Annotated in this window: 54 protein-coding genes and 2 pseudogenes (2 of these 56 cut by a window edge); 30 read left to right on the forward strand and 26 right to left on the reverse strand. The window is 31.9% G+C overall.

Annotated features, from left to right (window positions below):
* On the forward strand, positions 1-173 hold the 3' portion of the coding sequence (locus EIG86_RS06680) for a helix-turn-helix domain-containing protein (protein WP_127845391.1). Its footprint begins 199 nt before the window's first position; only the last 173 of its 372 coding nucleotides appear in the window; its start codon lies off the left edge, out of view; its stop codon occupies positions 171-173.
* A gap of 115 nt (positions 174-288) precedes the next feature.
* Here the strand turns inward: EIG86_RS06680 and EIG86_RS14175 are convergent, their stop codons facing one another.
* Positions 289-462: a hypothetical protein gene (locus tag EIG86_RS14175; RefSeq protein ID WP_192901713.1), complete on the reverse strand. Its 174-nt coding sequence runs from the start codon at positions 460-462 to the stop codon at positions 289-291.
* Positions 463-605: 143 nt separating this feature from the next.
* Between EIG86_RS14175 and fumC the strand changes: the two genes are divergently transcribed.
* From fumC to miaE, 5 genes are all read left to right on the forward strand, one after another.
* Complete coding sequence (gene fumC / locus EIG86_RS06685; RefSeq protein WP_127845392.1) at positions 606-1,997, forward strand: class II fumarate hydratase; 1,392 nt, start codon at positions 606-608, stop codon at positions 1,995-1,997.
* Between the two features lie 167 nt (positions 1,998-2,164).
* Positions 2,165-2,329: a YqaE/Pmp3 family membrane protein gene (locus EIG86_RS06690; protein ID WP_127845393.1), complete on the forward strand. Its 165-nt coding sequence runs from the start codon at positions 2,165-2,167 to the stop codon at positions 2,327-2,329.
* Complete coding sequence (locus EIG86_RS06695) at positions 2,330-3,382, forward strand: endonuclease/exonuclease/phosphatase family protein (RefSeq protein WP_127845394.1); 1,053 nt, start codon at positions 2,330-2,332, stop codon at positions 3,380-3,382.
* A 79-nt stretch (positions 3,383-3,461) separates the two neighbouring features.
* A complete protein-coding gene (locus EIG86_RS06700) occupies positions 3,462-5,240 on the forward strand; it encodes a DNA polymerase III subunit gamma/tau (protein WP_127845395.1) in 1,779 nt (592 codons plus the stop codon).
* Between the two features lie 5 nt (positions 5,241-5,245).
* Positions 5,246-5,827: a tRNA-(ms[2]io[6]A)-hydroxylase gene (gene miaE / locus EIG86_RS06705; RefSeq protein WP_127845396.1), complete on the forward strand. Its 582-nt coding sequence runs from the start codon at positions 5,246-5,248 to the stop codon at positions 5,825-5,827.
* 78 nt (positions 5,828-5,905) lie between these two features.
* Here the strand turns inward: miaE and EIG86_RS06710 are convergent, their stop codons facing one another.
* On the reverse strand, positions 5,906-6,856 hold the full coding sequence (locus EIG86_RS06710) for an aldo/keto reductase (protein WP_127845397.1): 951 nt from the start codon (positions 6,854-6,856) through the stop codon (positions 5,906-5,908).
* 206 nt (positions 6,857-7,062) lie between these two features.
* Here EIG86_RS06710 and EIG86_RS14335 point away from each other — a divergent pair, with 206 nt between their 5' ends.
* Both EIG86_RS14335 and EIG86_RS14340 read left to right on the forward strand, forming a co-directional pair.
* Positions 7,063-7,206, forward strand: a complete 144-nt coding sequence (locus EIG86_RS14335) for a hypothetical protein (RefSeq protein WP_317129918.1) — start codon at positions 7,063-7,065, stop codon at positions 7,204-7,206.
* Between the two features lie 3 nt (positions 7,207-7,209).
* Positions 7,210-7,467, forward strand: a complete 258-nt coding sequence (locus tag EIG86_RS14340) for a hypothetical protein (RefSeq protein WP_317129919.1) — start codon at positions 7,210-7,212, stop codon at positions 7,465-7,467.
* Between the two features lie 14 nt (positions 7,468-7,481).
* Here the strand turns inward: EIG86_RS14340 and EIG86_RS06720 are convergent, their stop codons facing one another.
* Positions 7,482-7,943 (reverse strand): YehS family protein, encoded by a 462-nt coding sequence (locus EIG86_RS06720; RefSeq protein ID WP_240032188.1) that lies wholly within the window; start codon positions 7,941-7,943, stop codon positions 7,482-7,484.
* A gap of 172 nt (positions 7,944-8,115) precedes the next feature.
* Here EIG86_RS06720 and EIG86_RS06725 point away from each other — a divergent pair, with 172 nt between their 5' ends.
* Both EIG86_RS06725 and EIG86_RS06730 read left to right on the forward strand, forming a co-directional pair.
* The gene (locus tag EIG86_RS06725; protein ID WP_127845398.1) at positions 8,116-9,330 is read left to right on the forward strand and encodes a DEAD/DEAH box helicase; all 1,215 of its coding nucleotides are present in this window, start codon (positions 8,116-8,118) and stop codon (positions 9,328-9,330) included.
* Between the two features lie 6 nt (positions 9,331-9,336).
* Complete coding sequence (locus EIG86_RS06730; protein WP_127845399.1) at positions 9,337-9,570, forward strand: VF530 family protein; 234 nt, start codon at positions 9,337-9,339, stop codon at positions 9,568-9,570.
* A 51-nt stretch (positions 9,571-9,621) separates the two neighbouring features.
* On the opposite strand, the gene EIG86_RS06735 is transcribed toward EIG86_RS06730, so the two are convergent.
* Complete coding sequence (locus EIG86_RS06735; RefSeq protein WP_127845400.1) at positions 9,622-10,143, reverse strand: DUF4468 domain-containing protein; 522 nt, start codon at positions 10,141-10,143, stop codon at positions 9,622-9,624.
* A gap of 18 nt (positions 10,144-10,161) precedes the next feature.
* Complete coding sequence (locus EIG86_RS06740) at positions 10,162-10,503, reverse strand: hypothetical protein (protein WP_127845401.1); 342 nt, start codon at positions 10,501-10,503, stop codon at positions 10,162-10,164.
* Positions 10,504-10,590: 87 nt separating this feature from the next.
* On the opposite strand from EIG86_RS06740, the gene EIG86_RS06745 reads away from it, so the two are divergent.
* Positions 10,591-11,331 carry a hypothetical protein gene (locus tag EIG86_RS06745; protein ID WP_127845402.1) on the forward strand — a complete coding sequence of 247 codons (741 nt, stop codon included), beginning with the start codon at positions 10,591-10,593 and terminating at the stop codon, positions 11,329-11,331.
* A 22-nt stretch (positions 11,332-11,353) separates the two neighbouring features.
* Here EIG86_RS06745 and EIG86_RS06750 read toward each other — a convergent pair whose 3' ends face one another.
* The gene (locus tag EIG86_RS06750; protein WP_127845403.1) at positions 11,354-11,713 is read right to left on the reverse strand and encodes a DUF4870 domain-containing protein; all 360 of its coding nucleotides are present in this window, start codon (positions 11,711-11,713) and stop codon (positions 11,354-11,356) included.
* A gap of 213 nt (positions 11,714-11,926) precedes the next feature.
* On the opposite strand from EIG86_RS06750, the gene mnmE reads away from it, so the two are divergent.
* From mnmE to EIG86_RS06800, 10 genes are all read left to right on the forward strand, one after another.
* Complete coding sequence (gene mnmE, locus EIG86_RS06755; protein ID WP_127845404.1) at positions 11,927-13,339, forward strand: tRNA uridine-5-carboxymethylaminomethyl(34) synthesis GTPase MnmE; 1,413 nt, start codon at positions 11,927-11,929, stop codon at positions 13,337-13,339.
* Between the two features lie 397 nt (positions 13,340-13,736).
* Positions 13,737-14,324 carry a helix-turn-helix domain-containing protein gene (locus EIG86_RS06760; protein WP_157983116.1) on the forward strand — a complete coding sequence of 196 codons (588 nt, stop codon included), beginning with the start codon at positions 13,737-13,739 and terminating at the stop codon, positions 14,322-14,324.
* Positions 14,324-15,463: a tyrosine-type recombinase/integrase gene (locus EIG86_RS06765; RefSeq protein ID WP_127845406.1), complete on the forward strand. Its 1,140-nt coding sequence runs from the start codon at positions 14,324-14,326 to the stop codon at positions 15,461-15,463. Before EIG86_RS06760 ends, EIG86_RS06765 begins: the two co-directional genes overlap by 1 nt.
* A 17-nt stretch (positions 15,464-15,480) precedes the next feature.
* On the forward strand, positions 15,481-15,921 hold the full coding sequence (locus tag EIG86_RS06770; RefSeq protein ID WP_127845407.1) for a hypothetical protein: 441 nt from the start codon (positions 15,481-15,483) through the stop codon (positions 15,919-15,921).
* A gap of 26 nt (positions 15,922-15,947) precedes the next feature.
* Positions 15,948-16,331: a hypothetical protein gene (locus tag EIG86_RS06775; protein WP_127845408.1), complete on the forward strand. Its 384-nt coding sequence runs from the start codon at positions 15,948-15,950 to the stop codon at positions 16,329-16,331.
* Between the two features lie 546 nt (positions 16,332-16,877).
* Positions 16,878-17,237 (forward strand): helix-turn-helix domain-containing protein, encoded by a 360-nt coding sequence (locus EIG86_RS06780; RefSeq protein WP_127845409.1) that lies wholly within the window; start codon positions 16,878-16,880, stop codon positions 17,235-17,237.
* Positions 17,238-17,291: 54 nt separating this feature from the next.
* Positions 17,292-17,729, forward strand: coding sequence for a hypothetical protein (locus tag EIG86_RS06785; protein WP_127845410.1), 438 nt, complete (start codon positions 17,292-17,294; stop codon positions 17,727-17,729).
* A complete protein-coding gene (locus tag EIG86_RS06790) occupies positions 17,717-18,091 on the forward strand; it encodes a hypothetical protein (RefSeq protein WP_127845411.1) in 375 nt (124 codons plus the stop codon). Before EIG86_RS06785 ends, EIG86_RS06790 begins: the two co-directional genes overlap by 13 nt.
* The gene (locus tag EIG86_RS06795) at positions 18,081-19,292 is read left to right on the forward strand and encodes a primase-helicase family protein (protein WP_127845412.1); all 1,212 of its coding nucleotides are present in this window, start codon (positions 18,081-18,083) and stop codon (positions 19,290-19,292) included. The genes EIG86_RS06790 and EIG86_RS06795 overlap by 11 nt, the downstream gene beginning before the upstream one ends.
* A gap of 166 nt (positions 19,293-19,458) precedes the next feature.
* On the forward strand, positions 19,459-20,316 hold the full coding sequence (locus EIG86_RS06800; RefSeq protein ID WP_127845413.1) for a methyltransferase family protein: 858 nt from the start codon (positions 19,459-19,461) through the stop codon (positions 20,314-20,316).
* A 7-nt stretch (positions 20,317-20,323) separates the two neighbouring features.
* On the opposite strand, the gene EIG86_RS06805 is transcribed toward EIG86_RS06800, so the two are convergent.
* On the reverse strand, positions 20,324-21,082 hold the full coding sequence (locus EIG86_RS06805) for an SOS response-associated peptidase (protein ID WP_127845414.1): 759 nt from the start codon (positions 21,080-21,082) through the stop codon (positions 20,324-20,326).
* Positions 21,083-21,205: 123 nt separating this feature from the next.
* Positions 21,206-22,177 (reverse strand): hypothetical protein, encoded by a 972-nt coding sequence (locus EIG86_RS14220; protein WP_205030466.1) that lies wholly within the window; start codon positions 22,175-22,177, stop codon positions 21,206-21,208.
* 682 nt (positions 22,178-22,859) lie between these two features.
* On the opposite strand from EIG86_RS14220, the gene EIG86_RS06815 reads away from it, so the two are divergent.
* The gene (locus tag EIG86_RS06815; protein ID WP_127845415.1) at positions 22,860-23,246 is read left to right on the forward strand and encodes a hypothetical protein; all 387 of its coding nucleotides are present in this window, start codon (positions 22,860-22,862) and stop codon (positions 23,244-23,246) included.
* 574 nt (positions 23,247-23,820) lie between these two features.
* On the opposite strand, the gene EIG86_RS06820 is transcribed toward EIG86_RS06815, so the two are convergent.
* The 3 genes and pseudogenes from EIG86_RS06820 to EIG86_RS06830 form a co-directional block, all read right to left on the reverse strand.
* The gene (locus EIG86_RS06820) at positions 23,821-24,027 is read right to left on the reverse strand and encodes a hypothetical protein (RefSeq protein ID WP_127845416.1); all 207 of its coding nucleotides are present in this window, start codon (positions 24,025-24,027) and stop codon (positions 23,821-23,823) included.
* A gap of 702 nt (positions 24,028-24,729) precedes the next feature.
* Positions 24,730-25,443 (reverse strand): annotated as a pseudogene (locus EIG86_RS06825) (transposase).
* 206 nt (positions 25,444-25,649) lie between these two features.
* Positions 25,650-26,099, reverse strand: coding sequence for a response regulator (locus tag EIG86_RS06830; protein ID WP_127845417.1), 450 nt, complete (start codon positions 26,097-26,099; stop codon positions 25,650-25,652).
* A gap of 172 nt (positions 26,100-26,271) precedes the next feature.
* Between EIG86_RS06830 and EIG86_RS06835 the strand changes: the two genes are divergently transcribed.
* Positions 26,272-27,621, forward strand: coding sequence for a sigma-54-dependent transcriptional regulator (locus EIG86_RS06835; RefSeq protein WP_127845418.1), 1,350 nt, complete (start codon positions 26,272-26,274; stop codon positions 27,619-27,621).
* A 53-nt stretch (positions 27,622-27,674) separates the two neighbouring features.
* Complete coding sequence (locus EIG86_RS06840) at positions 27,675-31,232, forward strand: ATP-binding protein (RefSeq protein ID WP_192901714.1); 3,558 nt, start codon at positions 27,675-27,677, stop codon at positions 31,230-31,232.
* Between the two features lie 498 nt (positions 31,233-31,730).
* Here the strand turns inward: EIG86_RS06840 and EIG86_RS06845 are convergent, their stop codons facing one another.
* From EIG86_RS06845 to EIG86_RS06875, 8 genes and pseudogenes are all read right to left on the reverse strand, one after another.
* Positions 31,731-31,943 carry a hypothetical protein gene (locus EIG86_RS06845; protein WP_127845420.1) on the reverse strand — a complete coding sequence of 71 codons (213 nt, stop codon included), beginning with the start codon at positions 31,941-31,943 and terminating at the stop codon, positions 31,731-31,733.
* A 14-nt stretch (positions 31,944-31,957) separates the two neighbouring features.
* Positions 31,958-35,413, reverse strand: coding sequence for a T9SS type A sorting domain-containing protein (locus EIG86_RS06850; RefSeq protein WP_127845421.1), 3,456 nt, complete (start codon positions 35,411-35,413; stop codon positions 31,958-31,960).
* Positions 35,414-35,633: 220 nt separating this feature from the next.
* Positions 35,634-36,409, reverse strand: a pseudogene (locus tag EIG86_RS14375) (IS982 family transposase).
* A 282-nt stretch (positions 36,410-36,691) separates the two neighbouring features.
* Positions 36,692-37,633, reverse strand: a complete 942-nt coding sequence (locus tag EIG86_RS06855; protein WP_127845422.1) for a HipA domain-containing protein — start codon at positions 37,631-37,633, stop codon at positions 36,692-36,694.
* Positions 37,623-37,958 carry a HipA N-terminal domain-containing protein gene (locus EIG86_RS06860; protein ID WP_127845423.1) on the reverse strand — a complete coding sequence of 112 codons (336 nt, stop codon included), beginning with the start codon at positions 37,956-37,958 and terminating at the stop codon, positions 37,623-37,625. Before EIG86_RS06860 ends, EIG86_RS06855 begins: the two co-directional genes overlap by 11 nt.
* The gene (locus EIG86_RS06865; protein ID WP_127845424.1) at positions 37,955-38,164 is read right to left on the reverse strand and encodes a helix-turn-helix domain-containing protein; all 210 of its coding nucleotides are present in this window, start codon (positions 38,162-38,164) and stop codon (positions 37,955-37,957) included. Before EIG86_RS06865 ends, EIG86_RS06860 begins: the two co-directional genes overlap by 4 nt.
* A gap of 617 nt (positions 38,165-38,781) precedes the next feature.
* Positions 38,782-39,651: a zinc-dependent peptidase gene (locus EIG86_RS06870; RefSeq protein ID WP_127845425.1), complete on the reverse strand. Its 870-nt coding sequence runs from the start codon at positions 39,649-39,651 to the stop codon at positions 38,782-38,784.
* A 190-nt stretch (positions 39,652-39,841) separates the two neighbouring features.
* The gene (locus EIG86_RS06875) at positions 39,842-41,284 is read right to left on the reverse strand and encodes a T9SS type A sorting domain-containing protein (protein ID WP_127845426.1); all 1,443 of its coding nucleotides are present in this window, start codon (positions 41,282-41,284) and stop codon (positions 39,842-39,844) included.
* A gap of 347 nt (positions 41,285-41,631) precedes the next feature.
* On the opposite strand from EIG86_RS06875, the gene EIG86_RS06880 reads away from it, so the two are divergent.
* The 5 genes from EIG86_RS06880 to EIG86_RS06900 all read left to right on the forward strand — a co-directional run bounded on the left by EIG86_RS06880 (position 41,632) and on the right by EIG86_RS06900 (position 50,646).
* Positions 41,632-45,291, forward strand: a complete 3,660-nt coding sequence (locus EIG86_RS06880) for a BspA family leucine-rich repeat surface protein (protein WP_127845427.1) — start codon at positions 41,632-41,634, stop codon at positions 45,289-45,291.
* Positions 45,292-45,485: 194 nt separating this feature from the next.
* A complete protein-coding gene (locus EIG86_RS06885; protein ID WP_127845428.1) occupies positions 45,486-46,058 on the forward strand; it encodes a hypothetical protein in 573 nt (190 codons plus the stop codon).
* Positions 46,059-46,397: 339 nt separating this feature from the next.
* Entirely contained in the window at positions 46,398-47,969 is a 1,572-nt protein-coding gene (locus EIG86_RS06890; RefSeq protein ID WP_127845429.1) for a LytTR family transcriptional regulator DNA-binding domain-containing protein, read from the forward strand.
* Between the two features lie 198 nt (positions 47,970-48,167).
* Complete coding sequence (locus tag EIG86_RS06895) at positions 48,168-49,859, forward strand: hypothetical protein (RefSeq protein ID WP_127845430.1); 1,692 nt, start codon at positions 48,168-48,170, stop codon at positions 49,857-49,859.
* 436 nt (positions 49,860-50,295) lie between these two features.
* Positions 50,296-50,646, forward strand: a complete 351-nt coding sequence (locus EIG86_RS06900; protein ID WP_127845431.1) for a DoxX family protein — start codon at positions 50,296-50,298, stop codon at positions 50,644-50,646.
* On the opposite strand, the gene EIG86_RS06905 is transcribed toward EIG86_RS06900, so the two are convergent.
* From EIG86_RS06905 to EIG86_RS06915, 3 genes are all read right to left on the reverse strand, one after another.
* Positions 50,643-52,439 carry an SLC13 family permease gene (locus EIG86_RS06905; RefSeq protein WP_127845432.1) on the reverse strand — a complete coding sequence of 599 codons (1,797 nt, stop codon included), beginning with the start codon at positions 52,437-52,439 and terminating at the stop codon, positions 50,643-50,645. The two genes, EIG86_RS06900 and EIG86_RS06905, sit on opposite strands and share 4 nt — an antisense overlap.
* Positions 52,440-52,581: 142 nt before the next feature.
* A complete protein-coding gene (locus EIG86_RS06910) occupies positions 52,582-53,154 on the reverse strand; it encodes a hypothetical protein (protein ID WP_127845433.1) in 573 nt (190 codons plus the stop codon).
* 54 nt (positions 53,155-53,208) lie between these two features.
* Entirely contained in the window at positions 53,209-53,646 is a 438-nt protein-coding gene (locus EIG86_RS06915) for an RrF2 family transcriptional regulator (RefSeq protein WP_127845460.1), read from the reverse strand.
* 176 nt (positions 53,647-53,822) lie between these two features.
* Between EIG86_RS06915 and recQ the strand changes: the two genes are divergently transcribed.
* A complete protein-coding gene (recQ, locus tag EIG86_RS06920) occupies positions 53,823-55,916 on the forward strand; it encodes a DNA helicase RecQ (protein WP_127845434.1) in 2,094 nt (697 codons plus the stop codon).
* On the opposite strand, the gene EIG86_RS06925 is transcribed toward recQ, so the two are convergent.
* The 4 genes from EIG86_RS06925 to EIG86_RS06940 form a co-directional block, all read right to left on the reverse strand.
* Positions 55,917-56,558: a hypothetical protein gene (locus tag EIG86_RS06925; protein ID WP_127845435.1), complete on the reverse strand. Its 642-nt coding sequence runs from the start codon at positions 56,556-56,558 to the stop codon at positions 55,917-55,919.
* Between the two features lie 81 nt (positions 56,559-56,639).
* Positions 56,640-57,161 (reverse strand): 4'-phosphopantetheinyl transferase family protein, encoded by a 522-nt coding sequence (locus tag EIG86_RS06930; protein ID WP_127845436.1) that lies wholly within the window; start codon positions 57,159-57,161, stop codon positions 56,640-56,642.
* Complete coding sequence (locus EIG86_RS06935; protein WP_127845437.1) at positions 57,158-57,412, reverse strand: acyl carrier protein; 255 nt, start codon at positions 57,410-57,412, stop codon at positions 57,158-57,160. Before EIG86_RS06935 ends, EIG86_RS06930 begins: the two co-directional genes overlap by 4 nt.
* 74 nt (positions 57,413-57,486) lie before the next feature.
* A protein-coding gene (locus EIG86_RS06940; protein WP_127845438.1) for a hypothetical protein crosses the window boundary here: on the reverse strand, positions 57,487-57,671 show its 3' portion. 52 nt of this gene lie beyond the right edge of the window; 185 of the gene's 237 nt are visible here — the last part of the coding sequence; its start codon lies off the right edge, out of view; the stop codon is at positions 57,487-57,489.

The following is a 57,671-nucleotide window of genomic DNA, read 5'->3' on the forward strand; positions in this document are numbered from 1 at the left end:
AATTGAATTTACGCCAAAAAGATTTGATTGGAATAATCGGAGGCAAAAGCCGAGTATCCGAAATTTTAAATCGAAAAAAGAAATTAACTGTTGATATGATTAGAGAGTTAGAAAGAACACTTCAAATTTCGGCATCAGTGTTAGTGAATAATTATCAACTCGTAAAAAAATAAATTCAAATATAGTGTAACTAAGCAATACAACAGAATTGTTTTTCAACTTATTCAACACAAAAACGGCTATTCAAATTTATGAATAGCCGTTTTTTCTATGATATAAAAGTAAAGCTTATGCTTCTTCCTTATCTTTCTTTTTATTTTCTTTGATTTCTTTCAATCTTTCTATCAAAGAACCGCCAATCCAATATGGGATGATTGCGGTTAAAAAAATTAGTAACCAAAAACCAATCGTTAAGATTAGTAAAAATGCCAAAAAGCCTAAGTATTGATCAAATTCAAACATCGGTATAAATTTTTATTTAATACAAAGATATGTAAAGATTGAAATTCACGGGCAAAAATTTAAAAATAATTGCTGATATTTTTCAATAATTAGAAATCTGGGGGATAAATTTTTAAATTTGTGAAACAAAAAAACTAAATCACATGTCTTATAGAATAGAAAAAGATACGATTGGAGACGTTAAAGTCCCTTCAGAAAAATTGTGGGCAGCACAAACTGAACGGTCTAGAAATAATTTCAAAATAGGACCTTCAGGCTCAATGCCTAAAGAAATTATTTACGGTTTCGCCTATCTCAAAAAAGCAGCAGCGTTTACCAATGCAGAATTAGGCGTTTTGGAAGAAGAAAAACGCGACCTGATTGCCAAAGTTTGTGATGAAATTTTGGAAGGGAAACACGACGACCAGTTTCCTTTAGTCATTTGGCAAACTGGCTCTGGCACACAAAGTAATATGAATGTGAACGAAGTCATTTCCAATCGCATTCACCAATTGCAAGGCAAAACTTTAGGTGAAGGTGAAAAGTTTGTTTCTCCAAATGATGATGTCAACAAATCCCAATCTTCCAACGACACCTTCCCTACTGGCATGCACATTGCGATTTACAAGAAAATTGTAGAAGTTACAATTCCTGGCGTCAAACAATTGCGAGATGCGTTGAATGAAAAGGCTAAAGCTTTTGAAAAAGTTGTAAAAATAGGACGTACACATTTTATGGACGCCACACCTTTGACATTGGGTCAAGAATTTAGCGGTTACGTTTCACAACTTAATCACGGTTTGAAAGCGCTTGACAACACTTTACCACATTTGCAAGAACTCGCACTTGGCGGAACTGCAGTTGGTACAGGATTAAACACACCAGACGGTTATGCGGAAAAAGTCGCTCAATATATCGCTGATTTCACAAAACTCCCGTTTGTTTCTGCGGAAAATAAATTTGAAGCTTTAGCAGCTCACGATGCTTTGGTGGAAACTCACGGCGCTTTGAAACAATTGGCTGTTTCACTAAACAAAATAGGAAATGACATAAGAATGTTATCATCAGGACCAAGAAGTGGAATTGGAGAAATAAACATTCCTGCAAACGAACCAGGTTCATCGATTATGCCAGGAAAAGTCAATCCAACTCAATGCGAAGCTTTAACTATGGTTTGTGCACAAGTCATGGGGAATGATGTTGCCATTGGCGTTGGCGGAATGCAAGGTCAATTTGAACTGAATGTTTTCAAACCTGTGATGGCAGCTAATGTGCTTCAATCTGCAGAATTACTAGGCGATGCATGTGTTTCTTTTGATGAAAATTGCGTCAATGGTATTGAGCCAAATCAATCGAGAATCGATGAACTTCTGAAAAATTCACTGATGCTTGTTACGGCTTTAAATACAAAAATCGGTTATTATAAAGCCGCTGAAATCGCTAACACAGCACACAAAAATGGAACGACTTTAAGAGAAGAAGCCATAAATTTAGGCTATACCACAGCCGAAGAATTCGACGAATGGGTTAACCCTGAAGACATGACAAATATTTAAATCGAAACTGAATTCTGAAACAAATTTCATTAACGCAAAAGCAATACTTTGCTTTTGCGTTAATTTTTTTTATTAAAAACAATTATTTACATTTTTATTTGAACTTCATCTAAAAATCTATGTATTTTATTTTAAATTTGAAGTAAATAAATCTAAAAATAAAAGAAATGAGTATTCTTAGAATCATTTTTGCAATTATACTTCCACCTTTAGGTGTTTTTTTTACTGTAGGAATTCGCGGTGCCTTCTGGCTCAATATTTTATTGACAATTTTAGGTTTTGTACCTGGTATTGTTCATGCTATTTGGATTATTGCTAAAAACGACAAGTAAATGCTTTTAGAAATACTTTTAATAAGTTTTCAAATATTGATGTTTTTCGCAGCATTTATTACTTTATTCGATATCAACCATTGGACCGTTCGTATATTTGATTTCCCTAAACTTCAACTTTGGGTTTTAACTTTTATAGCCTCTGCACTGGGATTTATTGTATTGGATTTTTCAATGAATTTATCTACTGTTACCACGATTTTAGTTTTAATAAGTTTAAGTTTTCATACTTATAAAGTTCTCCCTTACTCGATTTTTTACCCTAAAGAAGTTTTAAAATCCAATGGTGAAAATGGAAATTCTATTTCACTCATGGCTAGCAATGTATTGATGGATAATACTAATTATGACAAATTAATTCAATTGGTCCAAAAATATAAGCCTGATGTTTTACTGACTTTAGAAAGTGACGAGAAATGGCAAAAGGCATTAAAGCCTTTAGAAAAAGACTACCCTCATCTCACGAAAATTCCTCAGGACAATCTTTACGGAATGCATTTTTATTCAAAATTGAAAACTAAGAATTTACAAATTAAATACCTGGTAAGTAAAAACATACCTTCTATAGAAACCGATTTAATTTTAGACTGTGGAAAATCAATAAAATTATTCTGTTTGCATCCAAAACCCCCAAGTCCAACAGAAGCGGAAACTTCAACAAACCGTGATGCTGAATTGCTAATTGTCGGTAAAAAAGCTCGAAAAAGTGACCGTCCAACCATTGTATTTGGAGATTTGAACGATGTGGCCTGGTCGAACAGTACAAAATTATTTAGAAAAATAAGCAAATTGTTAGATCCTCGTGTCGGTCGAGGTAATTTCAGCACCTTTCATGCAAAATATTCACTATTGCGTTGGCCTCTAGACCATCTCTTTCACAGTGATGATTTTTTGTTGAATAAAATTAAAGTTTTACCTTCTATCGGTTCTGACCATTTTCCGATTTACGCCAGTTTAAAATACCATCCTAAAGCAGAGAATTTACAAGAAGAGCCAACTGCTGACAAACAAGATCAGGAAGTTGCCCGTGAAAAAATAAATGCTGCAGTCTAAATTTCATTTTTATAAAAACACGCATTTTTCCAAACACAATTCTCTTGCACCTTAAAACTGAGAAAACTATATTTGTGCTATGGAACATTTTGTTGTCTCTGCTAGAAAATACAGACCTGAAACCTTTGAAGATGTGGTTGGCCAAAAAGCCATTACCAATACACTTCTAAATGCAATTGATAACGATCACCTGGCGCAAGCTCTGCTATTTACCGGACCTAGAGGTGTTGGGAAAACATCCTGCGCTAGAATTTTAGCAAAAAAAATAAATCAAGATGCAACTCAAGATGCGTCTACAGATTTTGCTTTCAATATTTTTGAATTGGATGCAGCTTCAAATAATTCTGTGGACGATATCAGAAACTTAACCGATCAGGTTCGTATTCCTCCTCAGACTGGAAAGTACAAAGTCTATATTATAGATGAGGTTCACATGTTGTCTCAGGCGGCTTTCAATGCGTTTTTAAAAACCTTGGAAGAACCTCCAAAACATGCTATTTTTATTTTGGCAACAACTGAAAAGCACAAAATTATTCCTACGATTTTATCGCGTTGTCAAATTTTTGATTTTAAAAGAATTACGGTTACAGATATTAAAGAACATTTATCTAAAATAGCAAAACAGGAAGGTGTTGACGCTGATGATGATGCACTTCATATCATTGCTCAAAAAGCAGATGGCGCTATGCGTGACGCACTTTCTACTTATGATCGCGTTGTTAGTTTTTCAGGAAAAAACCTAACAAGAGAAGCAGTAACAGAAAACCTAAATGTTCTGGATTATGAAACGTTTTTCAAAACGACAGACTTGCTTTTGGAAAACAACATTCCTGAAGTTTTGGTGTATTTCAATGAAATTTTGGCAAAAGGTTTCGATGGCCAACATTTCATCAGTGGTTTAGCGTCACATTTTAGAGATTTATTGGTTTGCAAAAACCAAAATACAATTGAGCTACTTGAAGTTGGTGAGCGCACAAAAACAAAATATTTTGAACAATCTCAAGCGACTAATTATCAATTTTTACTTGATGGTATTGAACTGGCTAATACTTGCGATTTCAATTATAAATTGAGCCAAAATCAGCGTTTACATGTTGAATTATGCTTGATGAAATTAGCATCTTTAACTGACGAAAATTCAGCTCAAAAAAAAAAGCCTGAATTCAACATATTAAGCCCTAAATCTCAAAAGACGCCTTCAAATAAAACGTCTTCAACTGAAAAAACCAAAACAGGAACATCTTCTCAAGAAAAAAGTGCTGATAATTCTGCTTTAGTTTCAGAACCAAAAACGGAAACATCTAAAAGAGAAAAAGAAACACAAGCTGAAAATTACGTTTCTGAAAATTCGAAATCGGATATAGAAGAAAAGCCAAAACCCAAGCCAGAGATTAAATCAAAAAAAGTTGGTGGTTTAACTTTAAAAAGTATTCGTGAAAAGAAAAAAATTAAAGAAGAACTTCAAAAAAATCAGCCTGAAGAAGAACAACTGGATCACAGTTTTACCGAAGAAGCTTTGACAAATGCCTGGCACGAATATGTTGAAGTTTTGGAAAAAAAAGGCTTGAAAATTTTAGCCTCGACAATGATGACAGGTAAGCCAAAATTAGAAGGCAAAGACGTCATCAAGATAGAATTGCCGAACGATACCATGCGATTGGATATAGAACAAAATCAAGGTGATTTGATGCGGTTTTTGAAAAACAAACTGAAAAATACAGAAATAAGTATCGATATAAAAGTCAATAAAGCTAAGGAGAAAAAATTTGTATTTACAGACCGCGAAAAATATGAAAAGCTAAAAGAAATCAATCCAAATGTAGAATTGCTTAGAAAAGCATTTGATTTAGAAATTTAAAAAATATGTTAGGATTAAAATTGCCAACCGATCCGAGATGGGTGAATATTGCAGAAAAAAATATAGAAGATATCCTTATCGATCATGCCTGGTGTGAACAAAAAGCAGCTTCCACAGCTATTTCACTTATTGTGTCTTTTCCTGAATATACAGAGCTTGTAACAGCTATGAACGAATTAGTTCAGGAAGAAATGAGTCACTTCAAAATGGTGCATGATTTGCTAAAAGACCGCAATATCGTTTTAGGTAGAGATCGTAGAGATTTTTACGTCGTGGAGTTGATAAAATTTTTCCCAAAAGGCGGTAGTCGAGAAGTGCAGTTAGTTCACAGATTGCTTTACGCCGCTTTGATAGAAGCGCGAAGTTGCGAACGTTTTCGTTTGCTTTCTGAAAACCTTAAAGACGAAAAACTCAGAAAATTTTATCGAAAACTAATGATTAGTGAAGCCAATCACTATACTATGTTTTTAGGTTTTGCAAGAAAATATCATGATGAAAAAATTGTTAATGAAAAGTGGTCTGAATTGTTGGATTATGAAGCTAAGATTTTAAAATCATTTGAAAAAGGTGAAAGCGTTCACGGCTAAATTAACTGATTTTAAAAAAAAATAAAACCGCAATTTTTATAAAAATTCCGGTTTTTGCTTTTTCAATATTTACTAAAATTATTCATCAAAAATATTGCTGTATTTATCATCAGAAGTTTCAAAAAATTTACCATCAACATATCTGAAATGCTTATCTAAAGATTTTAAATGTTTCATATCATCTCCATCTAATTTCAAATTCTGACTTTCTAGATTTTCTTTAATTCGAGAATCTGTTGTAGATTTTGGAATTGTAGCAATATCTCTTTGTTGATGAAAAGCAATTAGAACTTGAGCTGCAGTAAATCCGTGCTTTTCAGCAATAGTTTTTACAATATCATTATCCAAAAGCGTTGGTTCATTTTCAGCTTTCATCTCTTCAGTTCGGTCTTGACTTCCTAAAGGTGAATAAGCTGTGAGGTGTATGTCATTGGACTGACAAAATTCAACCAGAACAGATTGGTGTAAATATGGATGCATTTCCACCTGATTCATTTCTGGATTATGGTTAGTTTCAGATAATAGTGATTTAAGTTTTTTCTGGCTAAAATTGGATACACCAACATGTTTTGTTAATCCAGCATTTTTCGTACCTACCATAGCTTCCCAAGTTTCAGAAATTGGAACTTCTTCTAAAGACAGAAAGCCATCATCAGATTCTGGAAAACCTTCAACATCTGGTTTAAAAGCGACTGGCCAATGCATCAGGTACAAATCAATATAATCTAGCTGTAAATCTTTTAAAGTTTTCTCTAGAGCTGGTTTGACATCTTCTTTTTTGTGAGCATTATTCCACAATTTAGAAGTCACCCAAATGTCTTCTCTTTTGATTTCTCCTTCATCCAAAACAGCTTTAATACCATCACCAACTTCTTCTTCATTTCCGTAAACTGGAGCACAGTCTATGTGACGATATCCTGCTTTTAAGGCTGTAATAACAGCGTTTTTAACTTCGCCTGGTTCAGACTTCCAAGTACCTAAACCAATAGTGTCTAATTTATCGTTATTTTTAAATTTAAGAGTTTTCATTTTATTATGTTTTATTTCTAAATTAATTATTAATCAAGCCAAATCAAAAAAATATTAAGGCTTTAATTTAGGTTTAACGAAATAATTGAATATATCTTTAATTTTATAAGAAATCGTATTGAATTCAAAATAGATTTTTGAAGTATATAAGTTTTAATAGAATAGCAAAAAAAACTAACTTGCACTATTCTTAAAAAAATTTTAAAATGAAAATTCTAAGAAATATTTTAGCAATCGTTCTTGGTCTTATTATAGGCAGTGCAGTAAATATGGGACTTGTGATACTCGGCCCTTCGGTAATTGCACCACCTGAAGGTGTCGATATGACAAATATGGAAAGTTTAGCTTAAGCGATGCCTTTGTTCGAAACCAAACATTTTCTATTTCCATTTTTAGCGCATGCTTTAGGCACATTTGTCGGTGCATTTATAGCTGCTTTAGTTGCTGGAAGTCGCAAAAAACTAATCGCTATGATTATCGGTGTTTTCTTTATGGTTGGTGGTATTGCCAACATTTATATGTTACCATCTCCTATGTGGTTTTCTGTGATTGATTTGGTTTTAGCTTATCTTCCAATGGCTTATTTTGGAGCAAAATTGGCAAAAGCATAAATGAAAGCTACAAATTAGCTTTTTTTCTTGACTTGTAGCCCACTTAGGAAATTCCTTAAATATTGATCCATCAATTCACGATACTGTGGTTGAGTCGGTTTGCGTAGAAAAGCACTTAACTCGTGAGGACTGAGCTTTTTTCCTGCAGATTTATAAATTTCAATAATATCGTCTGTTTTAAGTTGAAAAGCGATTTTTAGTTTTTTCAAAACGTCATTATTATTCAAGTATTTTTCAGGTTCTGGTGCTTTTCCATCTCGAAGTCCACGCTTCTCTATAATCAAACCATTGAGAAAAATCGCTAAATCTCTATCTTCAAGGACTTTAAAATCATCATCTTCTTCTTGTTTCATCCAGGCACTCACTTCTGCCCTACTCACCGTTTTTTCTGATAAAGAAAATATGTTTATCATTTGTGAATCGCTATAATCAAGAATAAAACGCAATCGTCTCAGCACATCATTTGTAGTCATCATTATGTATAAATTTTCTGTAAAACAAATTTTTACTAACTTCAAAAATAGCATAATAAATCAGCTGCAAATAGCATTTTTAACATTTATGACCAAGGTCTTCAATTTAAGCTTACATTTGCAAATTAATTAGGAAATGACTCAAATTTAAATTGTCATTTCATAAACAATTTATATGTCATTTAAATCATTAGGACTGTCTGAAGCTTTAATCAAAGCGGTCAACAGTCAGGGTTACGACAACCCAACCCCAATTCAAGAAAAAGCCATTCCAGAAATATTAGCACAAAAAGATGTTCTTGCTTCTGCGCAAACCGGAACTGGAAAAACTGCAGGTTTTACATTGCCAATGTTGCAGCTTTTAGATCAAAACAAATCTTTACGAAATCGTCCGATTCGTGCATTAGTTTTGACACCAACACGAGAACTTGCGGCACAAGTTCATCAAAATGTAAAAGATTATAGTCAGTTTTTAGATATTAAATCCACCGTTATTTTTGGTGGTGTTAATCAAAAATCACAAGTTTCAAAAATAAAAAGTGGCATCGACATTCTCATTGCTACGCCAGGTCGACTACTAGATTTAAACAATCAGGGCTTGTTGTCTTTAGCCAAAATTGAAATTCTTGTTTTGGATGAAGCCGACCGAATGTTGGACATGGGTTTTTTGCATGATCTAAAGAAAATTATGGCGCTGATGCCAAAAAAGCGTCAAAACCTATTGTTTTCTGCTACTTTTTCAAAAGAAATTAAACGTCTTGCCAATGAATTTATGCATTCGCCAGTTTTGGTTGAAGCCACTCCCGAAAACTCTACCGTCGATGCTATCGAACAAAAAGTATATCGTGTAGCTAGACCAAAGAAAACAGACTTAATTATCAAATTAATCAGTGAAGGCAACTGGTCTCAGGTTTTGGTGTTTACCAGAACCAAGCACGGCGCCAACAAATTGGTTAAAAAAATGAGCGCGGCTGGAATTTCTTCTGCAGCCATTCATGGTAATAAAAGTCAGGCTGCGCGAACCAAATCATTGAGCGGTTTCAAAAATGGAAATATTCGTGTTTTGGTTGCTACTGATATTGCATCCAGAGGTTTGGATATTCCGTTACTGCCTTATGTAGTCAACTTTGAAATACCGAATATCTCAGAAGATTATGTTCACAGGATTGGTCGAACTGGAAGAGCTGGCGCAAGTGGATTGGCGATATCTTTGGTGAGTGCAGATGAAACTACTTTCATGAAATCCATTGAAAAACTGACTGGAAATAAAATTCCTGTTGAAATTTTACCTGGTTTTGAACCTGACCCAAATGCTTCGACAGAACCCATCAATCCTCAACGAAAAGGTCGTAGAAACACAGGCAAATCTAGGCCGTCTTCTAAAAAATAATATATTTTGAGTTCGCAAATAAATAATCCTCTGCATGGCGTAAAATTGGCTCAAATTCTTGAAGAATTGCATGCTTATTATGGTTGGGAAGTTTTAGGTGAAAAAATTAATATTCGGTCTTTTCAAAATGATCCGTCTATAAAATCCAGTTTGAAATTTTTACGCCGAACGCCTTGGGCAAGAGCAAAAGTAGAAACTTTGTATTTAAAATATTTGAAGGAGAAAACAGACAAGAATTGATTGAAAAATAAAATTGCATTAAGTAGAATTCATAAAAAATTTGAATTCTACTTACCAACCGCCAAGCTTTGACTGTTTGTCCATGCTTTTTTTCAGGCTTTTGTTCAACTTATTAAAGAATTCTGGCAAATCGATTTTAGCGTTTTCAAAATGCCTTTCTAACTCTGGCTGATTGGGATTGTTTATATTTGGAAGGTCGTAATAACTGTTGTAATATTCATATTGTAAGTCGCTGATTTCAAATTTATAGCGATTATTTTTAAAAGCAATTTCCAAATTGAATTTCAAATTGGAAGTATAATTTTTGTAAATAATCACATCTTTGGCTTCACCAGAAAGTTGAATAATTTTATCTCCGACCTCATCAATAACTTCAAATTGATAAGTTTTCTTTTGTTCAGAAATCCAATGTTTAGTTTCAGAAAAAAGTTGACTTGCTGGTTTGTCATTAACATCAGTGACTACGAAAGAGCTCAGTCCTGAAGATTGATATTCGAATTGGCTTTGGTCTTGAGCTAAACTACAAAAAACAGTTCCCAAAAAAGCGATGACAAGCAATATATTTGACTTCATATAACATTGAAATTTGCCTCAATATACAAAAGAAAACACATAAACCACACCTAAAATAACGAGGACAATACAAAAACTCAAAACATAAACCAGTCGTTGACGCTTGGATTCTTGAGATTGCCGTTTGCGTATTTTTTGATTGACTGTTTCTATTTGAGATTTAGTAAACTTAGGTAAAGCAGTCTGACTTTGTTTAGACGTGTTCAGGTTTTTATCTTTAAATTGACGGGCGTGTTTATCCAAGCGATTTTGACGTCTCGCTAAGCTGGCTTTAAACTGGTCTAAACTGCCATTCATTCTAAAAATTTTACTGATAACATAAGTCAATTTTAGTAAAAAAAAATCGATTATTAAATTCATTTTAAAATATTTATTGATATCATTGAATTTAATTATTTCAAATTATGTGAAATAGCTAGTTTGAAATCTATAATATTCAAATCAGATATGAAAAAAGTATTTTTATCGTTTTTAGCTTTATGCTTTATATTGAGTGCAACTTCATGTGGAAGAATGATATTCAACATCATTCACCCTAACAAAATGAAGGCCTATGAATATTATAATGAAGATACCAAGGCTTCTATCGTTGCTTTTTCTATGGTGCATATTCACGAGCCGGAATATTATAAAAACATCAAAGATTCTGTCCTGTCTTTAAAAGCCAAAGGTTATAAAATGTATTATGAAGGTCTTTCTCTAGATGACAATACAGACAGCTTAACTGTGGATACGTTGGTGAGAAAATTCAGGAAAGTTGTCGGTTTACAAATGTTTTCTGAAAAAGGCTATCTGGATCCAGATAATAAATCCATTCCAAAATATTTCAAAAAGGAAAAATTTGTACATCAAACAACAGAAAATGTTGGTATAGATACGCTTACAGACATCAATGCCGACATGAGCCTAAATCAATTAGTTGCGTCTTATGAAAAAGAATATGGCGACATAAAACTTGAAGATTGTGATTTTGACACGCCTTTTATGGAAGAATACGATTGTGAAACCACAGGAAATAGCTATGATTTTTTACAAACAATTCGAAATGACCATCTCATCGAAATGATAGAAAATTCTGAACATAAAAAAATCATTATAATTTACGGTGCAGCACATCATAAATTTTTATATCCAGATTTAATAAAACAAGGTTATGAACCTCAATTTAAGATGCCTTTATTTTTCTAGTTTAAAATTTTAAAACCTAGACTTAGCGAATAAATTTAATACATAAAGGATAATGCGGTTGTTCACCATTATTGACTTTCACAGCATTAATAATGGGGAAAATAATGGTCAATAAACAAATCGCTATCAAGGGTAAAATTCCGATGAGGATAAAAACAAAAGGAATACACAAAATGGCGTAAATAAACATACTGATTTGGAAATTCATAATTTCTTTGCCCTGCTCATCCATGAGTTCAATTTTATCCCGCTGAGTCAACCATAAAATCAATGGCGCAATTATGCCTCCAAATCCAGTAAACAGCGATAAAAGCTGGGATAAATGGGTTAACAACAACAATTGTCTGTCTTCTCGTAATGCGTTATTTTGATAAACTTCCATGATCCTATTTTACAAATAAGACGATTCAAATCTTAAAATGTTACGATTTTATTGAAATATTTTTAGTTTTCAGCTCATTGAAAAGTGAATAATCTTGTCTTGAATTCATTAATTCATGGCAAACCTAAACTCAAAAAATGAATGCAACCGTAAAATTTTAACACTAAATCTAAATTTTATAATCGTTTAGGAATTCTTCTGTAAATTTGCAGCATGATAAAAGATGATACCATTGTTGCCCTCGCCACTGCTTCCGGAAGTGGCGCTATTGCCATTATCCGTGTGAGCGGTCCACAAGCTTTGGAAATTTGTTCGCCAATTTTCAAATCTAAAAAAGGCGTAACGATTTTAGACCAAGACAGTCATACTTTGCAACTTGGTCAGATTGTTAACGACCAACGTATTATAGACGAAGTTTTGATCAGTGTTTTCCGCGGCTCAAAATCTTACACAGGCGAACCAACGGTAGAAATTTCTTGTCATGGCAGTGCGTTTATTCAAAAGGAAATCATTCAACTGCTTATTCAAAAAGGTTGCCGTTCTGCAGAAGCTGGCGAGTTCACTTTACGTGCTTTTCTAAATGGTAAAATGGATTTGAGTCAAGCCGAAGCTGTGGCTGACCTCATCGCCAGTGATAACGCAGCAAGTCACCAATTGGCGATGCAACAAATGCGTGGTGGTTTCACCAATCAAATTCAAAAATTGCGACAAGAATTGTTGGATTTTGCTTCGCTAATGGAATTGGAACTCGATTTTTCTGAAGAAGATGTTGAATTTGCCAATCGAGAGCAATTTCAAGCTTTAATTTTAAAAATTCAAAAGGTTTTATCTCGCCTCATCGATTCTTTTGCGGTTGGAAACGTAATCAAAAACGGTATTCCTGTCGCGATTGTCGGCGAACCGAATGTTGGCAAATCTACTCTATTGAATGCTTTGCTAAACGAAGAGCGTGCTATTGTAAGCGATATTGCTGGTACAACGCGTGATACGATTGAAGATGAAATTTCCATCGGTGGCATCGGTTTTCGATTTATCGATACCGCTGGGATTCGTGAAACTGAAGACACCATCGAAGGTTTGGGCATCAAACGAACTTTTGAAAAAATAGAACAATCACAAGTCATCATCAAATTAATCGACACACCAAAACTTTTTGATAAGCAAGGTAAATTGCTCGCTGAAGAATGGAATCGTGTCAAATCTGATGTGAACCAGCTCAAAACAAATTTCCCACATCGTCCTTTTATTTTGCTCGGTAATAAAGCTGATTTACTTTCAGAAACTACCCAACAAACATTGCAAAACGACTTATCCGATTTACGTTTTATTTCTGCCAAACAGAAAACTGGCATCGATGAACTTCAAAATCAACTTTTGAGTTTTGTGGATGATGGTGCGTTGCGCAACAACGACAGCATTGTGACCAATTCCAGACATTACAACGCTTTGCTTTTGGCATTGGAAGAAATTAACAAAGTGCAAGAAGGCATGAATCAAAACCTCAGCACAGATTTACTCGCCATCGATATCCGCCAAGCGCTTTATCATTTTAGTGAAATTACAGGCGAAGTCACTAACGATGAGCTTTTAGGCAATATTTTTGCTAATTTCTGTATTGGGAAGTAAACCAACAAAACAAGTCAAAACAAAACAAAATAAAACACTGGTAAACAGTGTTTTAAGTTTTTTATAATTACTCTCACTTTGTTAAATTGCTTTATTTTTCGACTTTTTTGTACCTATTTGTACCTCGAGACGAAAAATAGGGTGTGAATTATTTTTACTTGGGGAGAAAAGTTCACTTGAAGCACTTCGTTACATCTAGTTACTTCTATTTCCCTTATTTCTTCTCATGTAACTTATTTCGCTTAAAAGAGATATCACCGGTGATATCTCTAACGGTGAAATTATTGGAGAAATTATTAAAATCAACATTATGTCATCAAATTTAAGAGTCAAAAAAGTCTGCCAATTTTGTTATTCTGAGTTTATTGCTAAAACAACTAAAACAAAATATTGTTCTTTGAAATGTGCTCAGAGAGCCTACAAACAAAGGGCTAGAGATGAGAAAATTGAGAAAGCTAAACTTGAAAAAGAGGATTTGAAATCGAAAAGAAAAAATAAATCGAAAAGAAGAAAACCTAATTTAGTGAAATCAAATCGTAAAAATTCAGCACATGGATTTGGCGAAATTAAGAGCGAAACTAAGGGTGAAATCACTAACGATAATAAGCTAAATAATGGTGAATCTATTAACGATGTAATTTCTGTAAATGAAGCTGCTGAATTTTTAAATGTGTCGAATAGGACAATTTATAATATGATTCGTTCAGGTAATTTAAAAGCCTATAACATCAACAAAAGACTGACAAGAATCAAAAGACAGGATGTTGAAAATTTAATCACTTTTGATATAAAGGAAACAGAACGCAGTAATACTTTTGATGAAGAAGATATATACACAATTTCAGAAATCCATCAAGAGTTTAACCTAACCAAATCCTTTGTATTTAATAAACTTAAAGAATACAAAGTACCTAAAAAACAAAAAGGAAAACATGTTATTGTTCCAAAGAAATTAGTAGATTTAATCTTTAAAAACCTCAGATAATGGCGATTAAAGTCACACTTAGAGAAAAGCCGATTAGCAAAGATAGGCTAAGTCTATATTTAGACTTTTACCCAGCGATTATAAATAATAAAGGGAAAGAGACTAGAAGAGAGTTTTTGAAAATGCATATTTTTAAAAAACCTAAAAACGCAAAAGAAAAATCTCATAATAAGTCAACACTTCAAGTTGCTGAGAAAATAAAAGAAAGCAGGAGTTTAAGTATATATAATGAAGAGTACGGATTTAAAAAGAATGTTGAATTAAACATCAATTTCGTAGACTATTATAAGGAGTTAATAGATTTAAAATATGGTGAGAATTCAAAATCGAATTATCAATCTTGGCTTGCTGGTTTTAATTACTATAAAGATTATGCAAAAATAATTTATACCAAAGCATTATCTAAAAAACATATTGAAGGTTTCAAAAACTACTTACTTAGGGTAAAAAGTTTAAAAACTAAGCAAAAATTATCATCAGCCACAGTCGCCACCTATTTTAAAAATCTTTTATCAGTTATAAACACCGCTTATGAAGATGACATTTTAATAAGCGATTTAACCAAAGGAATTAAAAATGTAAAAAGTAGATCGAAAATAAGAGCATATTTAACTGAAGATGATTTAACTAAGTTATGGAAAACACCTATTAAAGATAATTCAGTAAAATATATCTGCTTTTTTTGTGCATATACAGGTTTCCGTTTCGTAGAAGCAAGAAAAATAAAATGGAAAGATTTCACAAAAGATAATTCTGGTAATTATGTTATAAATTCATTTCACACAAAAGGTGAAAAATATACAAGCAATCCAATTTCAAAAGATGCCTATGAAATTCTGAAAAAACAAAGCCCTGATCGAAAGAAAGGGGAAATTTTTAATATCTCTTACCATAAAGCATTTCGAATGTTGAAAAAATGGAAAAAAGATGCAGAAATTAATAAAGAAATTGGAATGCATACTTTCAGACATACTTATGCAGTGTTACAGCTTGAGGGCGGAACGGATCTATTTACGCTTTCTAAAATGCTAGGACATAAAAATATTTCAACAACAATGATTTACGCTAAGCTTACTGACAACATGAAAAACAATACTTTAGATAAAATTAAATTGAATACAAATGAAAATGATAGATAAATTCAAGAGTACTTACGATGGTGAGTTTTCAGAAAAAAAAGGAATCAGTTATTAAACAATTTCAAACTGGCAAAGACAAAGAGCTTAGGTTTTCTGTTGTATTTAACAAGATTAGTAACCTATTACATTCAAGGTCAAAAGAATATATTAAAGAAAAGAATTTAGAAACTATATTTAAAATTTTTCTAGAAAAAAGAAATAATTATTTAGGTGATACCCTTAGACAGATAGAATTAGTTTTAGAAAATGAAATAAAAGATTATTTTGAAAGCAACAATGTTAAAACAAGCTTTGAAAAGTTAATCGAAAATATTGGTACAGCTCACGCTTTAACAAATATCAGTATCAACGCTGACAACAACTCAAATGTATATCAATATATGTATGATTTTAATGATTACAAAGAATTTACACTTCAAAATATAAAATCAAAATATCCCAATCTAGAAAAAAATTAAGAGATAAACATTACCCTAAGCCTATATTGACTGATGATAAAAAGAAAATAAAGAAAGATTACGGAATAAAAAAAGAAAAAACTAAAGCCTTATTAGATTCATTGACTAAAAACGATAAAAGACTAATCCTGAAGGCTTTCATGGTTATGAATCATCTAAAAATAAAACTTCCCAAAACTGAGTTTATAAGGTTAAATCTTTTAATTTCAATTGAAGATGATATAGATATGTTTTACAAAAACGCTGATGATACTACCATTTATTCTTTAGTGATAAATGAAATATCAGAAGAAGAAATTCAAACTCTTAAAAATCTAAAAAAAGTTTTTATAAGTCTTCAATTAAGTAGCTTTCATAATTCCTTAGTAACTTTAAAGAGAAAAATTCATTCTAAAAAAGAAATTAAGTGATAAAGTTTATCTTAAGTCTATATTGACTGATAATAAAAAGAAAGATTACAGAGTAGAATAAGAAAATACTCAAGCATTATTAGATTCATTGAATAAAAAACGATAACTAATCCTGAAGGCTTTCATGGCTATCAATTATCTAAAAATAAACCTTCCCAAAACTGAGTTTATAAAGTTAAATCTTTTAATTTCAATTGAAGATTATACAGATATGTTTTACAAAAACGCTTATGATAATACCATTTTTTCTTCTATTGTAAATGAAATCTCAGAAAAGGTATTAATACTCTTAAAGATCTAGAAAGAGTCCTTAAAAAACTTAAATTAAGTAGCTTTTTTAAAGCCATTGGACATCTAAGAAAACATGTTCGTTCTAAAAATGAATAATAATTTGATTTTTTTTACTATTTTAAAACTTATAACCCACTAAATTACAGCAATTTAAAATCTTAAATTCAAATAATCTCTTACCAATCACTTACCAATCGATAGTATAAAACAAAACATATCAAAGTAGTTTCGCAGTGTAAACAAAAAACTATTGATATGAAAACTAAACTATTTATTCAAACCCAAAACGGTGAGCTACACCCTGTAGAAGACATCCAGGTGAAGTTCGAAAATGAAACAGGTGAGTTTATTACAACTCCAAAAACAGTTAATGAAAAAGCGATTTCTAAAGAACATTTTGATGTAGAAGGAATTGCCGATTTTCTAGACATGAAACCTTCTGGTATTTACGGACTGGTTCATAAACGTAAAATTCCCCATACCAAAAAAGGTAAACGGCTATACTTCTTCAAAGCCGATATTATAGATTGGTTGCGCAATGGCAACGTTGATACCAATCAGGATATTCAAAACAAAGCAGACGAATATATTAGAAAAAACAAATTCAAAGCTTAATGCTTTGAATTTCTCGCATTAACCGTAAAACAAACGTTCATTTAACGAAAAATCATGGAAAATTACACCTATACGTGTGCATATTGTTCAAAAGAATATCTACCACGCAGAAGAAAAATTCAAAAATATTGCTCCAATACGTGTCGAGTAAAAGCACACTTCCAAAGAAACAAACAACTAGAAGTGAAAAAAGACAAGGGGTTATCAAAACCTAGTATTGCTAAAAATCAAAACAAGGAGACAATTAATTTGGCTGGAATTGGAAATGCTGCTCTTGCCAACGTAGCTACTGATACATTAAAAAGTCTATTTACTCATAAAGACAATAAACCATTAACCAAAGGAGACTTTAAAAAATTGATGGCTCAATTTAGAAATAGGTATGAGTTGGTAAAAAATGCTCCTATGAAAGCAGATGGAACTCAAGCTTATTTCGATAACGAAAAGAAAGAAATTGTTTATTTAAAAACCAGTACAACATGGAATTATTAAAAAACCATCAAATAGACTTTCAAAATTCAGAAAATGCAAATGATATAAAACTCATTGACAGAGATATTTCACTAATAAGCAGATTAACACAAATAATTAAAATTCTTCAAGCTGTTTTAATGAATAAGAACCTAAGTGGTCATTTCAGATTTGAAATTGAAAATGCTTATCAGTTAGCCGAAACTATTATCAATGATGAAAAAAAAGTTTTTAAACCAACAACAATTCGTTTAAAAAACAAAATCAATAAAGCACTTATTGAAAATAAACACGGTGATGGCGTGATTGTAAGAATACTAACCAAAGAGAATTATAAAATAGAAAAATGTTCAATTCTAAATTTTAATATTAATGAAAAATAAAGAAAAGTACATAAGAGTAGCAACAACTTATTTTAAGATTGTACACGAGCCAGACATTCACAATGAAAGTCAAAGTTTTAAACGTTTAGCAAAATGGGACAAATCTTCTATTATTGATGATAAAGGTAAAGGTTTTATCAAAAAAATTGACCGATACGATGGGTTTATCAACTATCCTTCCCATAGCAACTACAAAACTGATGTAAAAGGGTTTTACAATGAATATCACGAATTAAGTGGTTCTATAAAAGAAGGTGAATTTCCATACACACAAAAATTATTGAAACACATCTTTGGTTCTTTTTATGAAATGGGAATTGATTACCTAAGCTTATTATGGCAAAAGCCAACACAACTATTACCTGTCCTTTGCGTAGTAAGTTTAACAAGAAATACTGGAAAAACAACTTTTTTAAATTGGTTCCGAATGTTGTTTGAAAACAATGTAGCTATTATTAAAAAAGCAGATTTTAAAAGTAGATTTAATGATGCCTGGATAAATAAATTGATTGTTGCAGTTGATGAAGCAAAATTTGACAAACGAGAAGAAACAGACTATATTAAAGAACTTTCTACATCAAAAACACAGCAACGAGAGAAAAAAGGTGTGGATCAAAAACAGGAGAATTTCTTTGGTAAAATTATCTTAGCATCTAACAATATTGATGATTTTATTGTTGTAGATAAGAATGAAATTAGGTTTTGGGTTCTCGACATCAATGAAATTAATGAATATATTCAAGATTTCGATGAAAAATTAAAACAAGAAATTCCATATATCAAATACTTTCTAGAAAATCGAAAAATTGAATACCCTTGTTCCTCTAGAATGTGGTTTAAGAAAGAAGATATTAAAACAGAAGCTCTGTTAAGAGTGGTGAGAAATTCTTACGACATAGATGAAAAAGAACTCGCAACTGTCTTATACGAATACATTGAACTATCGGAGCAAGAAACGGTAAAACTTGCGCTTAAAGACATTAAACATTTTATGCAAGAAAATAGATCTTTCATCAGTAATTCAGCCATCACTAAAATATTGAAAGACAAGTGGAATTTATTACCAACTAACAATGCTACTACCTATAAATATTACTTTAAAGTAAATACTGGTTTTGAAAATACTATTGAAATAAATGAGATGGACAAGAAAGGTCGTGTTTACACACTCCACAAAGAATATTTCAAAAGCCTGATTTAATGTTGACTTGTTGACTTTTACTTTCAATTTTAAGGATGAATTGTCAACAAGTCAACAAAAATTTAATTAGAGTTTTAGCATAAAGACCATTATTAATTATCATTTTAATGCTCGTAAAATTCGAACCGATATTTAAAAAACATATTTTTGAATAAAACTTAAACTTTTGAAAAGCACTTCATACTTAATTCAAGCAGCACTGGTTTCTCTTTGGTGGGTTGGCTTATACACTAGTCAGGATTTTTTTATGGCTTTTCAGTTTCCAAATATTCCAAAAGTTGCGTTCAATTCTTTTTTTATACCAGATTTAGTTTTGATTATGGGTTTATCATTATTTAGAGCCTATAAAAAAAGTAAAACTTTAGAATGGATTATTTTAGGCGCATTTGCTTATGGCAGTTTATATTGTTTAAATGCATCGATATTAACTGGTGGTGGTTTTCTATCCACAACTATTATGATGCTTGGTTTAGGATATAATTTATTTCTTGTGAATCAATCTCAATTATTCAGGCAATCCAGATCACAAAACCAACTTATAAATGGATTGAAAACTGTATTTCAAATTATTTGTTTTTGGTCAATTAGCTTAGTGTTGTTTCCTTGGATAATTATTGATGGCTTTGATTTACTACCCACCAACAAAATCAGTTTTGAAATTTCATCTTATGTTTTATTTGTTGTTTCAAGTGTTTTAGGTTTATCAAGCGCATTTGCTATGGTTAAATATGGTGATGGCACACCATTACCAACAGACCAAACCAACCAACTCGTTACTAATGGTATTTACAAATATGTTAGAAATCCTATGGCTATTGCTGGAATGGGACAAGGTATAGCTATAAGTATTTATTTTGAATCCTTCCATATTCTTATCTACACCATATTGGGTGGTTTACTTTGGCATGTAGTTGTAAGACCTATTGAAGAAAAGAATATGCTTAAACGTTTTGGAAAAGCTTATAAAGATTATACTAAAACAGTCGGTTTATGGTTTCCTAGATCCATTCTAAGGAGAAAGTAAGGAATACTTAAAAACTTAAATTTGGATATGTCTTTCTTTCTAAAATAGTCTCTACATCTGAATTCACCTTTGGATGAAACAAATCTTTACTTACTGGATAGTATTCCAATTGGTCTTCATCAAAATGATTTTTTAGAATAGCTTCAATTTCACTTTGTTGCAACTCGTTGCTTAGCCATTGTTTTTCTTGTTGGTCAGATAAAATAACGGGTTGCCTTTTCTTTTTGTTATGGATTTTTACAAATAAAGGCGAAGCGTCCTGAGTTAAAATGGTAAACGTCACCACGTTTTGTATTCTTGTGTAAAAACCAGCTAAAGATAGGTTTGTTGCTGTTGTTGTTGCCGTTGTTGCTGTTGGTGTTTTTCTTTTAATTACAAAAGGATATTTTTTACCTTTAAATTCGTGTGGCTCAAAAAAAGCTGTAACAGGAATTAGGCAACGTTTACCCAAAATAGATTGTTTGTATATGAAATGTGAAAAAGCTTTCTCTGCTCTAGCATTCAGACCACCACCAAATTTTACGGCTTCTTTATAATATGCTTTTAGTTCACTAACAGTTTTGTGTTCTGGAGCGATACCCCATGTAGCTGCAGCCAAAACACTAGGCTTTTCTTGAGGAATAATCAACAATTGAGAATGACTAAATCCGTTGATATGATATCGTGGGATGTCAAATAACTCTCGTTGGCTTTCATCACTCAAATCAGCATTATATCGTTTCTCAAGTTTTTTGACAGTTTGGATTTGTGAAGTATGAAAACACATAATTCCTGATTTTTAATTGATTATTTATCTACAATAGATTACTAAATGCTACTAAGCTAAAACATGATAAATAAAACGACTCCTTATTTCAATTTTTTAAAAAATATTGTGCACAAGCCTGATTCAAAACACACTATCTAGTGAGTCTGCGTTTAAAATTCTACTTCTTGATGAATATCTTGGGCTTTGTGGCGCTTTATTTTTCAGCTTTCCTAATGGAATTTTTTTGATTTTTTCGGCAGTTTCTGTGAATTTCAAAATGTATTTGTTGGTATCTTTCCATTGTTCAATCGATTTGATTTCAGCGATGTGAGTAATGGCTGAAGTCGGTGCAGTTTGATAGGCGGCCACGTATTTAATTTTTGGAATCATCGATGCATTTAGACGAATGGCATACCAAGAGTTTTCATCTAGAAAGACTTCTTTAAATCCGTCTTCTCTAGCTGGAACGACAATGGTATCAATTTCTGAAATATCAATTTTATCGGTGTCGTCGGACACTTCATTTAAGAAGGGTTGGAATTCATAAAGAATATCTCCATCTTGATTTTTGTACCTTTTTAAAGTTGTAACTTCCACGGGGAATTTGAATCTGCTAATCAATACCGTTTCCAATTCTTCTTCGAGTTCATCAATAATTAAAAGTGCGTTGAATGCATCTTGTTTATGAATTATAGATTCGAGTAAAAAATCTACATTTTCAAATCCATTCTTTTTCGCAAATGCTTCACACTTTGACCATTCCTTTGGTCTTTTTTGAAGCATTTCTTTAATGATGTTTTTGAGTTTCACTTTGCTGGTTTCAAATGAAAGTGAAAATTCTAGAATTTGAACAGCAATATGTTTCAGGTGTTGGTGACTCGACAAATCGTTTTCAACAACAAATAGTTTTGGGTTTCTAGTGTCGGTTAAATCTATTAAATAACCATCTGGCAAATTGTTTGTTGCACCTTTCTTTCCGATTTTCTTTTTATCATCAAGGTAAATTCTGTTTGAACCAAATAAAGCTTCTTTTACTTCGTTTACAGCATCTTCAAGTTGAGACTCTCTTTCATAAGGTATTTCTGTATAGTTGTTGTTTTTATTCCAAAGCATAGTTTTATGTTTATTGGTAGAAAGATTAGTTTTTTGAGCCTCTAATATATTGAAAATTGATGTGTTTAAGCAATTCACTGGTTCAATTAGTTTTAGATTGAATGGTGTTTCAAAATTATTTCACTTTGTTGCAAATCGTTGCTAGACAAGTGTTTTTCTTGTTGCTCAATTGAAAACAAAACCTCCAATTTAAAACAAATGAATTTTATAAACACTGTATACTTGAATCTTACATGTTTTAAAATTGGCTAATTGCTTTTGTTGTTGGCGTTGTTGCGTTGTTGTTGCTGTTGTTTTGATTTTAAATATAAAAGAATGTTTTTTACCTTTAAATTCGTGTGGCTCAAAAAAAACAGAAGCATGAATGATACAGCGTTTTTTATAGAACTATTCTGATTATTAATTGCTATTTTTAGATAATTCTAATTAACAAAAAAGTACAGTATAGAAAGATGAAGAAGAAAAAGACAACTGATAAAATATTTAATGGTGAAAAAAGAAACACAGAGTCATTACTCTCTTTGATGTATTACTTTGCTAAGGATTGGATGCGTCCGTCGCCTAAACATCCCTTGGTGCTTCAGATTCTTCTATTTATTTTAAAATTACCTGTTTTAATCTTATTTCTAAGCTTATCTCCTGTCATTTTCATATTTATGTTCATCACTCTTGTTGTCGGATTATGAAACAGGAAAGCCCAATCCTAATCTTAGTAATTGTTTCTGCATTGCTGTTTTTGATACATCAGTTCCTTCAACTTGGAGTTCAATTAAACATAGCTTTTCTAGATAATTATTTAGATCCTGCAGTCCTTATGCCGTTAATATTATATGCAGTACTTTGGGAACGCAGAATTCTTTTACACAATAGAAACTTAGTTCTGCCCTACACAGATATTTTTGGCTATTTTTTATTAATGGTGATTTTAGGAGAAGTTCTTTTTCCACTAATCAGTGAAAGATTTACGGCAGACTATTGGGACATTCTTGCCTATGCATTTGGAACCCTCGTCTATATCTTCGCTAAGGAATTTTCCAACTTTAAAAAGTTCAGAAATTACAAATCCTGATTTTGGAGAATAAATCAGGATAACTATCAAAATCTCTGAGTTTTTTGAATTTCATCAAAAAGGGAATTAATTAATACTAAGACGTACTATTTTCATTTCAAGTCCAATTGTAATCTGTTTTATTCAATTAAAGTCAGATTTCAAAACTATCTTATTAATTAACAGCTTTTGTATTTCAGTTGCACAGCTGTCGCCTTTCAAATTAATAGTCTACCTCTAACTACTCGAACTCCACCTTCTCTAGAAATAGTTTTTACATCGGATTTCTTTTAGAGATGAAATAAGTCTTTAATGACAGATGGTACTCCAGTTGATTTTAATTATAATCTTCATTGAAAATACTATCAATCTCGCCTTTGTTCAAAGTCATTCTTCAGCCAATCATTTTTCTACACTGATGATCAAATGACTGGCTGTCGGTTCTTATTATTATAGATTTTGGCAAATAAGTGTAAAGCCTCTTTAATTAGAATAGCAAAGGTGACTTTTGCCTAAGAGTATGCAAATCACTGTTAAGGACAAAAAATCCTTAACCTTTTGGCTTAAATGCAACCGAATTATTTGTTATCCAATATTAATCATCGCTGTTCCGGTTCATTGCCCAAATAGCAATTCCTGCAGCTGTGATTAAGCCACCTACAAATAAAACTATATTTCCATCTCGCTGTACTTTTTTAGCTTTACTCAGTTGTTTCGAGCCTACACCATTTTCTGCAATGAAATCCTCTAGCCCTTTAATTCTTGCTTCTAATTCTTCTTTAATCTTATTGTTAAATTCCATGATTAATATTTTTAAAAGTTTGTTTTGGAACTAAATATAAAAGGATTACCTCAAACTTAAAAATGTTTTTTATGTTTCTTAGCAAAGGTTTGTGATACTTTTTGTAACTCAATTTTGCTTTATACTCTGAGATTATTTTCTTAGATGATAAAGAATTGTGGGCTTCCTATTAAACTAGCTGTTTTAAGTACTTTAAGTTTATTTCAATAATTTAATTAAGGGAAACAATTTAAACCATTTTATTGACTACTGTTTTTGTATTTTAGTTGCACAGCTGTCGCCTTTAAACTTAATAGTCTACCTCTAACTTCTCGAACTCCACCTTCTCCAAAAATAGTTTTTACATCGGAGTTCTTTTAGAAATGAAATAAATCTTTACTGACAGATGCAGTTTATTTGCATTAAAATATTCATTGAAAATACCTTCAATTTCGCTTTGTTGCAATTCGTTGCTTTGTTATTGTTTTCTTGTTGCTCAATTGAAAAAAAACCTCTTTGTAAAATCAACAACTTTTCTAAAACACTGTATACTTGAATTTTACATGTTTTAAAATTAGCTAATTGCTTTTATTGTTGGCGTTGTTGCGTTGTTGTTGCTGTTGTTTTTAGCTAAATACAAAGTGATATTTTCAAGGCTTTTATTCACATAAATAAAAAAGACTTGAATTGAGTAAATTTAAGTTTAGGAACCCGTTGTGCATTTTAAATAATGTTGATTTTAATTTTATTGATTTCTATCAAAAACAAATTTTTTTATATATTGAACAATTGTAAGTGAAGTAATCTTAGATATTATTCTAATTTTTAAGCCAGCAAAAGATTAAGCTGTATTACTGCGGATAAATATCCCTTACCTGCTATTAATGTACAATCTCTAATTTTGTGTTTTAATGTCTTTGAAATGATTTATATCATGTACGAATGCTGGGCTCAAATCTAGACTTTGGAATACACCATTTACAGAACAAATTGCATGAAGCTTATAATCGTAGTAAGTTGAGCTTTGAGATGCACAATATTCTTTATCAGGATATGCATAAGTGTGTTCATTGCATATTTTAGAACGAGAACTTCGTGAAAATTTACATACTTCTAAAGGTATGCTGCTTATGATTTAGGAATCTTCAAATTGGTTAAAAGGAGAAGCTAGCTTTAATCTGATTCTATCAATATGATCTGCTAACTTGCGTCTTCTTCGTTTACACACACTACGTTCAATTTTAGAAGTAAAGCTTTAAGGAAGTCTTCTGAGTAAGTTATTCAGTATTTATAACTATAATCATCGGTTAAAGATAAACTTATTAGCTCCAAGTTACTCAGCTTTGTACGTCGCCGCTGGTAAATTAATAGTTGTTGTTTTGATATCTTTTGTAATACTTCAAAAATTCTTTCGTAAATTACATTTAAGTTGTTAATGTTTAAAGTTTTATAGCTAAAAAAAATTTACTGATTATCAGCGACATGAGCAACTTTCTTTATTTTAAATCAAAATACACAACGGGTAATTATTACAGTATTATATAACAAATGAGTATCAAGACAAATTCGATACATTATCTAATGATGGAAAGATAAAGCGTTGATTTTTTTATAAATCAAAATTTGATAAAGTTAAAATGAGTCTAAATAATTGAGTAAATTAGATTTAAATTATGACTGGTGATGTGAAATTTTTGAGGTTTTGGACTGAGTGATATCATAAGACCTTCAACATTACTGTGTTTTAATGGCTTATGAAAATACCCTTTTAGTAAAGGAGATTTACAGGTGTTGAAGATTTGCATAAGATTAGCTTCAGACGATACCATCACAAAATTTAATTTATCGTCTCCGATTTGTAATTCTTTTTTTACTTTTTCAACTTTTGACAAAAGCTCAACACCATTATGTTTACCCATATTATAATCAGTAAAAACCAGGTCTGGGACTTTAATCATTCCTTGAGACAGCATGTCAATAAAAGTTTCAGGGCATTTATGTTTTGTGATTTCACAATTTTTAAAATGTGTCTTCAAAATAAAATGATGTACATGAAGGGCTAATTCACTATCATCGATAATAGAAATGTTCATAATAATTTTTTAAAACATTCTATTCAATTTAGATGCCAATTTATATATCACTTATAACCAGTATTTTTAATATTTTGTATTTCTAAATATTAGAATTTCATTCTTGAAATTAAAAACATATTGCAACTATAATTAATATTGCGTAGTATTGTTTATCTATTTAATACCTTTTATGAAGTATAAATATACTATCTATATAATTGATGATGATCCTTGGTCTGCTAAGCGAATTGAATACATCCTAAAGATGAATGAAGACCATCACGTCGTGCTATTTGACTGCCCAAACAAGCTTTTAAAAAGCATAGACAGCGATACTGATCTAGTTTGTATTGATTATTTAATGCCAATTATGAATGGTGTTCAATTAGCTGAGAGCATACTTAAAAATAACGCGCATCAAGATATATTAGTCATAAGTGGACAGGAGGATATTTCAACAGCAGTGGATTTACTCAAGATAGGAGTAAGAGATTATGTTATTAAAAATGACAATCTAAAAGACCAGCTCTTGAAGTCGGTAGAACACATCAAAGAAAAAAAAGAGCTTAAAAATGAAATCAAAAGTCTAAAATCAAAACTTAAAAATAAAGAAAATCCAGTTGAAATTATTGGAAGTAAGGCTGAAAAAGAAAGTATTGAAACTTTGGTAAAAAAAGCCTGCAAGACCAACATAAATGTTTTGATTACTGGAGAAACAGGAACTGGAAAAGAGCTCATCGCAAAGTCTATATCACAACAGTATAAAAATATAAGTACCAATTTTGTCTCAATCAATATGTCTGCTGTCCCTGCAGATATATTGGAAAGCGAGCTTTTTGGTTATGAAAAGGGTGCATTTACAGGTGCAGATCAGCAAAAAATAGGTTTGTTTGAAAAAGCTAATAAAGGAATTCTTTTTTTAGATGAAATAGCAGAAATCCAGTTACCACTTCAGTCCAAATTATTACGGGCTCTACAAGAGCGTAAAATAAGAAGAATTGGAGGTGTTAAAGAGATAGCTTTGGACTTTAAACTCATTTCAGCAACTCATAAAGATCTTAAACAGGAAGTCGAACAGGGTAATTTTAGAGAAGACTTGTTTTACAGAATATTTGGCTTCCCAATACATCTCAAACCCCTAAGAGAAAAACCTGAAGATATAGAGTTATTGACTTACCATTTTGCTCAGGAATTCTCTAAAGAAAACTCTCAAAAAACACCAGTATTTTCTGAAAATGCGATTTCAACGTTGAAAGGACATAGTTATCCAGGTAACATAAGAGAGTTGAAGTCTATTGTTGAACTAGCCTGTGTGCTTTGTGATAATGCTAAAGTGGAGCCTTCTGATATATCGATAAGTAAATCAAAAAAAGGTTTAAATTTATCTAGGAGAACCTTAGAACAATATAATAACGAAATTATTCAGGATCATTTAATAAGATATGATTATAACATAAAAAAAGTAGCTGAGATCCTGAATATAGGCGTATCTACTATATATTACCTAGCAAAGAAAGATAAAATCAATATTAATAAATGAAGTTTTATTTAAACGTTTAATGAAATTTTAATACTATCAAGATGGTAAATGAGATGTATGATAAAGAAATTCTACTTGAGCTAATATTAGCTATTAATTGCAATTTATCAGAAAACGAGCTGCTGGACAAAACACTTCGCTTTTATATTGAAAAATTAAACTGTGAAGCTGCATATATATTAACGACTAACAAAAAGATCATCACCAAAACAGTAAATCCTAAAAGTCTTTCGCAAACTAGTGAGGTAAATCATATATCTCATTATTTTAAAAAAGACTCCACAAAAAAGCATTTTGAAACCTATCCTGACGATTGCATTATCTATAATGATGAATATTATTATGTCTACAAGCTTTTAGGTTATGGATTTGCTGTATTTGTAAAGTCTGAAAAGTTTTCGTTGGATATTCAACAAAATTTAAATTTGATATTTCAATTTTATGGAATGGCTTTATCGAATTCTAAACGACTTGATGAAAATCAAAGAATTGAGAAGGAGCTTGAGGATGAGAAAATGCTTCTAAGAACGATAATTGACAACATACCTGTCGAAATAAAAGTTGAAAACTTAAAAGGTACTAGCTTATTATCAAACTCTGTTTCATTTGGGGATAAATCAATCATCAATGAGGTTTCACAATCTAGTTTGAATGGTAAGCATAATCTTAATAAGGATTATTTCTTAAATGAAGAATTTGCAACTAAAACAAATAAAAATAGTTTAAATAGCAGAATACTACTCAAAAATTCTGATGATTCAAGTTCTGTCATAATTTCTACAGCGATCGATATCACAAAAAGCAAAGAAGAAGAGAATAAATTATGGTTTTTTAAAAAGATGATCAATGAGACCTCCGATGCTATTATCATCTTAGAGGAAAATAACCATTTAACTTATTGTAATCAAGTAGCACTTGAATGGTTAGAACTGAGTTGTGATAACTATGAAGGCAAATCCATTTTTGAATTAAAATTTACACTGATCGATCAAAGAGATCTAGAATCCTTTTTAGAATCCATCGACATAGATACTACTGTCTCTACAGAAGCTTATATAGAAAATACGCTTTCAGAAAAACCGATTCATTTAGAAATAAAAGCCAATAAAACTTATTTTCATAAAAGCAAAATAATTTCGTTAAACTGCCGAGATATAACTGAAAAAAAGTATGTAGAAAGTCAAGTCAAAAAAGAAATACAGATACAGGACCTATTGATAAAAATTGCAAACACTTATATTAATATCAACCTGGATAAAATTGAATTGAACATTAATAAATCATTAGAAGAAATAGGTTCATTTGTAGATGCCGACCGATCTTATATCTTTGAATATGACAAGGAATTAAAAACATGCTCCAACACTTTTGAGTGGTGTTCTGAAGGCATCTCACCTGAAATAGATAATCTTCAACTCATACCTACTGCTGATATTCCAGATTGGATAGAACAACATGAGAAAGGATTACCATTTCTGGTTGAAGATGTAGAATTACTTCCTGAAGGAGGAGAGTTTAGTTTGAAGACTATCTTAAAATCTCAGGGAATAAAAAGCTTGATTACTTTACCGATGGTCTATGAAGACAATTTAATTGGCTTCATAGGTTTTGACAGTGTAAAAACAAAAAGGAATTATAGTAAAAAAGAGAGGAGTCTGCTAGCCCTTTTTGCACAAATATTAGTCAATATCAATTTAAGGAAGGAAGATCAGGAAAAATTGGTTCGTCAAGAAAACAAATACAAGACCTTGCTGGATAATGTCGAAGTTGGACTTATAGAAGTAGATAATGAATTTAATGTTGAATACATAAATGAAACACACTCAAAGCTATTCGGATATCATTTAAGCGAGATTAAGAACAAAAATTCTTTTGAATTTTTGTTAGAAAAAGAAAAGGAACCTGAAGTTCGAAGGTTATTTAATGAACTGAAACCTAATCAAAATATCAATTTTGAAATTGAAGCTTTAACCAAACACAAAGAAGTTAAAAATATTCTAACGAGTGCTGGAGCTAAATATGATAGTGATGGTAAAAAGACAGGACTGATAGCAGCGTTCCTGGATAACACTTACCAAAAGAACATAGAAATAGAACTTAAAAAGGCTAAAGAAAATGCTGAAAAAGAATCAAAAGAAAAAGAGAGGTTTCTTGCTAATATGAGCCATGAAATGCGAACTCCATTAAATGTAATCAACGGGACCGTCAATGAATTAATAAACTACGAACAGGACATTCTGATTCAAAATGATCTTTTAAAGCAGACCAAATCAGCTTCTGACTATCTGCTTAGCTTAGTAAACAACGTTTTGGATCTTGCAAAAATTAATGCAGGTGAGTTACATTTTGAAAAAGAGGTCATCGATCTTAAAGAGGTATGTCACAATTCATTTCAAATATTAAAATTTCAGGCAAAAGAAAAAAATAATATTTATAAGTTCAGCTTTGATGAAGACCTTGAAGATAACGTCATATTTGATGCGACAAAAATTTCGCAAATTCTGATCAACTTTTTGAGTAATGCATTGAAATTTACTCAGAATGGTTATGTATCCCTAATGGTAAAGCTCATTAATGAAAACCATGAGCACTATAATGTCCGTTTTCAAATTGAGGATGATGGTGTCGGCATGGAAAAACACTTTCTAAAGAGAATGTTCAATGAATTTTCAATAGAGAATAAGACATTTGGCGGTACTGGGCTTGGAATGCCAATATCAAAAAAGCTTATAGAATTAATGGGCGGAGAGATTAAAGTCACTTCAGAAAAAAATAAGGGCACAACAATTAGTTTTGATATAACTATCACCAAGTCTATATCAAAGCTCCCTGATAATCATAAGATCGATAGACCTTCGATTCTTAAAAATCAAAAGATCTTAGTTGTTGAAGATAATGATATGAATGCCCTGATTTTTAAAAAACAACTTGAAAGAAAAAAAGCCAAAGTGTTTGTACAGAGAAATGGAGAGGATGCTTTGGAATTCATTAAAAAAGAAGGGAAAGACTGCGATTTAATTTTAATGGACATCCAAATGCCTGTAATGGATGGCATTGAATGTACCAATATCATCAGAGAAAAATTAAAATTAAAAATTCCTATTATAGCTGTTACTGCTAATGTATTCAAATCTGATTTAGACTTTTATATAAGCATAGGTATTAATAATATAATTACAAAACCCTGCTCAGAAGAAGATCTAATCTTTAAATGCTGTAAAGAACTTAATCTTTTTTACACCAAGCAAAGTATGAAAGATGCGAATAAAAATAACCTAAATATAAATTATGATTTTAAGAAATTAGAAAAAATTGCCCAAGGAGATCTTGAGTTCATTAAGAAACTACTAGAAACTTTTCTTTTATTGATTGACGAGGCAAACTCAAATTTAAAGAAAGCCATAAAAGAGAAGAATATAATCCTTGTCAAAAGTATTTTACATAAAATTAAAACAAGTATCTTGGATCTTGGATTAGCCCAAATTTATGAGCTTATAAATAAAATTGAGTCTTGCGATTTATTTGAAAGTTGTGATACTGAAGTTTGTTCCATACTGAGAAGCCTTGAGCTATTAGAAGTCAAAGTTAGAAGCGATATTGAACACATTTAAGGTTAATTTCTAACATCGATAAAAATTATATTAAAAGACAGTAATTCAAAAAAATATGCTGATACCAGCTAAAAATGTTTATGCATATTAACCAATTGTATAGCAAGTTTACCATCTAAATAATCAACGACTTCTTTTAGTTTCGTTGGGTAAAACATAACGTCTCTAACCCTTTATAAATCAATTTTTTAAATTAGTCGACCTAAATGGCATTAACTTAGTCCGACAGATAATACTTTGTTAGTGACTTATATCCGACTTTTTTCAAGTGGCTGATAACATTTAACTCAAAAATATTATAAATCTCCAATCATCTGAATGTGGTACTTTTAAAATCTCTTTATACTAAAATTTAGCAAAAAAACTTAAAGTAATATTAACTCATTCTAGCCTTAAATAATTATTACCCTCTATAAGACAGCATCATCTTGATTTTAATAAAAAAAGGTTGATTATAAACACTAAAAAGAAATTTAACACCAGGCCTAAGGTATTCGTTTAATCCTTGACCTTACTATTTAATTTTCGATAAGCAAAGAGGCTACCTACTATTATCATGTAAATAATAAATTGATCTATTGGAGCAGCTGGATTGTCTATTGTGTCTTGCTCAGGAGTACCAGGCATATTAGCTGGGAATTGCGCATAGGTTGAAAACATTAATCCTAATAAGCAAAAACTGAATACAAAGTATTTAATATGTACTTTCATAATATTTTATTTGTTTAATATTTAATTATTTTTTTTAATGAAAAGGCCTTTTCGGTTTTCGCTTTTACGAAATATATGCCTGATACAAATTCATTCAAATTAATGGTAGCATTTCCACTTGCAGTGTCATAGGTTTTACAATGAATTAATTGACCAATGCTATCATATATACTGACTTCGATTTCACCTAAAAAGTTAGCTTGTGAAATATTTAATTTTCCATCATATACAGGGTTAGGATACATACTAAATATTAAATCTTTCTCATTACTGCTACTCAAATTATCATTAGTAAACACTAGCTTGAATCTGTTAGAAGCAAGGCTTTCCTGAATCAAATCATCAACACTAAAATTGATGGTATTGCTACCATTTTGTAATAAAGTTGAAGTCTGGAGGTATTCATCTACTAAGAAAGCTTGTGTTTGGGGAATCACTTCCCAATCAATGTGAAATTGATAATTATTATATCTATGAGAGCCTAGATACAAGCTTATTTCTTCCTGGTCAAGAGGTAGTTCTCTTTTTTCGATACATAGGAAATTGTTCCCGTTTATGACGGCTAAATTTTCATCTGCATTTCCAAGCTTGCGGGCATCAAAATCATTCACAAGATTATCATTGGAATTATTGAAATCTATTGATATGGCATCTAATACGTTTGAGCCATTTTTCAATTGTATATTTAAATTATATGAATTGATATTAAAGGGTACAGAAAATACGCTTATATTATCTTCTTCAATATTTTTGTCTTTTTCTTCAAAACTCAAGTTGGGTGTACCCGAAACAGACGAAGAATTTGCTACAAATATGGCTTGACCAGCTTGCAAAAATCGATTAGCATTACTACTCGGATTACTTTTAGAATCATCAGCAACATTTACGACAACATAAGCACCTTTAGTCGCTAAGTTTGGATCCCAAACCCAAATATAATTCGGATTAATTTCACTAGTGCCTGTGTTTGTTAATACCTTGTTCATGTCAACAGGGGCCTGATAAGGGTTTCCGAAAAAGCTAAATTCATCATCGCCACTAGCTAATGAAGCTGACGTTATATCAATATCACAGAGTTTTAAAGTCCCTTTAGTTCTTATAGTCGTACTTATTGGTGAAGGATCATTAGTACTCATATTAACTGTGCGATCACCTCTAATATTGATATAATAAGGATCACCCGCGTTTAAGTTTGTTGCATTGGTGTTATTAAGTGCACTCCAGATTTGAGTTTGATTGTTATAACTATATATACTCGAATTACCAGTAGCATTATAGTCGAAGCCTAGGCTATTACTACCGCCTGTAATGTGGGTTCCAAAATCTTCTATATTCCCTAAAGAATTAGAGCCTGTATTGTATTGATTATCTACATCACCTTCTTGCCAATTGGTATTAATTGTTCCTGCATCTACAGCCGATGTTAGCATTCGGTAAGCTCTTACAGCAATAGTACCACCTTCGGTAGAGCCCGCAGGAATATAGCGTTCAACCGTTACGCCCGCATCAGAGCCATACGTGATTCTAGTGTCAACACAAGTGCCATTAATTTGAGCTAAAATAGCGGTACCACTAGCATCACTGTTAAATATGAGCTCTGCATTATCTTGTAATGCTAAAACTCCGTCTGTTCCTAAATCTAAACTGGTTATCAATTCAACTTCATTAAGTATCTGTAATTCAGCACCAGGAGAAGTGCTTACTTGTAATTTATCAATTTGGTGACCATTACTGTTATCTGAAACCCCATCCTGATCTATCAAAATATCGCCGTCTAAGACAATGTTATCTTGTCCTGTGAAAATCATTTCACCTGAACTTGCGTCAACACTTTCAGCGGGACCTATGAGACTTCCACTAATAGTTAATGGTTTATTTCCAGTAACTGTTAATATGTTTGAAGCGTTAATGGTTAAGTCATGAACAGCTAGACTTCCATTTAAGTCTGTGTTGTAATTACCGTTTAATGTTGCAATACCGTTACTAGAATCTGTTGCATCTGGTCCGGTTACATTACTCCAAACATTACCATCCCAAGTGATACTTCCAGTAAAAAAGCTATAGGTATTACCATACAAAACAATACTACTACCATTTATGGTCGAGTTTGCTTTGGCGCGATAATAATAAGTTGTAGAAGGTGTTAAACCTAAAATGTTTTCAGAATAAGTGCTCGTAAAACTTGTACCAGAATTTATCGTAGTTACTGTACCTGCAAGAAAATTAGGGGTGGTACTATATTCAAAACCTTTCGAATCAAAGCACGAATCATGGTTTAGACTCGCATTCAGTGTTGCTGTGTTTGAGGCTATATTCGTGGCATAATCCGTGCTAACTAGCGTCGTATTTTTTGATATTTCATAAAGTTGTAATTCTGATAATAAACTTACTCCTACTAATGAAGAAATGCTAACTTTGATATTGTCTACGGCACCACCAGGATTATAAGAGACACTAACCTTTTCATTATTTTCTAAATTTAAAATATTGATATCAAGCAACTCAAATAGAGTTTTACTATCTACAAGATCATTACCTTCATAAGCTGCGATTGTTATATTTTGTGCTATACCTATAGATAAAACTCCTGTCGGTACTTTGAGTGTAATATGATAAGTATCTAAAGCATTCGACAAACCTTCCAGATAAACTGTTTGTGTGACTGTAGCAGCGACACCTATTAAACCAGTATTTAGAGTTGAAAAAGTGGTAAAATCACCATCGATAAAATTACTGATATCTTTAGCAGGGCTATTTAAAAGACTCACACTTGCTAAGCCCGTTCCATCCCATGATGTATATTTTGGTGTATTACAATTATTAGAATTATCTCTGTAAAAAGCACCGTGAACATTAAAATTATAATTTTCGCTCAAATCGATTGTCGCTGGTCCGTTATTGGAAACAATAAGGTTAGAAAAACTTTGACTACTATATATCGCTATATAAAAATCACCTAAATTATCTTGAACAATTTTAATATCATTGGTAGCATTTACACCTTCAAAATTATTTGAAGAACTTCCAGAAAAAACGCTAACGACAGCATCTAGAACAGTTACAGAAATGCTTTGGTTTAAATTCACAACAGGAGTTATAATTTCGCCTGATGCACCAAGAGATCCTGCGACTAGTACATCTAATAAGCCTGGGTTTGCAGAAGTAGGTCCGTTGCTTATGCGTACAAAAGTTGTACTAAATGCAGGTACATCTGTAATAAACTTTAGATTTATTGAAGAAGAAGTATTAGCATTAGTTGCATTCAAAGTAGCAAAAGTTGTCAAATCTCCTCTAGTGTCAACGGGTGGTAAAATACCGCTATCCACAGCATTTGCTGAATTACTAACATTTGTTTCTGCAGCTACTGTACTTACACTTGAATATTGCGCTTGAACATGCTCTACTGAAAGTAGAATTATCAGTAATATTGCGGGGTTGATGCCTAGTTTGTGATAAATTGATGAAATCATAGTGCGAATAATTTTATTTGCGCAACTTCAATTTAAATGCCCGATTTTAAAACGTTGATAGTTAATGTTTTATATTTTTTATGTTTCTAAATTTTAGAATTTAACTCTTAAAATTAGAAACACAATGAAGCTGGAATTAATTTTTAAGTAGGCCTAGTACATTATTTACAGAAGATTATTTCAATGCGGTTGATATTTTAATCAAAAACTTTTTTTTACATTAAACTATTGTAAGTGAAGTAATTTTAGATAATATTTTAGTTTTAAATCTAGCAAAAGATTTAGCATAATTACACGTGATCACATAACTGAAAGTATAATATCACTATCCTTTTTTTAAAATCTAAGGCTGTTTTTATGGTTTTTCTGATTAATTCTCATAGGAATGTTTAATCTAATATTATAATTCTCAAATAGATTTAGCTGTATTTCTGTGCACAAATATCCCTTATCTACTATTAATGTACAGTCTCTAATTTATGCTTAAATATCTTTTAAATAGTTTATGCTGGGATCAAATCTAGACTTTGGAATACACTATTTACAGAACGAATTGCATGAAGCTTATAAGCATAGTATATTGAACTATGAGACGCACAATATTTTTATCAGGATATGCATAGGTTTGTTCTTTGCATATTTTAGAAAGAGAGTTTCGGGAGAGCTTACATATTTCCAAAGACATATTATCAATGATATAGTAATCTTGAAATTCTTTAAAATAAGAAGCTAGCTTTAGCCTGTTTTATCAACATGATCTGCTAACTTGTATCTTCTTCGATTATACACACTGCGTTTAATTTTAGAAGTAAAGTTCAAGGAAGTCTTCTAAGTAAGTTATTCAGTATTTATAACTATATTCATCGGTTAAAGATAAACTTATTAGCTCCATGTCACTCAGCTTTGTACGTCGCCGCTGGTAAATTAATATTGTTGTTTAGATATCTTTTGTAATACTTCAAAAATTCTTTCGTAAATTACATTTATGTTGTTAATGTTTAAAGTTTTGTAGCTAAAAAATTTACTGATTATCAACGATATGAGCAACTTTCTTTATTTTAAATCAAAATGCACAACGGGTTATATTTAATTAATAAATGGGAAGTAAACGTCTATTTTAGAAACAAATGAAAATTTTGAAACAGAAAATACACCAAGAATCAATAGAATATATTAAACATAAAAACCATTGCAATCAATAATTTAGAAGGTATTTGAGCAGATTTAGAGGTTAAAAGTAGCAGCTCCACTCCTACTTGGGCTAAAAAATAGGTGTTATCAAAGATTCAATTGAGCAAGTCGCTTACTCATCAACTCCAAATATGCCGTTTTCATTTCCTCAGATAAGAAAGATTGATGTATCCATTCTTCAGCTTTGGACTTGTTTTTGGTCATTCGCTTAAAAGCGGTTTGTATTTGCTTTGGTGTCAAGGCTAGTTTGTCTCCTAATTGTTCAAAATGTTCTCGTTTCAACTTTTTTTTCTTGCCTGATAAAGTTAAGGCTAATTCTTCTGTGTCTTCTGGAAAAACAATAGCTACGTTTAGCAGATCGTAAGCTGGGGCTAAAGCCCAACCCATCGGGCTTTCTATCATTGAAAAGTTTTTGAGATGCATATCGTTATTCCCTGAAACAAAAGAAAAGAGCGCTAAATCGAAGAAATAGGATTTATCTAGTAAGGTATTGCTGGCGTATTCATCAATAGCCTTCCCTACTCTTTCCATCGAACTCCTGTATTTATCGAATGCTTCTGTAATTTGAAACATGTCTAACATGTGTATTTTTTCACCAGTAGTGGTTCGATCAATTCGTTTGGTGATGTAAGATAATTCACCTGACTTTAAGCGAATTAAAGAAGATGGCACAACCCGAATACCAAATGCTTCTGCTAAACGCATAGTAACATGCTCATTTTCGGGCATTTCTTGAAATTCATCGGATGGCGGTTTAAAAATATAGTTTCCGCCCAAAGCGCCAACAACTGTTAAGCGTGTATTTATATTTTCTTTTGTTTCCTGAATTAATGACATGGAAAGTTTAGGTTGAACACCTGGTACTGCAACACTTCGTTCTACTATATTTTTTGCCAGCTCATTCATTTGTTCCAGTCCATATTCAATTTTTGGTGGATTGGGTGTGCCAAAAAATTCATTAGAGCATTTTTCATGGTAATCATTTCCACTTTGTACAGGCTTGTAGCAATACAAACATTTAGCTTTCATTGTAATTATTTAAAGGTTCTACGTGAACTGCGCCAATACAATTTCGGCAACATGCCAACAACAATCCCATACGGTCGTTTTTGTTGATTTTCCAATTTTTAGAAGCAATATCCAATAACCAACCTTCAGGAATTAAACCTTCAAAAAAAGGAAATAGTCGTTTATCGGTAAACGGCTTATGTTTTACAGGCATGGTAAAAGTGATAAAATCATTTTTATGATGTTCAATGTAAGCATCATCATACTGAAACACATATTCACCTTCGTCTGTTTCTGTTATTAGACCAGCTAAGCGATTTTTATAAAATACTTGTCCTTGCCTCATTCTTTTAATTCTTTTAAGCTTACAGGCGCTAATTCATGCCCAAACATGTTCAGTACAAGATTTACTTTATCCATGTTTAGGTTGGTTTTTCCTTGCTCAATTTTACGAACAACGGTTAATGCCACTCCTGTGCGTTCTGCAAATTCTTCTTGTGTAAGATTTACTTCTTTTCTACGTTGTTTAACAAACTCAGCCAATTGTTTCATTATATGCTTTAAAATATAAAATAAGTCAAATATACTAAATTATATGTTATTAGATATAATTAGGTTAAAATAGATTAGAATATATGTATTTACATATAGTTTAAAATGAAAAAATTGATGTTTTGATTTGCTTTTGAAAAATACCTGAATTTTGTTTGTATTTTTCATTTTTCAACAATTTTGTACCTCCAAAAAATGTTAATATCGAAGCTTAACAAATAATATGAATTGAATTAATTTATTAAATCACTATCAATCAAACACTTAATTAATTATTTTGAAAAATATGATTGTCGTTTTGATCCCTGCAAATTCCTATGTAGGAAAGTTACACTCTGGGAAGCCCTATAAAGCCTGAAATGTTAATTTCTAAATCAACACTTTTTTTGTACCTCGAAAATCTGTACCTTTTTGTACCTCGATACCTCAAAGCCCTGCTATAGCTGAAAACTATATTCCTGTATTGGAAAGTAATTTACAGTTGAATTTTAGCTATATCAAGAACTTTGTAATTCGAATCTTCTTTCTATTCTCGGTATAAATTTTACTCATAGCAAGCTTATAATTCACTCGAATTGGCAAGTACATTTCAGTTGTTGAAGAAATTGCTAAATAAATCAGTAACCATTAAAATCAAAATTCAGCATTTTCTTAACATGGGAGTAAACCTCTGGAAACTGATTTTTGAGTTCTTGTGGGGTTTCAAAAAAAGATTCTATCAATACAGCAATAAACTCAAAATTGTTTGTAAATGCGTAATTTCTAAGGTATTTTGATGCGACAAGGTTTTGTCTATAAGTTGTATTGGTTTGAATTAATTTTTTTATTTTTTTGTAATGATGTTCAAATATTATTGCACTTATAGAATCATTATCTGGTTTTAAAAAATCAAAATGTATTGCATGAACAATTTCATGAATACCAAGATTGAAATTATCATTGTCAATATTGTAACCTTCTAAAAAATCCTTCCAAGAAAAAACAACAGCCTTGTAAGCAGGATTAAATTCACCTTTGTGATATGCCTTATTAGTTTTAGATTTAAAAACATCTGGGTAAATTATAAAACGCTCTAAAGATTTTATCATGTAGTTCCTATAGCCAAAAGTTAGCATAATTGCAGTCGAAGCGATTAAGACTATTTGTTGATCATTGATATAAAAGCCTGACCTACCTTTAAAATTATGCTGCTTAATGAACTTAGATACACGGTGTTCGAAATATAACTTTTGCTTCGGTTTAAGATTTTGATAAAAGCTAAATTGCGTGTTAAGTATATAAGCCTGATCTCTGGGAAGTTTCTGTTTCCTAAAATACAGATGTCTGTAAAAGGGTTTTGGTGAAATAAATTTTACCCATAAGAACTCAGAAAAGGCGAATAATTGATAAAAAACAATGACTAAAACAATCAAGGATAAAAGTGCAGTTAGCACTAGCATAAAAAAAGAGTTAGTTATTGTGTCGTTTAAAATATAGAAGTATTTCATTAAGAATAAAATGCAGGTTTTTAATTTTTTTCAATATAACCTATATTTATTGAAAATTGCAAAAGCATTTATTAGTAACATCCCAATAAACAAGCAAAAGATTCTAGATTTCGCTCTAGCTCTTGCGTAATTACAGGTTTGTGGGATGCTTTTTTTTAAATTAAATGCTTAATATCAAAATTGCTTAATCTTACTTTTTAACAATAATTTTTTCTACCTTTTTTTGGTTTGATTTGGAATCTTCAATTTCAAGGAAATATATTCCGTCGCTGAGTTCACTTGTATTTATTGAGTTTGTATTATGATGAGAAGAAATATGTTGACCAAATATATCATATAATTTAACCGTAAAAGAAAATTCTTTAGTAGCATCTATATAGATGTAGTTAGATGCAGGATTAGGATAAATACTCAACGCACTTAATGCTGAATGTTCTTCTATAGAAAGTGGAGTAAAATCAATTAGAACATCAATATATTCGCCTTCTTCTACATTGACTACTTCTATAGATATATTGTTGTTTTCTACTTGATAGATTTCTCCTAAGTTCAATTGAGCATCACTCGCTTCGTGAGGATCGTAATTGGCTCCAACATCTCCTAAAGGTTCTGGATGTGTATCTATTAAGACTGGTACGCAGTAATCGTTATTTGTTTCACAATCGGCTCCAACAATTAAAAGTCCATGCGGATTTTGGACAGTATGAACAGAGCCATCAGACAAAGGGACATTTCTGTTGGTTCGGTCATCAAAACCTGTTAAACCTCTGTATTCTAAATATAATTTATTGAAAATAGTGGCGTCATTAGGTTGAATATCTAACTCATTTGGTAAATCAATTATTAAAGCTTGAGTTTGATTGGGTAATGTTTTTTCCAATGCATGTAATCTGTAGGTTCCTGTAATCGATACATTTTCAATTTCATTATCTGTAAGCCATCCTTTTTGCTGCTTTGTTAAACTGCAAGGATGAGAAGCCTGCGAGCGAAGCCCCATAATATCAAAAAGATTTCCATAACCTTGCAGCGTCCATTCTCCGTTATTTTTTATGTAAGCATTAGAATGGTACGGCACACCAAAACTATGTATTATTTCATGAGCAACTGTACTACTGGTAATTCTAGAAAAATCATAAGGAAAATAAAAATCAGTTCTAAACCCACTTCTTCTGAATTCAAAATCGCCATCTACAGTGCTAAATGGCAGTTTATTGAAAGAACTCACTCCTGCTCCACATCCAGATGTATTTGAATGAACTAAAAGAATAATCCCATCTATAATGCTATAATCCACATCTGGTTGATTAATAATATCTTGGTCTAATGGATAACAGTTTGTGTATCCCGTTCCGAAAAGCGGTGGCTGATCAGTCCTGTAAGGATAGAGCGTACCATTCAGTGAGGCTTTACCGTAAGAAATTTCTTCTATAAAGTTTTTTACAGAATTTGAACTGGAAAAAAAACCTGAATCAAGATCTGCCAAACTTTGTTCGTTACCATCCTGAAGATAATCAAATGGAACAACTGCAACTTCTTGCGTGCCAAGAAGAGGTTCATTTACATATTCCTGAGCTATCGAAAAATAGGTAGATAACAAAAAGATTACAAATAAGAAAATAATGTTTTTTTTCATTTTGAAAATATTTTGTGAGTTAGATTCAAATAATTATGAATCATCAATTCCAAATTTAACTATTTTTTTACAATTGGCATTTTTTGAACGTGTTCAATAAATTTTTTGTTTTTTCTATGAATCAAAAGCTTATAATCAAACTCACTTACAGCTGATTGAAATTAAAGTATTTAACATGTAATTTGATTTTTTTTTGTTAACTTTATATACTTATTGTTGAATTTGTGTTTTAGCTACAACCAGCCATCCTAAATTAGGCTAAAAACTTTTTAGATTCTCAATAGCATTTTTAATATATAACCCATTTGTATTTAATGGTTTATAACGAATTATTTAATTGATATATTATGAAAAAATCTCTACTTACAATCGCATTAATGCTTTTATTTACTTTATATGCTAATGCACAAGATTTCATAACGACCTGGAATATTGGTGATAGTTCCAATTCTTTAGATTTTGAAGCAACTACTTCTGGAGTTGTTAATTACACATGGCAGTCCACATCATCATCTGCTTCAGGGTCGGGTACTTTTGAAGGTCCTGATGTTACAATTAATGGCTTGCCTTCGGGAACAAGCATTACACTTTCAATTGCACCAGAAAATTTTAAAAGTTTTAAGTATATTAATATACCATTCTTTAGCCTTTTTAGCTTGTCTGAAGTTAACCAATGGGGAGCTGTGCAGTGGGAAACCATGGAAGATGCATTTATCGATGCTAATCTAGATGTAAATGCAACAGATTTACCAGATTTATCGAATTGTACAAGCTTAAAAAACATGTTTTTAAACAATTTCAATTTCAATTCTGCTTTTAATATTAATTTTTGGGACATTTCTAATGTGACTGATTTATCGGGAATGTTTCAAGGCTGTTTCTATTTCAATCAAGCCTTAAGCCAGTGGGATACATCCAATGTTACAGATATGTCAAGTATGTTTGAAGAAGCCCGATTTTTCAATCAAAATATTGGAAGTTGGAATACCGCAAATGTTACTGACATGAGTAAAATGTTTAAAAATACAAGTAGCTTCAATAGAAATATTGGGAATTGGAATACGAGTAATGTTACTGATATGTCAGAAATGTTTTTTGGAGATATCAACTCTAGTTTTCTATCAGAATTCAACAAAAATATCGGAAATTGGGATACATCAAATGTAACCACCATGGAGGGAATGTTTAGAGGTGCTGTCTTATTTAACCAAGATATTGGCACTTGGAATACGTCAAGTGTTTCAAATATGTCAAGGATGTTTAAGTTTGCTGTTGTGTTTGATCAAAATATCGGAAATTGGGACACTTCTAATGTGACTGATATGTCTGAAATGTTTAAACGTGAAACCACCTTTTTTGCAACAGACCTACCAGAAACTTATGAATTTAACAATGGCGAAAGTTCTTCTATCGAAAATTGGGATACTGCAAATGTTACAGATATGACAGATATGTTTGCCAAAGCTTACAACTTCAACAAAAACTTAGGAAGCTGGTCTTTAAATGATAATGTCCAACTCAATGGTATGTTAGATGAATCCGGCTTGGACTGTAACAATTATTCGCTTACTTTAATTGGTTGGAGCGACAATCCAAACACTCCAGATAACAAAATTTTAGGCGCAACTTTTTTAGAATATAAAGCAGATGCCATAAGCGCCCTCAATAATCTTGTTTTAAATAAAGGCTGGGGATTTTCTGGTCACGATGTCGTTAGTACAATCCCAGAGTTCGATATAAATAGTATTTTCTGTGAAGGAGAAACGATTCCACCATTGCCTACAATTTCTATCGGTGGAATAAGTGGTACGTGGTCACCAGAGCTAAATTCTAACCAAACAACCACTTACACTTTTACACCAAACGATGGCGAATGTGCAATTGCTACAACCTTAACCATTACAATTAATCCAGTTGACGCACTGAATATACCAAGCTTTACTCAAGTGCCAGATATTTGTACTGGAGAAACAATTGCCGATTTACCAACGACTTCAAACAATGGAATTACAGGAACCTGGTCTCCAGATATTGACAACACTTCAACAACGACTTATACTTTTATGCCAGATGCTGGGCAATGTGCAGATACGGCTACAATGACGATAATTGTTGATCCAAATGTAACACCTACATTTAGTCAAGTTTCTGATATTTGTGAAGGCGAAACAATTCCTGATTTACCAACAACTTCAGACAGCGGAATTACAGGAACTTGGACGCCTGATATTGATAACACGAACACAACGACTTATACTTTTACACCAAATGACGGGCAATGTGCAACAACAACTACGGTAACAATAAATGTTGATTCAAATGTAACGCCAACATTCAATCAATTTCCTGAATTTTGTACAGGGGAAACAATTCCTGATTTACCAACAACTTCTAACAATGGAATTACAGGAACTTGGTCGCCAGAAATTGATAACACAAACACAACGACTTATACTTTTACACCAAATTCAGGACAATGTGCAACAACAGCGACGATGACAATAATTGTTGATCCAAATGTAACGCCAACCTTCGATCAAGTTCCAAGTATTTGCTCAGGAGAAACAGTTTCAGATTTACCAACAACTTCTAACAATGGAATCATCGGAATATGGTCGCCAACTATTGATAATACGACCACAACGACTTATGCTTTTACACCAAATTCGGGGCAATGTGCAACTATAGCCACAATAACAATAACTGTTGATCCAAATGTAACGCCAACTTTCGATCAAGTTCCTGCTATTTGTGCAGGGGAAACAATTGCTGATTTGCCAACAACTTCTAACAATGGAATCATTGGAACTTGGTCGCCAGAAATTGATAACACAAACACAACGACTTACACTTTTACGCCTGACGCTGGGCAATGTGCCACTACAACTACTATGACTATTGCCGTGAATCCAACTGACTCAACTGGAACACCAACATTTACAGATATTCCAGATATTTGTTTTGGCGAAACAATTGCCGATTTACCGACTACTTCTAACAATGGAATCACAGGAACCTGGTCGCCAGATATTGATAACACTCAAACAACCACTTACACTTTTACGCCTGATGCTGGGCAATGTGCAACTACAGCTACATTAACAATAAATGTCGTTCCAAATGTAACACCTACATTCAATCAGGTTCCAGCTATTTGCGCCGGAGAAACAATTGCTGACTTGCCAACAACTTCTAACAATGGAATCACAGGAACTTGGTCACCAACTATTGATAACACGTCTACAACGACTTATACTTTCACACCAAATGACGGGCAATGTGCAGAAACTGTAACAATGACAATAGCAGTTAATCCACCAGACTCAACCGGAACACCTACATTTACGCAAGTTCCTGCTATTTGTGCTGGTGAAACAATTGCTGATTTACCAACCACTTCTAACAATGGAATCACTGGAACTTGGTCGCCAGGTATTGATAACACTCAAACAACCACTTATACTTTTACACCAAGTTCAGGGCAGTGTGCAACAATAGCTACAATGACCATTACCGTGAATTCAATTGAAAGTCCAATGGCAGAGGCGCAGCAAACCTTTCCTTCAAATAGCACCATAAGCGACATCATTATAAGTCCAACTAATGTCTTTTGGTATAGTACTTTAGAGGACGCCTTAGCAAATGTGAACCCATTATCTACAAGTTTTGTTTTGGAAAATGACACCACTTACTTTGCAGTTAATGATAACGGGCTATGTAGAAGCGAACCCGTTGCTGTGAATGTATTAATTACATTAGGGGTTGAAAACAATGATTTTCTTGATTTAAAATATTACCCAAATCCTGTAACCTCGACCCTAAATATTTCTAACAATACCACAATACAGCAGTTAGAGATTTACAATCTTATAGGTCAACTTGTAATTAAAAAATATTATAATAATTCAAAGATTTCAGTTGACTTAAATGAATTACCAAATTCAATTTATATGATTAAAATAAAATCTGAAAATCAAACTAGTGTATTTAAAATTATTAAAGAATAATTTTTTTTGATTTTTTATGACTGCTAAACGTCTTTATTTAAAGTAAACACAGGCGTTTAGCAGTAAATTAAGCCTATAAAGCTATAGTAGAACAAAAACGCTAACCCTCGATTACTTATCAATGTTTTGTAACCAACTGGTAACTAAAAAAATAAGTTTAAATTGCATCTTTAAAATAATCAACACAATTCAAGATGAAAAAAATTTTAACCATCGGGCTATTTTTGGTATTCAGTTTAAGTTTTGGGCAAATCGTTAATAATTCAGGATTATATTTTGCTAAGGAATTTAGTAAGGAAGTCGCATTGTATAAAGGAAAAGATTTTGTGATTACAAAAGTTCTTGGTGTTAGTGAGGAATTGGTAAAGTTCGAAATAGACCCACTGGCAGCAGCTTCATCGGGAGAACTAACCTCGTTAGTCTATAACTGTGAGCAAAAAAATCAAAACGGATTGGTGTTAGGTTTTTATGGCACCAGATGGAGTGAGGATGGTATCGCCTACAAAGCTTATGCTTTCAAAAATCTCGAAAAAGAAAAAGCTTTAGAGTTATTCCAAACCATAGAAGATCATCTAAAAGAAGAGTCGAAGTACATCAATTCAACAAGCGTCAACCATAATATGTATTTTAAATTCGATGAATTAACACTTTTAATTTACAAAGATAATGGCACCAAAATCAGGGTGTTCTGGAATGGTTTTGACTCAGAATGGGAGAATTCTGCATATAATAGAACGAGAAGAAGATTTATAAGAAAAGTCGATTAGATTTTATTTGAGAGGCATTAATAGGTTTGTTGAAATTAATAATTTCAATATTTGAACACAAGAATTTATTACAAAAAATCGCAGATTTAACACCTCATATTTATTAGTTACTGAATCAATTGATTTTAGAAAAAGGAAAAGACTACCTAAAGGTTTTTTTAAATTTCACTTTTCTATCAGTTTTTGCAACAAAAAACAGTTTGCAAAACATTCAAAAACAAAGCACTAGCCTTACTCAAAGGCCATTTTCGCAATAATAAAAAATATATACAATTCTTTATTCGAATATTATAGCGTAATTAGCTTCACTGTTTTAAAAAAATTGATTCTACCTAAACTATGAAACTTCCTCTTATAGTCTTTACCATTCTATTATTATTCAGCAAAACAGTGAATGCACAAAACGAGGCTAAGGAATTTTATAAACAATCCGTAAATTTTGAAGCTAAAAATATAGATAGTTCTTTAGTGTATGCAGAAAAAGCCTATGATGTTTTAAAATCAAAAGATACATTAAATCAAACCTATACAGATCTACTAAACCAATATGGTAGAATTTTCTTTTTCAAAAAAGACTACCAAAAAGCTTATAATTATTTTGAACGTTGTTTCAATATATGTATAGCGACTAACCAAGAGGCAGATGCTTATAAGGTTAAAGTAAATATGGCGGTTTGCCAAAGACAACTTGACAATCCTAAAGTTGCACTTGAAGATTTGTTTGAGGTGGTGACATATTATGATCAAAATGATCATAAAAATATTAATCTAGGCAAAACTTATGTAAATATCGCTGACTTGTACATGCTCAATAAGCAACACAAATCTGCTGAAAACTATTATAAAAAATCATTAGCATTTTTTGAAACAGACTCTGATTTGTATATTCAACTGCAAGGCAGCCGCGTAGCAAATTTTAATGCTTTTGATATTGAAAAATCTTTAGAATTGATCAAGACCATTGAAAACCAAACCCAATTAGACAGTTTGCCTGTCGCTGTTAGCGCACCTCTCTATAATAGTATTGCCCAGGCAATGGTTCGCAAAGGCGATCATAAAAAAGGACTTCATTACACATTAAAAGTGCTAAACATTAAAAGAAAAAGCGGATTTACAAAAGACATTGCTATTCAGTACAATAATATTGGGGACATTTACATTAAGTCAGAAAATTATCCTTTGGCGACCTCCTATCTTGACTCTGCCTTTCAAACTGCAGTAACGAATAGGCAGAAATTGCAAATTCTGAAAAATCTTCAAAAAGCACATAAGGGAAATAATAATCTAGAACAATCTTTAAATTATGCAGATCAATATATTAGCCTAAAAGATAGTTTGAATGAAGTCCTAACTCAAAAAGAAATTGCTGAATTAGGAGTTAAATACCAAACAAATGAAAAAAACAAGTTCATAGATCAACTGCAAAATCTTTCTATCATATACAAATCAGTAATTCTAATCATATTACTAATTGCAGCTTTTATTGTATTTAGGATGATAAGGAAAAATGCAATCATTAAAAAAGAAGTTGAAAATATTCAAGATGAATTGGCTATTTTCAAATTAAATAAAGAAAAAAACAAGTCCGCTGAAAATAATGAGATTATTCAACTTAAGAGCAAAGCTATTATAAATACTGAAAATATTTTGTATGTGAAATCTGATGGGCATTATGTAGAGTATTACCTCGAAACAAAAGAAAAGCCTGAAGTAGATCGCAATAAACTTAGCGAGGTCTTAAAGCAGTTACCTTCGGCCTCTTTTATACGAATACATAATTCGTATATTGTTAATATCAAACGTATAAAAATCATCAATTCTACGAAAGTAATGCTTAATAATGGCATATGGATTAACTTATCTAGAACCTATAAGCACCAGCTCAAAGATATATTGCACAAAGAAAGTTAATTGTAAGACCAACTTTAAAGCATTACAATTTTCAAATCATATAAGAACAGCGTAAATGTTAATCTTAAAAATTTCAGAAACGCTATTTACGTTCCTTTTACAATGTCAATCATGTTACCTTTTAGGTCATTCATGACAAAAAAAAGTTGCGAAGCCTTTATTTCCTTTGCTTTACCAAAAAAATTTAATTTATTTATTATGAAAAAAATCAAAAACATCCTGTTTGTATTAATCATTGCTATGGCTTTTGCCTGTTCAAAAGATGATTCTAATCCCGAAACCGATAACAATCAAATCCTTGAAGGCGGCACTATTTATACAGCTCAAATTGTGGAAATTGATATAGAATCTGTAACCTCAGAAACTTACCAAGGTATATTGGGAGATACCACTATTGAACTCAGAAAAACAACAGAGAATACTTTAGCCTTTTTTGTTGAGCCAGATTTTATTGCTGGTAGCACTACCTTAACTATTGAAGGTTTAGACAATCTTAAAGTTAACTATACTATTGAAGAAACTGTTCTTACCCAAAATGTCGAAGAAACGATCCAACCCTATTTTGATCAAATATTGATAGAAAGACAAGCGCTTTTTCTAGCAAATGCTGATGAGAAAGCTATTCAATTGATAGATAGTTTCATTGATCTATATCCTACGCTAGATGAACAGCAAAAAGAAAATCTATCCATATTCTACGAAGCGAATAAGAATTTAATCGATGCTGCTATAAATGGCGATGCAAATAGATTTAATTCAAATTTAGCATCCCAATTTACAAGTTGTGAAGCTTCGATTTATTTGACTGGAATTTTAGGAGTTTTCACTACCATTTCAACAAGTTTACCTTTTACTCAAATTGCCACGCCTATACTTGCTGTTAGTACTGGTATATTATTAGCCGAAACTTACGAGAATTGCAGTTCACTTTCATCAGCAACAATTAAAAACACCTTTGTTCAAGCTGAAGATCAGATTTTCAACTCTGGAGATTTCGAGAGAAATTCAGCTAATGAGTCTGTAATTAATTTTAGTTCCGACGATGCAAGAGATATATCTATTCAAATTCAGAATAGAACAATGTTACCTGGGGATTCTAATGATTCTAATAATTTCATCAGTACTTATTTTAGTGCGACTAGCAGTTTCAACGCTTTAGTGATTCAAAAAATGAATGCTGCCATCAATTACTTAAACACAGAATGGTCGATATTTTTCAATATAGAACCTTATCAAGAAATTACAGTTAGTGAGATGCCAACAACAGAAACAACTAGTATGACGTCAGATGACTACAATAATTTCACATTTAGTGTTTCTAATAGCAACCTAAACTTAGAATCTATAAGTTTTTCTGATGGCGGAATCAATGCTAAAATAAAGATAGTTGACGAATCTGCTATGAATGGTGAATTTGAAACTGCCACACTAGATTTCACTTATCAAGACGACTTTAACTCCTTTAGTGGTAGTTTCGACATTAAAGTTTCAATATTCAGTCTTGTTGGAACGACTTGGAAATTTTGTTTCGTATCTGATGGCTTTTGTGAAGAAGTTGACACCATTACATTCTTAAGCGATGGTACAGTAAGTACTCCAGGTTTGCAAAGTTTTGATGAAGTTGTTGAAAATTATTACGTTACAAATAATAATTTTCTAGAAATTAAAGTCACTGTTTCAAGTGAAGAATATTCTTATTGTGACGCTATTGAAGATTACATTTATTTTACCGAAATAGAATCAGATACTTTCACTTTACAAAAAGTAAGTGATACTGAATATTCTGGCACTTTGACTTCATCTGAACCAGCATACACAAACCCTAATTATCCTGAATGTTCTACACCAGCATATTCTGATTCCGAATCTATTATTTTTCTTAAACTGTAACTACCCAATTTCTTATATTGAACAAAAACGCCTTTGAATAATTATATTCTAGGCGTTTTATATTATCTAACTTTTACATATACCATATGGTTTTTCTTTTAAAAAGTAAAAAAGATTGACTTCAGAGATAAAGTATATATGCAAATTGAGCTTAAACTAGATTTGAAAAGTCACAGAACAGAATTACTAGCAAATTTGAAAATACTAGAGTAAACTGATGTTTTCTAAATTTAGCAAACCTAAATCATTTTCTAGCTTCTAGGTATTCTACCTATTTTTTTTGTAGTTTTCACGAAAATTAAATTTCCTAAAATTCAAATCAAATTTCTTGTCATCGCTAAGATAAACTATCGATTTTTAGGCTTTACTTTATATTTTTTGTAATCTGAAATATTACACTTAGCACTATTTCATTTTTAAATTTAAATAGCCTAAAATGAACATTCTGAAAATCCTTATATTATTTATTGGTATTTCGTTCTTGTTTTATGGATTTGGTTGTTTGGTTAGCAATAAAATGAAAGACGAATTTAAAAGATTTCAGCTGAGTAATTTTCAAAGAAAATTAACTGGAGCACTTCAAATTTTAGGTAGTTTAGGATTAATTTTTGGATATTACTTTTTTGAAATGATTGCTTTCTTAGCAGCCATCGGTTTGGGTATTTTAATGTTGGCCGGATTTGGTGTAAGGCTGAAAATTAAAGACAAGCTCATTCAGTCCTTTCCTTCTCTCTTTTTTGCAATTTTGAATTTATATGTTGCGTATTTACTTTTTGAATTCATCTAAAATAAACCATAATACCACGGAATAACTAAACTTGCGATCAACCAAAATAATAAATTTAAAGCCACACCAACTTTCATAAAGTCACTGAATTTGTATTGTCCTGCGCTATAAACCATTGTGTTGGTCTGGTAACCAATTGGTGTCATAAATGTTGCTGAAGCAGCCATCATCACTGTGATTAGAAATGGCATGACATCAATTCCTAAAACATGACCTGTAGCAATGGCAATAGGTGCCATCAAAGCGGCAGAAGCATTATTGGACATAATTTCTGTTAATATCGAAGTGGTAAAATACAAACCAGATATGACTGCAACAACGCCATACGGACTCAGATATTCAACCAAATTTTTTGCAATCATAACATCCAAACCAGTTTTATTAATCGCTAAGCCAAGACTTAATGCGCCGGCTAATAAGAAAATAATCTTCCAATTGATGGCTTCATAGATTTCTTTCATATTCAAAATTTTAGCCAGAACTAAAATAATGACTGCCGAAATTGCACCAACCATAATGTCCAAAAAGCCGATACTTGCAAATACAATCATTAACGCAATGAGAGAAATAACAACTCCGAATTTTGTTTTGTCAAAATCTGTGATGTGATTTTCAGAAAGTAAAACAAAGGGGGCGTTTTGACCAGATTCTATTTTATTCAATTCTTTGACGTAGTGCGATTTTACCTCAGCCAAAACCACATCGCCAGCGCTGAGTTTTACATCGTACAATTGTTCTTGTTTGATATTCTCTCGGTGTTTGATTGCCAGAGGGATTGCTCGGTAACGTCTTCTAAAGTCCAATTCTTTTAGCGTTTTACCATGAATTTCTGATGAAGAAGTGATGACCATTTCAACTAAAGCAGAATTTCTTCCCGTCAAATCATCATCGCCAATCTTTAAAGGTGAAACCGACAGACTTTTTGTTTTGCCTTTCAGTGATTTAATTTTTTCGACATCACACCTCACTTTCAGAATATCTCCAAGTTGAAGTTCAAAATCTCCAGGTGGCATCGTAAATAAAGTTTCACTTCTTTTCACTTCAATCACATCCATATTGAATTCGTTCACCAATTCAGAATCCATTATCTTTTTACCAATTGAAGTTGAATTTTCCAACAATTCAACTTCAGTAATGTAGCTATTTACGTTGAATTTCGATTTCAAATCATTGTTTTCTCGTCGTTTGGGAAGTAATCGTATTCCCAAAACAGACATATAAACCAAACCAACGACTAACAAAATTCCGGCGATAGGAGTCATTTCGAACATTCCAATCGCGCTTTCTCCTTCTTTTTCTGCAATCCCACTAACCAAAATATTAGTAGACGTCCCGATAAGCGTACACATTCCACCAAAAATAGAAGCAAAAGATAGCGGAATGAGCATTTTCGACGGGCTTTGCCCAGAAGCATGGGCAATCTGTATCACAACAGGAATAAAAACCGCCACAACAGGTGTGTTGTTTACAAAAGCAGAAATGACTGCAATCATCAACATCATCATCAAAATTCCTGCATTGAATTTGTATCTGAATATATGAGAGAGTTTGTGAGCCAAGACCTGAAGTGCTCCGGTTTTCAGCAAAGCAGCACTTAATACAAACATAAAAGCAACCGTAATTGTTGCTTTATTACTGAATCCCTCCACACCTTCTTCTGGAGTAATAACACCAGTAAGCACCAAAATAATCATGATAGAAATCGCTACTAAATCAATAGGTAGCGCTTCTGTGGCGAAAAGTATAATTGCCAAAACAATAACACAAATTGTAATAATGGCAGCAATTGTCATTCAGATATTTTTTTGCCAAATATATGATTAGTCTATCAATTCTATAGACTTTAAAAAGATATAATTTAAAAATAAATTAAATTTAGTCTTCAAAATTTTACAAAACATTGATATTCAGTCTATTGTAAGCAATTTATTCTTTTTAGAATTGTTTTAATTCTATGGAATCCCAGATAAAATCTATCAATTTCGCTCCATTATCTTCATCAAAATAACTCATAATCATAGAGACAAAAACAAGTCCTTCATCGCGTTTACCAATGGAAGCAATTTCATAAATATTCAACTCATCTTTATAAGTCAAAGTTGCTTTATCCACAATTATTTTCTGTCCAGACTTCAGTTTCCGTTGGTAGTATTCCCTATTCATTTTAAAACCATAATTCAAGCTTTCCTTTGTCATTTCAGAAATCATAAACTCATTGAGCATTGTTGGATTAATACCATCATATTTTTGAAACATAAACCCAGAACCAGCCGCTGTCATTAACATGATTTGCTCTACACCTTCTTCTAAAGTTACTTTTGAAATTTTGTAATCACTTGGATATTGAAATTTAAAATAGCCATCGTCATAAGTCAATGTATCTTTCAATTTTAGAGAAACATTGACTTTCTGGTCACCAAAATTTATGGAATGATTTTCATTTAGGGAAATGTTGTAAATAGAATCTCCAATCTGAAGTTCATAATCTTTTTGTCCAAAAGCAATCATGCTTAAACATAAGATAACTGGGGTAAGAAGTTTTATCAAAATTCAAAAGTTAAATTACAATATTTTTATCAAAGCAGATTCTCTTTTGATAATTTCACTTAAACTAGCAGCCTTTAGAAGTTCGACTGTTTTATTTCTAACTTCAAAAAAAACATCACGAATACCGCAGGTTTCTTCGTCTTTACATTCTTCGCAACGCTCGTAATATTTATAAGTCACGCAAGGCAAAAATGCAATCGGCCCGTCGAATAGTCGCATCACATCTGCCAGATTGATTTCTTCTGGACTTTGAAGCAAATAATAACCGCCGCCTTTCCCTTTTTTACTAGCCAAAACACCAGCTTTTTTTAAATTCAGTAGAATTGCTTCTAAAAATTTACGAGGAATATTTTCGGCTTCAGCAATTTCACTAATAACAATTGGTCCTTCATTTTCTTTTTTAGCAAGGTGAACCAATGCATTAATTGCGTATTTTGTTTTCTTTGAAATCATGGATTGCAAATATATCATTATTAGATTTCATTTGCCATTTGAAGTTTAAAAAAGACTCAGGATTTCAATAAGTTTTCAATTTTTTAACCTAAAAATAAGTTGAACTAAATTCAACTTCAAATTCAAAAAAATCTTAGGAAATTGTATTTTGCATTTCTTAATTAGGATTTAGAAACATGACTGAAAATTTACTAAACGCAACTCGACAAAATTTAAAAACATATTTCGGATACGAAAGTTTTAGGCCGCAACAGGCTGAAATTATTGCTCACATTTTATCGGGCAATGATGCGTTGGTAATTATGCCAACTGGTGGTGGTAAATCCATGTGTTTTCAACTTCCTGCCTTAGAATTTTCAGGTCTTACTTTAGTAATTTCACCACTCATCGCCTTGATGAAAGATCAGGTCGATGGCATGAAAATCAATGGCATTGCAGCCGAATTTTACAATAGTACGCAGAGTTTTGAAGTCCAAAACGACATCAAAACCAAAGTTGCTAAAGGAGAATTGAAACTCTTGTATACTGCACCAGAAAGTCTGGGTGGATTGCAAGAAATCTTGAATGAAAATTACATCAGTTGTGTGGCGGTTGATGAAGCACACTGCATTTCGTCTTGGGGACACGATTTTAGACCGTCTTATCAAAAACTGAATTTTCTTAAAAAATCATTGCCAAATACGCCAATCGTAGCATTAACAGCAACGGCAGATGAAGCTACCCGAACAGATATTTTATCCCAACTTCATATTCCCCAAGCCAAACAGTTTATTTCTTCTTTCGACAGAGAAAATATTTTTCTTGAAATAAGGCCGGCTGACAAAAGGTTTAAACAAATTGAAAATTTCCTGTTCAAACATCAAGATGAAGCTGGAATAGTATATTGTTTAAGTCGAAAATCTACTGAAAAACTAGCTGAAAAATTAAAAAGTTCTGGCTTCAATGCGCAAGCTTATCACGCTGGCTTGGATAGTGAAAAGCGCTCAGAAATTCAAGAGAATTTTGTGTATGACAAAACACAAATCATCTGTGCTACAATTGCTTTTGGTATGGGCATCGACAAATCCAATGTACGGTGGGTAATTCATTACAACATGCCAAAAAATATAGAAAGTTATTACCAAGAAATTGGTCGTGCAGGTCGTGATGGCGTAAAAGCAAATGCGCTCCTTTTTCATTCTTATGGCGATGTTATTCAGTACAGAAGATTTATGGAAGATGCGCCAAACCAAGAAGTTCAGTTGGCTAAACTGGAACGAATGAAGCAACTCACCGAAGCGACATCTTGCCGTCGACGAATATTATTAGGCTATTTTGGTGAACATTTGTCGGAAAATTGTGGCTATTGTGATGTTTGTAAAAATCCGCCGAAGTTTTTCGAGGCTGGGGTTTTAGCACAAAAGGCATTGTCTGCCATAGTTAGAACCAAGCAAACCGAACCGATTGGTACAATTATAGATATTTTGCGAGGCGCGCAAAATGCTAATATTGTAGATAAGAATTATGACCAATTGAAAACTTATGGCGTTGGAAAAGACACAAGTTGGCGAGATTGGCAACATTATATGCTTCAATTGGTGAATTTGGGTTATACTGAAATTGCATTCCACAGAGGCAATGCTTTACAGTTGACAGAATTATCTAAAAAAGTTTTATTCGAAAATGAGAAGGTTTGGCTCACCAAACCGCAATCGGATTTAGGCGTTAAATCCAGTCCAACCAAAACGAAAACTAAGAAAAAAACCACATTATTCGATCAGCTGAGACAACTGCGCATGCAGATTTCTGTTGAAGAAGACATTCCTCCCTATTTAGTTTTTAACGATGCCAGTTTGAAAGAAATGGAGCGTGAAGTTCCATTGGATGAAAATGCATTTATGAGCATTAGTGGCGTCAACAAAAATAAAGCTGAAAAATATGCGGATGAGTTTTTAGAAGTGATTCGAGATTTTCAAAAATCAAAACGAAAGTTGAAAAAGCACACAACATTAATTACTTATGAACTCTATCTGTCTGGAAAAACTTTAGCAGAAATTGAACAAATCAGAGGTTTGAAATCAACAACTATTTACTCACATTTTTCAAAATTGATTGAAGACGGAAAGTCAATTGATATCCACAAATTTTTGGATGAAGATGAAATTAAAAAAGTAAAAATCGCTTTGAATTCTGTAGAACACGAGGATGCACTCCGACCAATTTATGACTTCTTGGAAGAAAAAATAGACTATGGAAAAATTCGTTTAGCTAAGACTTATTTAGAAAAATAATTATTCATTTCTAACAATCATAGTTGATGCCTTCACGCCTGTGAGCAAGTTCCAAACATTTCTTGTCAGCATTTTATTACCATCAATAACTCTTAGTTCGGCAGTATTTGGTCCAGCATCGCCTTGATTTAAGGCAACAAATTCTATTTTATTAAAACCAACTTCTAGTGGAATCGTAATTTCTTTATAAGCATTTTCAAGAAGTAAATTTTCAATTATAATTTTTCCATTTACACGGACTTGTACGCGATCTCCGTCAAACATCATGTGGTCACGACACAAAAAAACCATCTTGTCAGAATTGGTCACAAATTCACCGAGACTCATATCTTCCGCCCATTCCTCTTCCATTTTACGACCTTCTTTCTCGTATTTTTTATTGAGTTTATCGGTGTATAAATTGCTTGGATTTGTGAATTTTGTCTTTGGCTTGAAATCAATACCATCTTCTTCTTTAGAAAATCTGTCTTTCACTTTACTTCTATTAGGCACGCCCAAAAAACTAGAGCCTGAATTCGAACTAGAAGAATTAAGTCTAGGATTATTATTCACTTCAGAACCACGCGAAGGAAAATCTGTGGTTTGCGCTTCCATTTGAAGTGCAAATAATCCAATAATAGCTAAGAAACTGTATTTAAACATGTTGAAGTTTTTTCAAAGATAATGATTTCATTTAAAACACAAATTATGCCATTTGAGAAATATTTACTAAAAAACTGTAAATCATATTATAACAGCATAAAACTGACCATGATGAGATATTGAAATTGATGCTTTCTGTTTTAATACTTGAACAAAAGGAAATCCATTTTCATCTTTATTCAAATTGAATGATTCTAAATTCAAACTTTGATTTATTTGTCTTTTGACTTCCGATTTACAACTTCCAATAATATTTTGTCGGTTTTTATCTGAACTTGTCCAACTGTAAATATATTTTGAATTCATTTTGGATTTAAATTCTAAAATCTGATTTTGATAACTCACCAAAGCTAATTCTGAATTGATAATTGTTGTTGAAAAAAGTTTTGGATTGTAAAAATTATCAAATAAAAATAGTCTTTGAAAAGCTTTATAAGCAGCTTCTTTCAGTGTCCAAATTCTCCAAAAACATAAAAACTGATCTTGACTTTCTTGTATAAAACTCAGTTCTGAAGTATTCAGTATTTTCTTGAAATATCGTGGCCTAAAAATATTTGAAGACGCTTTGGCTAAATTCAAATCCACAATGTCATTTCCGATCATTTTTGGTTGAGCTTCTTTTGAATCACATCAACTGTAGCTTCGACATTTAGCATTTTTTCCATATCATCATTCTCAATTCTAATATCGAATTCATCTTCAACATCTAAGACAACATCAACCAAATTGGCAGAATTAATTTCTAAATCCTTTATAAAATCTGAATTTTCATTCAATTGTTCAAAATTGGGCTGATTGTTTACGTAGGGTTCGACAATAGATTTTAGCTTTTGAATAATCTCGTTGTGTGTCATGTTTTTTGAAGCCAATTTACGAATTTGAATTCAGCATTTTTAAATCTAATTATAAAAAAGTTTTGAAAACAGGCTTATTTACGGCTTTCCTGACTTAGTTTCAGCTTGCATCTGAAGCTTTCGAACAAAAAGTTGATGCCAGTCATAATTACAATTAAAGACAATGTTCCTGCCAAAACCCATTGCCAAGTTGTTGCGTCGCTGTGTTTCATAAAACCACTTTCAACTAGTGCTGAAAGTCCGAAACCCAGCAAAGCCG

Source organism: Psychroflexus aestuariivivens (assembly GCF_004010055.1).
Lineage (GTDB): Bacteria > Bacteroidota > Bacteroidia > Flavobacteriales > Flavobacteriaceae > Psychroflexus > Psychroflexus aestuariivivens.

Coding starts and splice junctions, on each gene's coding strand:
- EIG86_RS14175 (WP_192901713.1), bottom strand. CDS start 462: ATGTTTGAATTTGATCAATACTTAGGCTTTTTGGCATTTTTACTAATC.
- EIG86_RS06915 (WP_127845460.1), bottom strand. CDS start 53,646: ATGATTTCAAAGAAAACAAAATACGCAATTAATGCATTGGTTCACCTT.
- mnmE (WP_127845404.1), top strand. CDS start 11,927: ATGATAAAAGATGATACCATTGTTGCCCTCGCCACTGCTTCCGGAAGT.
- EIG86_RS06780 (WP_127845409.1), top strand. CDS start 16,878: ATGAAAACTAAACTATTTATTCAAACCCAAAACGGTGAGCTACACCCT.
- EIG86_RS06875 (WP_127845426.1), bottom strand. CDS start 41,284: ATGAAAAAAAACATTATTTTCTTATTTGTAATCTTTTTGTTATCTACC.
- EIG86_RS14335 (WP_317129918.1), top strand. CDS start 7,063: ATGAAAATTCTAAGAAATATTTTAGCAATCGTTCTTGGTCTTATTATA.
- EIG86_RS06735 (WP_127845400.1), bottom strand. CDS start 10,143: ATGAAGTCAAATATATTGCTTGTCATCGCTTTTTTGGGAACTGTTTTT.
- EIG86_RS06765 (WP_127845406.1), top strand. CDS start 14,324: ATGGCGATTAAAGTCACACTTAGAGAAAAGCCGATTAGCAAAGATAGG.
- fumC (WP_127845392.1), top strand. CDS start 606: ATGTCTTATAGAATAGAAAAAGATACGATTGGAGACGTTAAAGTCCCT.
- EIG86_RS06690 (WP_127845393.1), top strand. CDS start 2,165: ATGAGTATTCTTAGAATCATTTTTGCAATTATACTTCCACCTTTAGGT.
- EIG86_RS06805 (WP_127845414.1), bottom strand. CDS start 21,082: ATGTGTTTTCATACTTCACAAATCCAAACTGTCAAAAAACTTGAGAAA.
- EIG86_RS06935 (WP_127845437.1), bottom strand. CDS start 57,412: ATGACACACAACGAGATTATTCAAAAGCTAAAATCTATTGTCGAACCC.
- EIG86_RS14220 (WP_205030466.1), bottom strand. CDS start 22,177: ATGCTTTGGAATAAAAACAACAACTATACAGAAATACCTTATGAAAGA.
- EIG86_RS06820 (WP_127845416.1), bottom strand. CDS start 24,027: ATGGAATTTAACAATAAGATTAAAGAAGAATTAGAAGCAAGAATTAAA.
- EIG86_RS06790 (WP_127845411.1), top strand. CDS start 17,717: ATGGAATTATTAAAAAACCATCAAATAGACTTTCAAAATTCAGAAAAT.
- EIG86_RS06865 (WP_127845424.1), bottom strand. CDS start 38,164: ATGAAACAATTGGCTGAGTTTGTTAAACAACGTAGAAAAGAAGTAAAT.
- EIG86_RS06750 (WP_127845403.1), bottom strand. CDS start 11,713: ATGGAAGTTTATCAAAATAACGCATTACGAGAAGACAGACAATTGTTG.
- EIG86_RS06830 (WP_127845417.1), bottom strand. CDS start 26,099: ATGAACATTTCTATTATCGATGATAGTGAATTAGCCCTTCATGTACAT.
- EIG86_RS06925 (WP_127845435.1), bottom strand. CDS start 56,558: ATGTTTAAATACAGTTTCTTAGCTATTATTGGATTATTTGCACTTCAA.
- EIG86_RS06850 (WP_127845421.1), bottom strand. CDS start 35,413: ATGATTTCATCAATTTATCACAAACTAGGCATCAACCCCGCAATATTA.
- EIG86_RS06840 (WP_192901714.1), top strand. CDS start 27,675: ATGTATGATAAAGAAATTCTACTTGAGCTAATATTAGCTATTAATTGC.
- miaE (WP_127845396.1), top strand. CDS start 5,246: ATGTTAGGATTAAAATTGCCAACCGATCCGAGATGGGTGAATATTGCA.
- recQ (WP_127845434.1), top strand. CDS start 53,823: ATGACTGAAAATTTACTAAACGCAACTCGACAAAATTTAAAAACATAT.
- EIG86_RS06900 (WP_127845431.1), top strand. CDS start 50,296: ATGAACATTCTGAAAATCCTTATATTATTTATTGGTATTTCGTTCTTG.
- EIG86_RS06725 (WP_127845398.1), top strand. CDS start 8,116: ATGTCATTTAAATCATTAGGACTGTCTGAAGCTTTAATCAAAGCGGTC.
- EIG86_RS06890 (WP_127845429.1), top strand. CDS start 46,398: ATGAAACTTCCTCTTATAGTCTTTACCATTCTATTATTATTCAGCAAA.
- EIG86_RS06885 (WP_127845428.1), top strand. CDS start 45,486: ATGAAAAAAATTTTAACCATCGGGCTATTTTTGGTATTCAGTTTAAGT.
- EIG86_RS06720 (WP_240032188.1), bottom strand. CDS start 7,943: ATGATGACTACAAATGATGTGCTGAGACGATTGCGTTTTATTCTTGAT.
- EIG86_RS06930 (WP_127845436.1), bottom strand. CDS start 57,161: ATGATCGGAAATGACATTGTGGATTTGAATTTAGCCAAAGCGTCTTCA.
- EIG86_RS06695 (WP_127845394.1), top strand. CDS start 2,330: ATGCTTTTAGAAATACTTTTAATAAGTTTTCAAATATTGATGTTTTTC.
- EIG86_RS06700 (WP_127845395.1), top strand. CDS start 3,462: ATGGAACATTTTGTTGTCTCTGCTAGAAAATACAGACCTGAAACCTTT.
- EIG86_RS06710 (WP_127845397.1), bottom strand. CDS start 6,856: ATGAAAACTCTTAAATTTAAAAATAACGATAAATTAGACACTATTGGT.
- EIG86_RS06835 (WP_127845418.1), top strand. CDS start 26,272: ATGAAGTATAAATATACTATCTATATAATTGATGATGATCCTTGGTCT.
- EIG86_RS14340 (WP_317129919.1), top strand. CDS start 7,210: ATGCCTTTGTTCGAAACCAAACATTTTCTATTTCCATTTTTAGCGCAT.
- EIG86_RS06855 (WP_127845422.1), bottom strand. CDS start 37,633: ATGAAAGCTAAATGTTTGTATTGCTACAAGCCTGTACAAAGTGGAAAT.
- EIG86_RS06910 (WP_127845433.1), bottom strand. CDS start 53,154: ATGATTGCTTTTGGACAAAAAGATTATGAACTTCAGATTGGAGATTCT.
- EIG86_RS06785 (WP_127845410.1), top strand. CDS start 17,292: ATGGAAAATTACACCTATACGTGTGCATATTGTTCAAAAGAATATCTA.
- EIG86_RS06905 (WP_127845432.1), bottom strand. CDS start 52,439: ATGACAATTGCTGCCATTATTACAATTTGTGTTATTGTTTTGGCAATT.
- EIG86_RS06870 (WP_127845425.1), bottom strand. CDS start 39,651: ATGAAATACTTCTATATTTTAAACGACACAATAACTAACTCTTTTTTT.
- EIG86_RS06880 (WP_127845427.1), top strand. CDS start 41,632: ATGAAAAAATCTCTACTTACAATCGCATTAATGCTTTTATTTACTTTA.
- EIG86_RS06895 (WP_127845430.1), top strand. CDS start 48,168: ATGAAAAAAATCAAAAACATCCTGTTTGTATTAATCATTGCTATGGCT.
- EIG86_RS06745 (WP_127845402.1), top strand. CDS start 10,591: ATGAAAAAAGTATTTTTATCGTTTTTAGCTTTATGCTTTATATTGAGT.
- EIG86_RS06815 (WP_127845415.1), top strand. CDS start 22,860: ATGAAACAGGAAAGCCCAATCCTAATCTTAGTAATTGTTTCTGCATTG.
- EIG86_RS06845 (WP_127845420.1), bottom strand. CDS start 31,943: ATGAAAGTACATATTAAATACTTTGTATTCAGTTTTTGCTTATTAGGA.
- EIG86_RS06740 (WP_127845401.1), bottom strand. CDS start 10,503: ATGAATTTAATAATCGATTTTTTTTTACTAAAATTGACTTATGTTATC.
- EIG86_RS06860 (WP_127845423.1), bottom strand. CDS start 37,958: ATGAGGCAAGGACAAGTATTTTATAAAAATCGCTTAGCTGGTCTAATA.
- EIG86_RS06795 (WP_127845412.1), top strand. CDS start 18,081: ATGAAAAATAAAGAAAAGTACATAAGAGTAGCAACAACTTATTTTAAG.
- EIG86_RS06770 (WP_127845407.1), top strand. CDS start 15,481: ATGGTGAGTTTTCAGAAAAAAAAGGAATCAGTTATTAAACAATTTCAA.